The sequence below is a fragment of the Halosegnis longus genome, from assembly GCF_009663395.1.
Classification (GTDB): Archaea; Halobacteriota; Halobacteria; order Halobacteriales; family Haloarculaceae; genus Halosegnis; species Halosegnis longus.
In genome coordinates, this window is sequence record NZ_QKNW01000003.1 from 55,926 (window position 1) to 106,934 (window position 51,009).

The window sequence follows — 51,009 nt, forward strand, 5'->3', positions numbered from 1 at the left end:
CAGGAACTCGTACACGGTCTCGTCTTTCCCCTCATGCACATCGACGATGTAGTTCTCTTTCAGGTCGCCGATGAGGTTCGTGAGCTCGGATTCCTTGACAGTCGGCGCATCGGACTCCTCGAGGAACTCGAGGATCGGCTTGACTCCCTGCACCTCGTTCATGTCGCCCGATTTCGCACGGATGGACTCTGCGAGGGCGCGTTTCTTGTCGTCGATCTCGTGTGTGGTGGCAAGCAGTGCCTCACGACACCGAAGGAGGTTCGCCACGTCCTGGGGCTCGGCAACCAGATACTCCTCACCATCGACCACCATCGTCTCACGGTTCTGGTAGTTCATCAGCGTGAACCCACGGATCGTGTTCGCCACCATCTGGTAGATCCGGTTGGCCTCACTCCGGCCGTGGGCGAAGATCGGCTTCACGACTTCCCAGCAGTCCCAGTTGAACTGCGCGGAGCCATCAGGGATGGCAACACGCTTCGGTGCGTTCGCTTTGATCGACGCGAAGTGTTCCTTGAGACGCTGCTCTCCGGCCTCGAACGGGTAGCCGTACTCGTAGCTATCTTCACCGAGCTTGATGTGTGAGTGATCGAACGCCATCGCGCCCACTGCTCGGTTCTTCGACTCCGACTCATGGATCGGGATTTTCAGGAGCCGGTCCCACATCTCCATGTCGGCGTCGTGTTGGGCATACAGGAAGCCGTAGACCTTCGCGTCGCGGTTGATCTCCTTCGTCGAGAAGCCCTCTTGTGCGCTGCCCTGCGTGACCTTGTACGACATCTCACCGTCGCCACCGTGGACGGATTTGAGGAACTCGATCAGCTCTTCGGGCGGTTTCTGCAGCTCGTCGAGCATGGCGAGGTCGGCCTCGTCCCACTCCTCGTCGTAGATCATCGACTTGGCCGATCCAGAGGTCGTCGCGTAGATATCCAGGTAGTGGAGTAGCTCCTTCGCCTCCTCGTACGTGTGCGTCTTCCCGGAGCCAGCCGTCCCGATTACGACAAACGAGAGGTAGCTCTTCGGATTCTCCAGCAGCCCCGTCGCGAGGGCAGCCATGATCAGTAGGAATTGCTGCTCGTTTCGGATCGTCCCAGAGCGAACGTAGTTGACGAGATCAACTGCGATATTATCATGGAGTTGATACTCCTCATCCCACGTTTCCTGGGGTGCGGTTACACTCATGCGACGTGGCCCACGGCAGTGTGGGCCGAGTGGTGGTCAGCTAGTCAGCTGACGTTGGCGTCAATGGCTCCCCTCGCGGGCTCTCACCGGACGGGTCAGTATCTGACGCAACGGTAAGTGGATTCCAGCTGATCTCCGAGTCGCCGATAAGGAGACTCACGATCTCATTCCAGCGGGCCGGGCTGGTATTCAGGTCGCGAACGTGACACCCCATGTTGTCACAGCGGAGTGGGCCACCGAGCTCGCGACCGGACGATGGGTCGTAGAGCCGGTCGCCCTCTTCGAAGTAATCGGTGAACTCACAGGGGAACACCGTTCCGCGGAACTCGACTTCCAGCGGAAACGCGGTGTCTGCAAAGTCGAGTAGTCGCTCACGGAACTCGTCGTCGGTTTCGACATCGCTCCACTCGGTTGCATCGGCCCATGGCTCCAGGTCGATGTCCTCCTCGATGCGGAGCATGGACAGGATGACCGGTGCGCCAGCATCGAGTTTCTGGTAGATCGTATCGCGGATGGCGAGCCACGAGTTATACGGCTTCGTCTTCTTGAGATCGAAGTCCACGCCGAGTTCACACTCGTTGCCGTAATCGTCGATCAGGTGTTGGAGGTCACCGTCGTCGGTCGTCGTGTAGTCGCCGTAGATTCGGTAGTCGACGGTACTGTCGACACCGAAGTCACGCTGGAGGAGGTCGACGAAGGCCCGTTCTGCCATCTTGCCCTCGATGCGTGCATTGACGAATCTAGTGAAGCCATCATCGCCATTGCGCTGATCGAGGCGGGCCTTCGGCGTCGAGTCGTCCCACCACAACTCCATCCCGTGACGGAGTGCTTCGGGAAGGACCGTCTGGTCCAACTCGATAACTGGCCGGTAGTCTGTTGTTGGGTCATACGTCGTTCGAGGCTTGCCGTGTGTTGACATCAGATGTAGTAGTTAGGTCACGCTGCAGTCGCGGATGAACATGGATCTCGACCGTATCTGCCTCGCCCGTTTCGGCACGCGAGAGTGGAGGCTCGTCCCCATCGAAGGGGTCAGTGCCGAGGAAGGAATCATGGAGTTCCGTAACGAGGCTATCGTCGAGGTCTGTCGTATCGATGACGAGGAAATCAACGACATCATCGTCATCGTGTGGGACTGCAGTGAGGCATCTGAGCTCGGGCTGTGGGGGAAGCGACGTGAGAACGTCACGGATGCAGTGCTCGGGCTCGCCGGATGCCTGAATATGGTCGGAGTCGATGAGCGTTGTCAACCCATTGGCCGACACGGATTGTTGCACATGAATCTGTACAGGGCGCTCTCCGCTTCGAGCGCCAGTCGCGACAACGGAGATGTCAGAATCGGTATGACGCCAGCCGAAACGATTTCGTTCGCTGATACGTTCCCATGTAGAATCGTCGACAAGCGCCTGATGTGAGACCACATCCTCGCCTGCGATGTTTGGGAACGCGTTTTCGTACTCGGTGTCTGGCGTCATCTGACTATCTGTTCAGAACGGATGCCCACACATAAACCTTCGCCACCTTTTATATACTGATGGCGTCCAATTCATGCATACACGGTATTCCGGGCGTCACATCGTAGCATAGCGAACGTGATACTTGTGCGCCGTAGTGGCCGATACGACACGTATATCGTGCCAACACGGAATATCTCGCTACCCACTCACCGTCCGGGGGGTGTTACTGTCCGTACAGCGTTGCGAGCTCCGGCGTCGAGTTGATCAGTCCCTCGCGCGTGTGCCCGACATCACCCTGGAGTGAGAACGTCCGGAACATCCCGTTGTCACCACCAGCCTGCTTGCGCGACTCGAGCAGCCCTGTCGTGACGTGCTTGTTCAGTGCATCGAGTGCCCGGTTGTAGCTCTTCGGCTCCGTCTCCGTGTCTCTCGAGAGTGTCTGGTAGACGTCATGGATCTCGCTCGTCCGGAACCACTCCTTGTCCGGGTTGTTCCGTGAGAGCCGGCAGATCGCAAACAGTAGCAGCTTCCCAGCAAGCGGTGTTCCCTTCACGAGATTCATCGCGATCTCGACCTCGACGAGCTCGTCTGCATCACGAACGTGCTGGGGTGTGACCTGCTCGTCACCCTGCTCTTCGGCGAGGTCGCCGGCCTTCCGGAGGAGCTGGACTGCCCGTCGTGCGTCACCGTGCTCTTCTGCTGCGAGCTCTGCCGTCGTCTCGATTGTCTCGTCCGCGAGCGCGCCCGCGCGGAATGCGTCACGACGATTGCCCAGGATTGCGACCAGCTGGTCGGTCGTATACGGAGTAAACGTGCGGTGTTCCGGCTGGAGGGTCGACTGGACGCGAGACTCGATGTCCCCACGGAAGTCCAGGTCGTTGGAGATCCCGATCGTCGTCACCGGCACCTCGACGCCGTCTTTCGACTTCGTCCGCGAGAGCGTGTAGAGGATCTCGTTGATCTCCGGGAACTTATCGATCTCGTCGATGACAACGACGAGTCCACCGGAGAAGTGCTCCTCGACGGTGGGCCAGAGCTTCTTCTTCCGGTAGTGCTCGGCCGAGAGCCCGGAGAATGGGACGTTGATGTCCGTGTCTGCCTTCGTGTTCACCTGCGTCGCAATCTCACGCCACGCCGACGTACACGAGCTCTGCGGGTCGGGATTGAGATAGACGCTCGCGATCGGGTCGTCCGTGTCGGCGGTGACGCTTTCGAGTCGCTCACAGACGTGGCGTGCCGTCAGTGTCTTCCCGGTCCCGGTCTCGCCCCACTCGAGCACGTTGTCGACACCAGCAGCGCCCGAGCGACGCATCTCACGAAGATTCTTCGCGAGGAACGTGATGTGGTCGTCTCGGCCAACGATCCGGTCGGAGCCGGGGATGTTGTCGACTTCGAGTAGTTCCTTGTCGGCAAAGACGCCGGCAGACTCGGCCTCGTCCGAGCTCTCGTCGTCGTCCAGTGCCAGCAGTTCGTCGACGGTCGATTGGCGCGTGTCCTCGCTCATACTACAGCTGTGTACACCCACTCACTAATAGGTGTCGCGTCCTCACGGTGAGTGGACCCAAACACACACCCCCCGTGCGGTGAGTGGGACGCCCCCCGTGTGGTGAGTGGATACAGACGAGACACACCGGAATCGTTCACGAACGGATTCAGTCGATGCGTCAGACACCCCCCACGCGGTGAGTGGTACTGGTCGATGTGAACGAGTGACATGACCCTCCCCCACCCCTGGTGGTGAGTGGTAGGGCATGGTGTGGGCCTCCGTTGGCGTCGGTGGTGGCGACCGGGCCGAGTTCGAGCCGACCCGAACCCCGCACTCGCTGTGTCTCGCACGGGTACGGTGCCGAACCACCGTACCCGCGCTGTACGCCTACTTGGTTGGCTGTTCACAACGAGGTATAATAAAGATACTGATAGCGGTGCGGTGGGGAAGCGGTGGTTGTCGCTGGGACGGGGCTGCATGGGGACGGCACCAGCTGTACCGCCTGGAATCGACCGCATCAACCCGTCTACCGCCCCACCGTCTGTATCGTCTGGCCGACCGTCGCCGGGTGTGGCTGATTTCGACTGCGAACACTGCTGCACAGGGTGCCCTACCACTCACCACCTGGGGTGGGGGTGTATGTTGTTCTGTTGACACCACGACGTTCGTACGAGATACGAACATGCAGACGCGACAGATTGACGGGATAGTCTCACGACCGTTCGCGTATGGTAACAGATACAGCTGTCAGGCGAGTGCAGCTCTGTTGTATCGCCATCACAGGCATCGTCTTGCTGTCCGTCTCCATCCTCGGACTCTACGACTACACGTTCAGTCCGATCGAGGTGACGGCACTACTCACGACGACGACCGTCTCGATGGCGACCTGCTGGCTCGGTAGCATCATCATCTTCTCCGACCGCTACCCGTCAATGGATGCGACGCACTAACTTTTTGTTGCGTTCGCTTCGCATACGCGTGTGTACAGACGAGAGCTGCTCTCGACGGTCGCAGCTGGCGCGGTCGCAACGACAACAGGTTGTGCAGCACTCCTCAATCGAGAGCCGGCCTTCGAGGCAGTCCGATACTCCTTCGCGAGTGAGGCGCCATTCCGATACAGCGTCGAGCACGACGGCCAGGTCGTCGATCAGGACACGTACCCACGCACGGACGGCCATTATCCCAACTGGACAATCTCGTACGACGAGGTCCCGAACACACTCACGCTGTTCGGCAGGCACGTCGCCGGGAGCGATCTCGATTCGATCATGTTCGAGGTCCAGGGCGCCGTCACGGTTCGTGATGGGCCGGAGAACTGGCAGCGGATCATGAAGCAGTGGGGCAACGGCGACCATACTGTCCAGGCGACGCTTGACCTGACGAGCTCCGAGCTCGATAGATAGCGTCTGACGAACACTTATCCCCGTTGCGTCTGTGGTGCAAGATGGACCATGCATCCCAGTGATTCCACATGACCGCTCGCGTCGCGATGTACTCCGCGAAGGGTGGGACCGGGAAGACGACAACGGCGATCAATCTCATGGGTGCCTGTGCTGCACAGGGACTCGATGTCCTCCTGGTCGACATCGACCCGCAGGGCAACGCAACTGAAGCGCTTGGCTTCTACGACGAGTGGGACGCCACGGCGCCAACGATGTTCGATGTCCTCCTCGATGGTGCTGACCCGGAGCCACTGCTCCTCGAGCACGAGGAGTGTACCGTTTTGCCCTCGAACATGGACCTCCTCACGATCGAACGTGAGCTCGCGTACGACCACAAGGCCGACAAGCCGGTCCTCTCGTATCTGGACCAGGCCCTCGCGCAGGTAGACGACGAGTTCGACCTGACGATCATCGACTGCCCACCGAGCTTTGGCTTCCTGACCGACTCGGCACTGTATGCAGCCGGGTCGGTTGTCATTCCAGCGCTGGCTGAATCGACGAGTCAGCGTGCCGTGGAGCTACTCTTGAAACAGATCGTCCGGCTCGAGGGTGAGGTGAACGCCAAGGACTCCCCGGATGCGTACGACCCGCTGCGCGTCGCCGAGGTCGCTGCTGTGGCCAACCGTGTCGAGACGACGGGCGATGCCGAGCGAATGGTCGAGTGGATGCAGACGACGTTCAGCGGAACGCCAGTGTTCGAAGTTCGAAAGCGAGTCGCCCTCCGTCGCGCGATCGAGAACCATCGGTCGATCCACGCGCACAACGAGTCGTGTGACATGGAGTCAGTGTACGACGACCTGGCCGAGACTGTTCTCGACCACGTCGGTATCGACCACCAGACAACCGAGACACCACAAATCTCCAATGAGTGATGATGAATCAGCCGACGACGAGCGCGCACAGGATCTCCAACAACTCCGAACCCGTGACCGAGGAACGGACCAGTCAACGACCGAGTCGACCGAGTCGAGCGACGACGAGCTCGAACCGGTCACACAACGCAACCACAGTACGTTCTATCTCTCAGATGAGATCCTGAACGCACTGGACGGGTCGCGCAAGGAACTCGAATATCTCGCCTCGAACGAGTTCCCCGATCTCGATCTCGAGAAGAATCGCCATCTGCGCCCACTGGTGATCCTACTTGGGATCGAGCAGCTGGAGGAGATGGACATCGAGGATGTCATCGACCGGCTCGAATCTGACGACCGACTCGACCCGGTACAGTAGCCGACGCGGTACTCTTTTACTATCGGGCAGGCTAGTGGTAATTGCCTCCACAGGAGGCTGGAATCACTGATTGCGGACGGGGTGGTGCCCGTCTGCTATTCCGTTTCTGGCGATGCTACGTTGTGAGCAACGGCGCTCGTCTGTGTGTAACCCGGTTCAGCAATAATTATGTGCCACCGTATGTATACGACGCACGTGGATACTAGCAAACGTTCGTATGTCTTGGACTCACCATCCGAAGCTGAAATCAAGCGCGTGCTTGATGAAATCGAGCTCACAGACGCTGTGTCGTCCTTTTCTGTCGAAGTCGAGTATGATGGCTCGATGTTTCCTGAAATAGCCGAATCGGACACTGACCAACCCGCTGATTCTGATCCCAGTCGCACTACTGAAACGTCGACAGACCAATCTGAAGAGACAGAACCATCTGTCGAGGAGATCGAGACCGACGATGTCGATTCGATCTCACTCAGTCCTGGAACGCAAAAGTGGCAGCTCGCAACGGTGTTGTTCCACGCTGAAAGCAATCCGAAACCGCGTGATATCACCTCGGCACTGAACGGGAGCTCATGGGAGATCCCACAGGGCAGTGCGTATCATGCACTGAGTCAACTCGTCGAGCTCGAAGTGATCGAGCGGGGCGACAGTTCAACGTATGAAATCAGTTCGCGTGGCGAGCGCCTCCTTCGCGATCGGTGCCGTGGCGACAGTAACGCTGGACTGGGTGTTCCTGATGATGTCTGGACAGGCATGGAACAGATGGATATCGTCAACAGTGGGCCGAGTGCCCAGCAAACGCAAGTCGCGTCGGCTGACTAACTGTCGGGTACCGTTACGATCGCCACGTCGCCATTCTCGTAGACGTTCTCGTAGCACTCCACAGCAGCCTGCACGACGTCACCAGCTTTCTGGTAGGTGATGGAGTCGGTCGTCAGGATGTGTGGCGTCACGATCCCGTCAGCTGACGGTGTGCCTCCAAGCGCCCCTGTGTTGTGATGTACCATGATATGCTCGGGGACGTACAGTTCTTCCTCGATTGCTGCTTCGAATTCCTCGGGCGCTGGGGGTAGATGGATCGAGATCTCGCTGACATAACGGCTCTCTTCGTGCTTCGAGAGAGCCGATTCGTTGCCAGAGATGCTTGAGTTTGTGATCGCGTTGATGTGATCATCGTTACCGTAGTCTGGCCAGACATCGATATCTCCGATACGGAAGTCCGTCGTCTTGCGTCGTTTGCTGACGCTCTCGATGGGCCCGAACCCCCGGATGCGAGCAATGAGGAGCTGCCGTTGGACGTACTCGCGATAGATCGTGTCGTGGGCCGTACACTCGTCACAGGTGAGCGAGTGTGCTAACCGTCGCTCGGTACTCTCCTCGTCTGTCGTGTCGATACGTGCGCCACAGTCTGCGATTGATGTTGTCGGCATTAGTATAGCACCGTCTCGTTGTTCTCGTCTTCGAACTCCTCGATCGAATACGGCGATCCCGTCTCGATCGCGATATGCGCGCGGTCGTCGCGAATGTCGACGAACCAGACATGGAAGTCCGGCTCGACCGTCACTGCTCGCCCGACCTCGACACGTCGCTCGCAGTCAAGGACGGCGTTCACTCCCTCGCGATCCTGTCCACTCCCATCGAGGATGACCTTCTGGACGTGGATCGTCGTTTCAGGGGCGACTTCGTCGATCGTGACCTGCCACTGTTCGGTATTGCGTCGGAGCGACACCGACGCGCCGGCAGTGAGCCACGAGTCGCCATCGAGGAACGAAACCGTATCCGCTTGCGGATCATTCAGGTCGTCGCCTCCACACCCGGCCAGTAGCACACTCGCTGCGCCACTGATTCCGGCAAGATACTGTCGCCGATTCATGTTTGTGCGATGTGCTTGATCGCCAGTGAGATGTCGTCACCTTCGCCCTCGAACTGGGTGCCAGCGATGATCTCACCGTACCAGCACGGTTCTCCGGCATTCATCACCAGTGCGTACTTGCCCGATGCGTGATTGCACAGCTGCTTCATCGTTCGCTGTGGATTCTGTACCTCGTACGGGTCGATGGTGACCTCTGCGTTCCACCCGTCAACGTCGTAGCGGAACGGGCCCTCGTAGTGGTTCCACGCCTTGTCGGCAAGGATGATCACATCCGTGACGACGTCTGGAACGTCAGTCATTGCTGGATCGCCCCAGCTGCCCGCAGTGGTAGTCGATACGTTCGGTCCGATGTTGGTTCGATGGTGAGCTTCATCTGTGTTGGATACCGTCAGCTTCGTCTGCAATCTGCTCCAAGAGCTGTGACGCCAGACGCTCAGCATTGCGCTCCTGGACTTTCTGTGCCGTCGGGCCATCTGTGTCGAGGATTCGGTTTGACGCTGCGACCTTCAGTCGATACTGGGTGACTGGGTCTTCCAGCAGGTAGCGGTCTGCAATCCCGCTACTGTCGTTCCACCGAGTAAGCTCGACACGGCGCATGATCGACTCGACCGCATCATCGCGTGCGCGAAACGCCTCCTGACGGATGATACGGTGTGCCTCGTCGCCGGCATGTCCCTGGTACTGGTATCGGTCGCTCTCGTTCAGCTCCGATCGGAGCTGTTCGAGCGCATACCAGCGACACGTTTCAGGTGACCCAGCCAGTGCTGTCGCCGTCAGCCCCAGTTCGTCACGGTAGACGACCGTCTGATTGAACTGCTGCATGTCCCACGTCGGTGGCCCGGACTGGCGCTCCGGTTCATCACCACGGAGGACACCGATTGCACGCGTGAGTCGAGCTCGGCTGAGGTCACTCGCTTTGATGTAATCGCGAATGAGCATGCTCAACAGCACGATGTTCAGGTAGACCGTAACTGCCCAGATCGTCGGCTCCCAGTCAAACATCGCGTGGCCCTCGCGTCAGCCAGTTGGCGATAGCGGTGGCCAGAAACACTGCAGCTGTAGTGGCGAGCCCGACTATCTCAATCATCGTAGTGCTCGACCGACTCGACTTTGAACGACCCGTGGCTGAATGCGATCGCCTTGTCTGGTAGCGAGAGGATGAACAGCTCGTCCGGGTCACCCTTGTACTCGAGTTTCCCGAGTACATCCTCCGCTGCAACGATGTCCCCTTCCTCGATATCTTCAAATCTGGACATACTGCGTGTTGCATGGCGACGTACATGAATATGATGGAAGCGACCCGTACAGCTGTGGCGCACTAGCTGCCCACACAGATGGTACAGTTTGCGTATCGTCGCATATGGTTTATCTATTCGCGGAGCGACGCGCTACCGGCGTAGGACAGTGAGTTCCTCGGAAAACTCCGAGGGTTGGGGTCGACCACCCAACACCGGAGGTTCTATCCTCCGGGGACGGCCGATAGCAGACGACCGACGGCGAACACCGAGGGTCCGTACCCTGTTTTCGCCGGATGTGGGGTATTTGCCTCCACGCACCGCCGTCCAGGCCAGAGAAAAGCTGACCCGTGTGCGATGTAGAGATCTGCGCTGTACGCAGGTCGGACACCATGCCGACATCGGCGCTCTCAGCCGACATACACACGTATGGCACCACGCACATATAACTGTTGGGAACCAATACGCGAAACGGCGCATATTCTCAGATAGGAGGCTGTATCCCAGTATCTAGCACCACCAGCGCCGTGTACGGAGTGCAGTAGGTATTTCTTACTGGAACTCGTTTGCACGCTATGAGCAATGTGCTTGATGCAGAACTGCGGAAAATCGAACGGGAGACCGGCGTCCACGTGATCGCTGACGCTGAGTACGGGTCGACGGCCACTGGCCTCGACGGCCCCAACTCCGACCTCGACGTGATGTTCGTCTACCTCAACGCACACTCACGTCATGTTGCTGGCAATCAGCCGGATACCATCACGCGCACGAGCGATACCGAAGACATCGAGCTCACCGGCTGGAGTCTCGAGAAGTTCGTGGGGAGTGACTCGGGGATTCTCTCCTCGAACCCCTCGGTCATGGAGTTCATCAACAGTCCGTCGCGACGCACCTTCAGTGAGCGCGTCGACGGGTTCGAGCAGCTCTGTCGGTATGCCGAATCGGAGTTCAAGCCACTGGCGCTCATCAAGCACTACAACTCCTTCGCGACATCCAACCACCATCGCTATCTGAAAGACCGGTACAAGCTCGCCGAGGATGCAACGTGGGCCGACATTCGAGAACTGTCGCCACCCTCACTTCCCGACCCACCGAGATTCGGTGTCGACGAAGAAGAGTCGTTTATCGGGCCGAACGAAACGACAATCGCCTACCGGGCGACTGAGACCCGAGAATCCACGATTCCAACCAGAGCAGCTGTCGAGGCTGGGTATCTCGTTCGGGCAGCGAGTGACCGGACACCCAAACGGGCGCTCACGGTCATCGACGCACTCCTTCGATCGCTGTACGTCGAGTTCGAACATGAGCTCCCGCCAGCCAACTTCGATGAACTCCAAGAATCGGTCGGCGTGCTCATGGATGGCGACATTCCGGGCCCGAAGATCGACCATCTCAAAGAAGCGAAGCGTACCGGAGATGGGGACGAGATAAGCTATCATATCCCGGTCAACTGGATCGAGTCGAAACTCGACCGCACGTTCGCCTACGACGATCACGTCGACCGGACGCCCTACAGTGAGACCGTCGATGACTGGGTGGAGCGCATCGTCCAGTCCATCGCGTACGGGGTCCAGTAGTTATTTGTATCGGGAACGCATTCACCCGAGTGCATGAAAGACGCAGACGAGCTGCTTGGTCGCTACGCACAGGACACTGTCACCGGGTTCCATGGAGTTATCACCGCTGTCAGTGAGCAGTATCCGGGCTGTACGATCATCAACGTCGAGCGTGAGCTCGACCGGCCGGACATGTCGACAGAGTCGATGTTCAAGAACCGCTTCCGCTTCGACCTCGGTGAGCAGAAGATCCCGCCGGCAACGGACAATCTGCTGGAAGAGAAGAACATCACGCTCGGTACGCGTGTCCGACACACTGTCTCCGGGTTCGAGGGTGTGGTCACCATCATCCAGCACGACCTGGAGTCCGTGACGCATGTCTCGGTCATGCTGTCGCCCGAAGACGATGACGCTGCTCCTCCGGAGACGAAGAGCGTCGACCTCCATCTGCTCGAGCGTGTCGATGATGGAATGGAAGCGGAATTCGAGGACCTCGTCGACTCGGATGATGACGACGGTGGGGAACGAGGGCCGGTGAATACGTCGACACCGATGGCGAGCGACAAACTGACGCAGTAGTTTCTAGTACCCACGAATCATTGGTGAGCTCGTGTCGCAATCAGTAAGTGGTGCCACAGACACCAGTGGCCCAACGGAAACCAGTGATTCCACCGTCGCAGATGCACCCACAGAGAAGATCGAGACCGTTCTCGACCGATCGTCGAGTGACGAGCTCGAACAATATATCCAAGAGATCGAGGAGCGCCGGCACGTGATTGACGCCTGCCCAATCGACATCTACGTGTCCAGCTCCAACCGTCGCTGGTCGTACCCATACCGGCTGAACACGTACTACAACAAGCGCCCTGGCGTCGCCGACTCCTCGGAGACGATGATGATCGACTCGGGGTGGGGGAAACTCGGCGATATCGACAAGATCCTCGAAGTCGCGAGCGATCTCGAGGCGGACACCATCATCGGTGAAGACATGACACCTGCCGTCGAGGGCTACGAGCAGTTCACTCCCGAGGAGAATGCTCGGATGGCGTGGGACGGTGTGCAGAGACTCGAGAACCACAGTTGGGACGGTGACATGCTACTCCCCATCCATCCCCACGATGGCTCCTACCAGTACAGCCTCGACGAGCTGATGCACTACGATGTTGGCCGAGTACTCGGCTTCGAGGATCATCCTGCATTCGACATGCGGTCGTGTCGATTCGATCTCGTGGAGGCATACGGTGGGGTTGCCATCGGGGGACTCCGTGACCTCGACGTCGAGGAGCGAATCGAGGCACTCCGTTCGATCCGCAACCGCGTTGGCTACCAGACGACGGTCCACGCACTCGCACCGGGCACCGAGCCCGAGATGATCCGCTTCCTCAAGCACAATCCACGTGTCATCGACTCGATGGATATCTCCACGCCGGAGAACAGCGTTGCCAACAACAAGCTCCCTGACCGAACGTGGAGCCAGGACCGCTTCATGTTCCCCACAGGAACCGACTCGACGACGGTCAGAGCATCCGCCACGGTCTTCCAGACCATCATGCTCAACTATATGTTGAGCCCGCTGTGCGACGACTCAGCGATCGGTCGCGACGATCCTGAGCTCATCTGCCCCGACTGCGAGTACGGCACCCACAAGCGGAGCCATCGATACTGCCCGAAGCACGGGACCGAGATGGTTGAGTTCGACGAGTACGACGACTGACGACACAGACACCATCGAGACAACAGACGCCCTTGGCGTTACTGGTACGTCCGGTCCTTCTCTTCGTCCTCATCGACGGTTTGCTTGTAGGCTGCAACTGCCTCATCACGAACTTTCGCTGCATCTGCGTCTGGATCCTGGATCTGTACGTAGCCGTGCTCGGTCTCGATCACAGCGAGCGTTGGAGGTTCGCTGTCTTCATCACTCATGCGACGTACCTCAGAACGCCCGCTGTGCGTTCAGCCATCGGTTCTTACAGGCGATCGTGCAGAATCGAACGTCTGCCCACGCTACTGTTTCTCCATCGCCTGCGACCATGTCGCTACAGCTGGCACACGGCTCCTCGTACTCTGGATCTGCTACATCAGTCATGCGACAGACGACACAGGCCCAACAGGTACAACAGATACCCGTTAGGCGGTCGTTGCTTCGATCGGGCGGATGTTGTCTGGAACGTCTGTCTCGTAGCCCAGGAGCGTGTGCAGCTCCTGGCGTGTCACGGCAATCGGTTCGTCTCGCTCTTCGGTTTCGATGTACGCAATCCGGAGCAGTACTTTCCTGTCTCCGAACGCACCATCGTCGACGATGCGGGGCTCGTGTGTCGTCTCGACGTTGGTCGCCGTCACAGACTCGCCCTGATAGGTCATTCCCTCCTCGTTGATCACCGACGCCCAGATACCACTCACAGTGGCCTCTCGTCGAGCTCGAACTCGACTGTTTCAACCCGGTCAACGTATCTCAACTCGACCGAGACATCTGCCCGTGCAATCATCCCAGACTGAACGGTCAGTGGAGATATCGACACCTCGCCGATCGAGGCCACGTCCCAGTCGACCGCCTTGTCTGTGTGGCGTGTCACTGTAGATCTGAGTGTCGCGACTGGGAGGAGACCACTCATATCGACTGCACCTCGTCTTTCAGGACACGCACACACTGCTTGGAGGCGACCGAGCGGATCTCTCCCTTCGAGTCCGTGTCCAGATCGATGTCGTCGTTCATGATGCCCCACGCATTCTCCTCGACCGCGTCAGTGATGACGCGACGCGGGAGCTCGGTCATCATCTCCATCGTCAGCCCGTCGAAGTGGCCTTCGTCGACGAGCTTGTGCATCTCCTTCCGGATTCGAGCGTCGGTCAGATACGTCTCGACGAACTGCTCGGCCGGTGTAGAGGGAATAGACGACGATGACGACGGTGACCTGTGCTGCTCTCTGAACGAATCGTGGACCATCTTCGCCCGTGCCCCTGTGTCGATGTTCCGGAGCACGACACCCTCGGCAAGCCCGTCCGCATCGAATGCCATGTCGGCATCATTGTCTGTCTCTCGAAGCCGACTCTGGGGTACCGAAACTCCTTCCTCACGGATGCTCGATGCTGGCCTGGTACCGAAGTGTGGGACAGTCTCGAGAAGCGTATCGCCAGCGAGTTCGAGGAACTTCCCCCGATCGACGAACTGCTCGGTCTCCCGATCGTAGATGTCGAAGACGAGCACGTTGGCGGGGAACTTCTCCTGTGGGTCTGGATGTCGCCCCTCGAATGCGTCGTACGTGATCGTATGCTCGTGCATCGACTCACCGTAGAAGACCCACCGCTCAGGCTCGTCGAGAGCGTCCGGGATGAAGTATCGGGCGAGCCAGTCCCGTGCATGCTCGAAGGCACTCGGGAAATCTTCGAGCTCGGCGTGGTCCTCACCGACTCCGTAGGTATGATTACGCGATCCGATGATGAGTTCTCCGTCGTTGATCGCGAACCGGATGTTCGCCCCATCGAGTTTCTCGGTTATCTCGACGGTCGTCCCATTATCGAGGAGGCCCTTGGCTTCATCACTACTCGGGTACCGTATCGACGGATACTTCGGAATCTCCATGCGACGACCGCCCGCGACTGATGCCACAGATGCCTGTGGCTCCCTGTACGCCTGTGTCGACTGTGGCGTCAGTCGAGGGACTGCATCTTCGTGTACTCGCCGTCTGTATCGATGAACTGGATCTCTGTGGCGCCATCGTGCCCATGGATCTCCTTGGTCGCTTGGAGTCCATCGGGGGCTGGCTTCGTCGCCATCCCGTTCGAGTCGGTGTTGAGGTCCTCGTTGTCGCTGTTGTCCCACTGCATGTGGACGGCACCGTCAGGGTAGACGACGCCTTCAGCAACGACACCGGTCCCACTGGTGCCAGAGACATCCTCCGTCCGGACGAGCTCGAACCGGCGAGAGTTGTGATCGGCTGCCATCGCCTCCTGGAACTCCTCCACCGACATCTCCGTGTGCAGCTCTTGGCGCATACCGTCAACCTCGATATGCAGTTCGATCTCGGCGATCGCTGGCTCATTACCGAAGGTACCATGGTTGATGTTGTACGTGTACTCCACAACATCGTCAGGATCGACGTCGACGAACGTCCCATCGAAGATCGTCAGCACACGAGTGAGGTACTCGTACTCTTCCTGGTCCCAGGTATTGCTCCCGTCCCAGTCGGTCGTACCCATCTGCCACGGGTGATTCATACAGACTCACCCATCCAGTTGTCCTCTGCCAGTCGAGCAGCGTTCTCCGCGTAGCCAGCCATATCGACCCAGTTGTCTCCGTGGTAGTGGCCCTCGGCCGAGCGCGCCACCTTCAACAGGACCATCATGTTGGCCACATCGACAGCGTCGACATCGGTTCCGAGATAGCCAGCCCACATCTGAGCGATGCGATCGAAGGAGTCCTCCGGATCGCCGTGTGTGTCAGGCCGGTCGTAGACGATATCGTGTGCCTGCTTGAGGATATGGCTCTCCTCGAAGCCACTGTTCGCTGTGGTCTGCCTCTCGTCTGTGTCGTCCGTGTCGTCTGTGTCGTCCGTGTCGTCTGTACTCGTGGCTTCTCCAAGTCGCACGTTCGCGACCCGCTGTACATCGACGGTCGTCGCTACATCGGTCTGCTCCCACTCGACAGCACAGAGATGAACGTCGTCTACATCGAGGGCATGCTTCCCACAGACCCACTGCTTGATGCCCTCACGACCGCCGAGTGGCACCATGAGGATACAGGAGTGGTTGCGTTGTTCGAGCGGGCTCCGATGGCAGCCGTCGTACGTACACGACATGTCCGAGACGGCAAACCTGTCGGCCCACTGTGTCGAGAGCTCCCACATGATCCCATCAGTCTGGATCGTGACGCCGAACTCACTGAGGTAGTTCTCGATGTCCGATGTCATGGTTCACGCTCCCCGAGTGCCAGCCCGATTGCTTCGTCCATCGTCTGTGCGACACTGTCAGAAACGACTTCGAGGAACTCTGGAACCATCGACCGGCCTGCGTTCCATATGACGACAGCTGTCCCCGAGCGCATCGCGTGGAACGCTTCCATGGATGCACCGGACAGCTCGTAGTCTGGACGCCGATAGACAAGCACCACGTCCGACTGCTGGACGTGCTGCATGTCCCACTCGAAGATCTTCTCGAGTTCCCGCTCTGGATCCATGTTGTGCTCGAATGGATCGAAGAGCGTACACTCTATGTCACTATACGAACTCGCGACGTGCTGGCTGACATCGTCTCGCCAGTCTCCGCCACCAGCCCGCTCTCTGGGGCCCGCCAGGTAGATCTTTCGCTCCATGCGACATGGTTGATCGACACAATTCCCGCTGCTGCGTCCGCCTAATACGGCGTGCTCTGTTGGAGGTCGACGCGGAGTTCGATCTCTTCCGACGATTCCCCACGGGACTCGTAGACATCGTACGAGCGCCCTTCGATGGTGAATTCGAAGGTGTCGAGACTGGACTGCCGATTTTGCCGATCGAGTTCTTCACCGAGTGCCGACAGCCGTTCTTCGAACGTGTCTCCGTTGTCGATTGACTGGCCGATGTCGGATTCATCGACTCCAGTATTCACATCCGATTCTGCTTCAGTGTCTGTCATATCTCCGTGTACTTGTCTGAGACACTTGAACGTTTGGAGAATGCGTTTACTGAATGTCGGCGTCCCACTCCCGCTCTTCGACGACGTCTTCCCACGTCTCGATCACGATATCGTCGAACTCCCAGCCCTTGAGCTGGCAGAACGCGTCGAGTTGCCAGAGCAGGCGCGCGATCTCGAGTGAGATCTGTGTCTCGGAGGACTCTTCATCGTTCACATACCGACACAGCGACCCGTATCGCTGGTACAGTTCGGTGATGCACTCGATGGGGTCGTCAGTCAGGGTAGCACCCCCACGTGTGTAGTGTCTCACCTGGTCGCTAACTTCGATCCCAGCACGCGACGCGAAGTCAGCGAGATAGATGGCCACATCTGCAACCGAATCACGCTCGGCGTCGTCTCCAACGTCGCCATCGTACTTCTCGGCATCATCGATCCCCTGTGCGCGCTTGAGTACCGATGTCGTGAGCTCACCGAGCTCCTCGCCGGCGCCGGTCAGTGGATACATTGCTGGTTGGTCGCCGAAGTTATCCTGTGACCATTCACCGACCTGCTTCGCGAGCAGCTTGAAGTCCAAATGCGTTGTAGGTTCTCCCATCTCCTCGGCGTATGGGCGTCCCGTAGAAAAATCTCCCGGTAACCAGTTTACTGCTCGATGAAGTGGAGCGTGAACACGGTATTACACGAGTCACAGACCGTCTCCTCGGTTCCTCGCCATGTGGCCGGGAGACTGAGGTATGCGTCCTCACAATTCGGGCACTCGACATCGCTGTGGCCGGACCCACCGTCGCCATGTCGGAACTTCATGACGGGATCGCTGAACGATGTCAGCCCAGTGTTGAGTACCCATTCGAGGGCATCAGCATATCCCTCGTAGTACGCCTGTTTCTCACCACTGCTGGTGAATTCTTTGAAGCCGATCGATGCGAGTTTGTCGTGAATGGCGTCGATGAAGTTCAGACTCATATGTCGTTCACTGTTGCCCATTGACCGACGAACGGGTCGAATATCTCTAGATCGCCGAGTGGGCCAGGATCGAAGGCACGTTCCGGACATCCACACACGAGTACGAACCCACCATTGCGCTGTTGTGCAAGCCCGACGTGATCCTCACAGTCCGGACAGATCACAGAGCCAACGTCAGTCGTCCACAGTCCAGTGTCTGGATGGAACAGGCCCTCCTGTGTCAGCACAACAGGGACGCGTACGTCGTCACACTGGCATTCGAGTGCGTACGGACTGTGTGCGACAAGCTGTGGAGTTGCGTTACACTCGGTACACGGATACCGGTCGTATGTCGGTTCGTCCATAAAAAACGGAGTACTGCGTTAGTTCTCGTCGCCGTCGGTGGCGAGTGGGTCGTCATCCGACTCACGGAGTGGGGCACCGTAGGTTGCCCGTAGCTCCGCGTGGATGCGATCGTCGATCTGTGCGAGGTTAGCTGTGTTCCGAATCCGCTGCCACAGCTCGTCGTCGTCGTTGTCGTGGTCGCGGAAGACACGCAGTTCGGCGTTGCGAAGCTCTTCCTCGCGGTAGACGAGTTCGTTGACTCCAGCATGGTCGTAGCTGGAGTACTCCAGGTCGCTGACGACCTCGCGCGTCACACCGAACGAAGAGGTGAGCGTGTGCTTGTTCAGCGAGTGACGGTGGACGAAGCCAGTGTTGGGGTCGAGGAAGGCCGACACCGACACCGTCGTCGTGAGTCGTTCGAGCTCGGGGCAGCTCGAACTGATCGCCCGCTTGATCGCCGACAGTGCGCCGGCTTCGAAGTTGTTGACACCGAGATAGTCGCCCGGCGTCGTCAACAACTCGACTGTCGCGAGGAACCGCTGTTCCTTCTCGCTCACGATGACAGTATCCTCGCCGATCGAGAACAGCATCTCTTCGGCAGTGTCGATACTGAACGTGATGAACTCATGCCGGCCGTCGTAGTTGGTGAGCTCACCGCCCGTGTTGTGCGGAGGAACGGTCGTATCTTCGGTCAGATAGTTCTCACCGTTGTAGCCGACGTAGAACGTGTCCGCGATGACCCAGCCGTCATCGCGAACATCGATCATCCGACTATCGAACACGCTGCCAACGAACTGCTGGACCTTGTTGGTCGACACGCGCTGTGCGCGGGCCGTCCGGTAGGTCCGATAGACACTGTTGGCTGCATCGGTGTCCAGTTCGGACTCACCATCAGCCTCCCGATTCTCGAAGTAGCTGATGATGATGTCGGAGATCTCAGAGCTCTCACTCGCCGTGAGAAGAAGATCCTCGTCGTGGTCACCAACGGTCGTACTGATCTCGTAGCGATCGTGATCGAGCGAGCCCGCAACGGTCACCTCGATCTGGTACTCTTCGCTGATCCCATCGAGGGCGTCTTCCTGGAGCTGTGCAACCGTGTCAGGGTAGAGCTCCTCTAGCGTTTCACCGTTGGACGCGTCAGGCACATCACCCAACGCGTCGGCATCATCGTCCTCGAGGTCGTCCTCGATGTCAGCGATGATCCGCCGGAGCCCATGACTGAACTCGACACCGTATTGGGTCTCCTCGACGCCCTCGAGCATCTTCTCACGCGTTCGTGGGGTCTCCAGGAGATCCTGGAACGCCTCGACGATCTCCTCAGGGAGATACGAACCGTACTCTGCTTCGAGTGCGTGGTAGAGGTGCGTTTCGTCGTCGGTCGCGTCGTCAGGGATGAACCGGCCAAGATGGACCAGATCACCGACCAACGTCTCGCCGTCCCGAAGCATCACCGTTCCGCTGATCTCGAAGGATCCATCACCGATCATGTCGGCGTCGACGGAACTCGAGAAGACGATCTGGTTCGCCATGGTTCCCGGTTCCATCTGTTTCTCGCCGTCGCTATACTCGACGTAGTATGTCGAAGGACGTCCATCCCGCGTCTGAGACGATCGCTCCAAGACAGTTGCCTGGAGCTTGTCGCGGAGTGAACGGTCCGATCCGAATTCTTCGTGCATCGCATTTCCATTTTGTATGGTGGCACACTTGTACCTTGTGGGAACAGGTTGTATTTGAGTCCGCTGGCCATACTGCCTGAAACGACAGTCTACGACATTTTGAGAGTTCGTCAGTATTCACGGGGGTATAACCCGTTTACACAACTATTATGTGTCGCACCTACAATATCACGTGTATGTCGAACAGTGAATCGACGGGGACGGACCCCGCCGACCCAGTTGACCCGGATGATGAGATCGATTTCTCCAACACGAAGTTCCAGCAGCTCCCGGATGTCATGCCCTCGAACGTCCAGACGGACGACGAGGACCATGCTGTCTTGGATGCACTCGGCGAAGACCACGATACGACGTTCAAATACGACCCACGTCGCCAGGGTGAGCGCGTCGCATTCAGGTACGCGTCTCCGAAGGCAGCCCTTCGTGAGTACATCGCCAACTCGGAGTCGGCACTGATTCGCCGAGCTCGGAGCATCGTCCCCGAACAGACCGATATCTCGAGTGAGGAAGCCGACGAGATGTCACCGTGGGATATCCTGACGACCGCACGCGAGAAGACGGATTATAACCCACGCATCAAGATCGCTTACAGTGAGCAAGAGGCCGACATGCCCGACCTCGTCATCGACGACAACGGCTGTGGCGTCTCCATCACCGAGTGGCAGATCATCGAGCACGTCGGACTCTCGGGCAACCACGCGAATGGTGACATTGCCGGCGAGATGGGCCAGGGCCTGATGTCTGGCTTCAACTTCTGTGGCAAGCACGGGATGTTCAAGATGGTGACACACTCCATCAACGACGACTCGAACTACGCCATGAAGTGGCACATCGACGAGCCAAAACCAATCGACGGGAAGCGACAGGTCGGACCAGGTACTCGCTTCGTCTTCCCAGCGGTTACCGGTGACATCCACGATCTCGACATCAAATCGGAGCTCGAACGCATCTGCCAGCTCGTGCGTGTGCCCGTTGTCTACGAGGCATATGACAGTGATGGCTCACTGAACACCGACGAGCCCGAAGAGTTCCTCCCACAGCGCCTCGACGATCTCGTCGACAGTGATCAGCCGTCTATCATCTATGAGGATGATATGGTGATGGCAGTTGCCAACCCGTCGATTGGAACGTCATACCACATGGAACAGCCGAAGGGCTTCATGACGTGCCAGCCCATCGCCCGAGAGGGGGCCAGTTCACTCGATAAGAACGCGTCACCCTACCACTTCCACCTCTGGCTCAAGCGAGAGGACTACCCGATCTGGATCTGCAACTGTGACGGTCACAGAGATGGGCGTGGGCCCCACCGTGGGAAGCAGCCGATCGAGCACGCTGGCTACATCGCACTGGACGAGGAAGAGAAATCGAACTACGTCGACATGGCCGAGATCGACATGGGCGAGCACGTCCAACTCGCCGAGCCTGTCGACGACAAAGACCGACTGAAGGAAGGACACGGAGACATGTATCGGGAGATCGGCGACCGTCTCTTCGACGAATGGCGTTCGCTTGGCTCGGAGCTCATGGAACGTGCAGAAGCCTCCGACCCGTCGACGTTCCGTGAGGACGCTACGTCATACGAACGCTCGATTTTCTACAACACGTACCAGTTCTTCACGAAGGGCGTCTCCCAGCCGGATGTTGACGAGGTGAAAGACATCGTTGCGGACACCTTCGATGTCGACATCAGCGAGCCACTCGCGACGCACCTGATCGCGTCACAGGACGAAGTCGAGCTCGCGCCACGAGACAAGACAGCAACGCGTGTTGCCACAGCAAACGGTCGTGTCGGTGTCAACGTCTCGGAGGTGCTCGACAAGGCTGCTGATGGTGGCCAAGTCTGGATGGCGAAGACGCTCACTATGTCGTCGAAGGTGGATACGGCGTGGGAGATGCACGAGAACAACCAGGTCGTGAAGGTGGACGAGTACGAGTACTACGCCGACACCTTCGGCTGGAAGAAGCTCAAGGAGATCGATATGTACAATCTCTCTGAGCAGTTCCCCGACCATCCGGAGATCCACCACCGCGAGAAAACGCGATCGAATTCGCGTACGAATCGGTATCGTGGTGTCGGAACGACTGACCAGGACCCGACCGAGCGTTACGTCAAGGTCCGACGTGGGACGGGCGACCAGTACTCATTCCACCGGTACCGTGGCCACCGCGTCTTCGGAGCCCTCGACGGTGACGCTGGGCCGGTCATCTTCAACACCAACGGCTCACACAGCCAGGACCGTGTCGACAGACTCGTCATCTACCGCCAGAGCGAGCATCCGTCTGATGTCGGAACGGGTATCTCGAATGCTCCCCACGCCGGCTATGCGCTAGTCCCGAACTACGTCTACGACTACCTGCTCGAGGCCGATCGAGTCTACGAGTCCGTGGAGGAGATGAGTCGGGACATGCTCGGGAACACACATATCGCTCTCGACATCTCGACTAACTGTCTCGAGCCAGCCGTCACCGGCCTCGACGACAATCGAATTGGGCAGTTCACGCCTGATGGGCAGTACGACGTGATCTCCGTCACCGACCGTGAGCTCACCAGCGACGATCTCGTCGTTGCTGTCCAAGATGAACAGCAGGCAGAGCTCTACTCGATTGCGACAGGGATCCACGACACGCTCGACCCGAGCATCTTCACGCGCCATCTCGAAGACGTTGCAGCCAACATGGCTGGCTACGACATCAACGACCGGTCACCGTTCGCGTCCCACGACCGCGTGGTGTTCATGACGTACGAGGAGATGAAAGCCTCGTGGCCCGCATTCGAGACGGATGTCTCGCCCGAAGATGCGGGGGAGCATACACCGACATGTGTCGTCGACGAGACGCCGACGGTGTTGTTCTGGAAGGGTGCAGTCCCAGAGATCACCGCCAGTACCAGATTCCACACGACCGATATTCGCGATCTCGACGAACTCGTGATCGAAGCGACCTACCCGCCGGAAATGTATCCACGAGACTCCGCTGAGTGGGCAAAATTCGGCCCATCATCGATGGACGACGAGTGGAAAATCGAGATGATCGAGCAACTGGAAGCCGGCGCTCCAGACGACGCGCACCCGTTCCCGAGCCAACGGTCGTAATCCGTTCCCGGTAGATTCTTTTACTCCCCGCCATATGCTGCTGTATGGCGTTACCAACGATCGACGACTTGCCAACGAGGGCTGAGTACCAGGAGATGGTCGATGAACCGCTCCCAGACCGCGTCCCGACGTGGGTTCCACTGGCAGACTTCCTCTCACCATACAACCAGATGCAGTACTGGTACAACGAGCTCACCGAGACGGACGTGCCGGTTCCCGAAACGCGCACCGTCAGTGTCATCGAGAGTGTGACTGGCACCCCAACGTACGATACCGATGAAGTGATCGACGTTGTCGACGAGCTCGGTGGGACCGCATTCGTCCGTAGTGAGTACAAGGCGAGCTACACCGCCCGCCAGTCGAAGATTCCGGATACGAATCCCGAGAATGTCGAGTACTGGATGACCGAGTTCCTCTCGACGCTCGCCATGCAAGGGCTCCCAGTGGGCGAGCAACTCTGGCTTCGCGAGTGGCTCGACCTCGATTGGGCCGGCGACGATCTCGATCCGTGGCACCCAGAGATTCGTGCCTTCATCGATGATGGTGAGGTGCTGTGTTGGCACCTTCGCGACGCTGACGAGCTCCACAACGCCGACGAGATCGTCGAGGATGTCGGCCTCTCACCGTCGATGAATCCTGTCGGCTCCCTCCGGGCATGGCTCGCGCCCGACTGGGAAGAAACCGTCAGTGAGTACGCACAGGCGGTTGCTGACCAGTTCGAGGGGTCGTGGTCGGTCGACTTCGTGAAGACGACTGACGGCGACTGGTACTGCACTGACATGGCGCTGCGTGCGCTCACTCCGGTCAGCGGTGAGTGGAACGAGATGAGTGGCCACCCCGGCAACTGTGAGCACCAACTCGTCCGTCACCTCCCTGCAAGCTATCTGGATAGTGACGACCGGAGTCCCGAGGGAGTCGACGCAGAGGCCGAGCAACTCATCGAGGAGATGGAGATGGATACCGATGCCTAACGAACAACTGACCGATATCGACGGCAGTGGACGTGACGACCCGCAGTCGTTCGAATACGATATCACGCCTGAAGATATCGAGATCAACTGGCAACATCCACGCCATCCAGGTGAAAACGCGGTACTGCTCGTCTGGCCAACACCGTTGCGCGACAAGTGGGCTGTCGAAGTCGACGACGGCATCGCATGGGCTGTGTCCCATACCGTCCTGTATGAAGATGCTGATGGTAACATCAAGCCCCGAACGAGATCGGTGGACCCCAACGATCCTCTCCCGACTGTCGTCGCACGCGCAATCTTGGGGTACACTGGTGAGTATGGCCCCGTCGAGACGTTGGTGAACGACTGGGGTGGTGACGAATGAGGCTACCGTACCTCACCGAGTCGGCGCTCGATCTGATCGAAGAGCTCTCGCTCCTCCTTGGTGGGATGCTCATCGTCTTCGCATACCTGTTCTTCATGGTCTATGTCGGTGAGCGGATCCTCGACCTCGGTATCGCTGAATCGCTCACACTCACGATCCTCGTTCTGATCAACGGGTGTGCATTGATCGCGGTAGGCGCCATCGCCCATTACGTCCAGCACCGATAATGAGTGATCCATACAGACACAGAGATACCGACCCGCTGACGTTCACCGCTATTGCAATCGCCTTCAGCGCCCTCGGCTTTCTGCTTACCATTGCGTTCGCCGAGATCTGGCTCTTCGATACCGTACTGACGGTGGAGTACACACGCCTCGTCTCACTGACCATCCTCACCTTCGCGAACAGCTGTCTCCTCCTGTTCGCAGGCGCACTTGGGATCTATGTCAACTGAACGTCTTACTGCCGATGTCGAACGCGCGCCAGACCAGTGCCCGATGTGTGGTGAGGAGTTCGCCGACCCTGACGACGTGAATCGAGAACGTGGGATCCACGCATCATCTCTCGATGCAAACCAGCTGTATCGTCGCCACCGCCGGCGTCACTTCTCAGTCTTCGATCAGCCGAAGCTCGACCCGACTGACGACCCACATCTGGACGCCTACTACGATGAAGCGCCCGACCCGACTGACGACGAAGACGACGAAGACGGAGACGACGAGCTCGACACCTACACCGTCACGAAGCATTACTCCGCACGACTCGCGATCGAGGTCGAAGCCCGCGACGAGCGTCACGCGAAGGACGTGTTCGAGCAGGTCAAAGCGGACGAGAATCTCGAGCCGGATGTCGACGAGCATCTCCATACTGAGGTCAGTGACTGGTAACTGAACTCGTTCCCGAACGCTCAAGTGCGCGACACCTGTACGGGAGTGTATGTCACAGCGACTTCCGAATCCACGTGTTGTTTCGAGTCATGAACAACTCATTTCGATTGCTGATCAGGCGCGAGAAAAGGCATTCGCGCCATACTCCGAATTCACCGTTGGCGCAGCGATCAAGACCGAGCAAGGCACATATCACGGTGCGAATATCGAGGTATCTGGCCGACAGACTTCGATTCACGCTGAAGCGATGGCGATCTTCTCCGCAGTGATGGCTGGTGCTAGTGAGTTCTCACACATGGTCGTGTCGAGCGCACGAACTGAGGCGCCGTGTGGTCTCTGCCAGCATACACTCACCCAGTTCACCGACACGCTCGATATCACCGTTGTCGGCGAAGACGGCGAATCTGAATCCTACGAGCTGAGTGAGCTCACCGGTGACGCCTATACGGCGACGACACGCCATCCGGGTAACGGGCACGTCGTCGATGACGATGGTGAGGACACGGCGGACACAGACGACACTGATGACACAGACGACACTGGGAGCACGGACCCGTTGGTCAGTGACGCACCACCAAGCACAGCATCGATCACCGAGTGGGTTCGGATCACCATCGCTGACTCACTCGAACCTGACGCTATCCATTGGTTCGACACATACACCGGTCAACTCGATGGTGAGCTCGTTGGCCTCGACAAGGCGGTCGTGTACACGGTCAAACGACACGACGTTGGCACATACATCGAAGTCTCCGACCGCATCGATGGTGCGTCCGATGAGCATGTTCGCAAGATGCTGATGGAGCTACACGACCAGAACCTCATCACGTATGATGCAAACGGCTCTCTCACCGTGACGAACATCGCCAGAACGACCTACTTCGAGTAACCAGTCGTCGACTTTCGCTACGCGTCGGCAGTAACGGTCTCGCGCCACGGAGCCTTGCTCGAGTGTGCCCAGTGGTCGGGCGCATCGTCCGTCACAGCCTCTTCGTACCAGTCAGGGAACTCGACCTTGTGCATCAGCTGCTCCATCTTCGCGTCGAGCACGTAGAACGATGCAGCATCATCGGGGCCACGGACTGCTCGCCCAACCGCTTGCGCACAGTCGAGCATCGCCTCCTGATTGTACCAGTCCCACGCAGATCGCTCGTTGAGCAAGTAGCTCACTCGCTCGTCACCGGGCGATCGGAACGGAACCTTCAGCAGCACCTGCCACCGTGCCATGTCACCCTCCAGGTCGACACCTTCGGTCATCGAGGGTGTCGCGAGGATGTCTGCACTGCTCTCCTGGAACGCCTCCAGCGCCTCAGTGGCATCCATGTCCTGCTTGTGACGGAAGACCTTGTGGTGGCCCAGCGACTGCGCCAACCGCTTTGCGCGCCCGTAGGACGCCGTGTGGATGATACCGTTCTCACCAGTGTGGTGACTGTGGATCTCCTCGATCGTACTGATGATCTCCGGCCAGTGTTCATCACAGCCGTCACCCGACATCGACCCGACGACCGTGTTCGTATGAATGCGACGGTTCTCGACCGGGAACGGCATCGGACAACGGATGAGCTCGGTCTCGCCCGGGAGCCCGATCCGGTCTGCCCACGTCTCGACATCGTTGCGATACGGGATCGTCGCCGACGACAGGATCCGCTTGTTGCCACGACTCCAGATCATCTTCTCGAGGAACCGGTCAACGTCGACCGGCTGGAGCTCGATGTACTTGCTGTTCGAGCGCCCCGTCCGCTCGATCGTGTCGACGTTCACCACCCACGGCCGGTCCTCACTGATCTCGTCCAGACAGTAGTTGTAGCGATCGAGGAACGTCTCACACTGCTCGACCTCGTGTCGCATCGACGGGTTGTCCTCCCAGTCGTCGACGAAGATCGTACACTGGCGCGCGATGTCGGCAAGGATGTTCTCGACATCCTCGAAGCGGTCAGCGCTCCAGTCGACCCGGTGCTCGAAGTCCGAGAGGACGGCGTCAGGCAGCGTTCGCTCCGAGACGGTGAAGCCGGCGAACAGACTCGCGATCTGTCCCTCCAGCCCGTGTGCCTCGTCGACACGAACGATGTCTCGGTTGCCGAATGACATCTGCTCGCCCTCCTGTGAGACCATCGGGAGGTTGTTGTCGATGATCAACATCGCGAACGTGAGCACGGCTTGGCTTGCGCTCATCGCGTCTTCCTTCGCCTCCCAGTAGGTACACCCGCTCGTCCCCATGCACGACTGCTCGTTGCCGTTCCGAATCGGGCAGTCAGCACAGTTGGTTCCTCCGGCTGCACACGAGTAGTCGCGTCGGGATTTCAGCATCTCGATTGCATCCTGCAGCGTCTCGTCAGCTGCGAGCTGGTCTCGAAGCTGTTTCTGGGGCGTCGTGTAGAACGACGACCCGTCGAGTACGCTCAGATCGAGCTCGAAGTACGACTCGATGCCGGCTTGGTTCTCGTACAGGACCGAGTTCACCTCACCGACTGCCACTAGCAGCGGGCTTTTGCCCACACCAGTCGGCGCGTCGATGATCACGTTGTCAGCGTCGTCGATGAAGAGCTTCCACAGTGTGTGGTACAGTACCTCGTCCTGGTACTCCCGGTAGCCAGGGAATGGAAACTGCTCGTCAGCAAGGTCACGGAGGTAGCCCCGAAACCCGGACTCGTCAGCCGTATAGTCGGTGTAGTCGATGTCCGTATTGGTCATACACGGTATACTTGCGCGACCAACATGAATCCATTGGGAACTGGTTCATCCAGACAGCAATTTCTTCAGAGCTGTCAGCGATTCTGTTATTCACCAGACGCGATATCTTTACCACAGATGTTCACACAACTATGTGTTGTGAGGCGAGTTCAGTACACGATCGATATCGCAGTTCCGTCGGACACTGTCGAGAACACCATCGTTCGGTGATCCCTGCATGATTCTACAACTCACAATCACACGCACAGTCTCCACGCAAGACGGCTCAACGGAGGAGCAGTGGGAGCTGAAGATCATCGACGATCGCGTGACCGTCATCAATCACGACGCACGCGAGCCCGACTGTGAACGTGGCCCATCGCGTGCCGTTGACACAGAGGCATGTCCAGACGAGGTCCTCGAGCAGTTCAGCTCGGCACTGGAGGAGACGCATGATGCACTCTGTTGAACTCGTTTCCACAAGTCTTACATACGTCGCGACACTACGAACGTAGTGCCCCCAGAGAAGGGGCCCGCAAGCCACCTGTTGCTACAGGGGCTCTGGGTTTTCCCTTCCGGGTGGTACTGCGTCGACTGTGACGCGAACCTGGTCACGCCGAACCGAATCACCTGCTTGGACATGACCTGTGGGGGTTGATCACCCCCGCCATCGTTTCCCTCGTCGCATGAAACATTGTGTGTACGGCCTCGTCTATCGGCCCCCAGTCCCACCGTTCTGGATCGTGGCCGTCATACTGTTCATCCTCCTCGGGATGTACATCGGCGGGTTCTAGCTCGGGCTCGTGTCGTGAATGTCGCATGACTGACAGCCCCCAGTCGTCCAACCGTGTCTCGATTCCGGCCCACTACGAGAAGCGCGTCGGGTCGGGCATGTACGCCGGCTATCGGGAGACGCAGCGATGGAACTGGGTCGAGCAGCGCGAGCTCGGTGGCGACTGTCCCCTCCCGTTCTACACGCGCGTGGATCGTGATCGAAGCGCGATGTACGATCCCGATGGCGACGGGGCACACATCGAGATGGGGGTCGGGCTGGTCTATGATCTGTCGGACGACGTTGTGGTGGAACCTGATTCTCGTCCGGCCTCCGTTGACCTCTAACTCGACCGCACCTGTTCCTGTCAGCCCATAGTGTAAACGCGTACTCGGAAGAAAAACATTCATATGTGTCCCCCTAATACGTAGGGATGCAATGTCGATTACGGATATTGGGAAGGAGGAGGCCGAGAACGCTGACACCGGTGGCGTCACCGGTGACGACTACGAACGATACGATGTAACCGAGCTGGAGTACCTCAAATCTCACCCGACGACGGCAGTTGGTGGGACGGCAGTGGCACTGCGGTACTTCCCGGGCGACCCGGACGACAACAATCTGGATCGCGGGTTCGCGGGGCTCGTCGTCGACGACCCGTTCCTGTACACCGGAGGCGACGAAGCGCTGGCTGGCAGCGCAGTCTTCTCCAAGGACGAGGGAGAGAAGGGTGACGACCTCAAGGCCGTCAACCTCGAGGACGACGACACGAAGCACATCGAGGACACGGGCGTCGACTTCGACGGCAACGTGTTCTACGGTGAGCAGATCGACTCGATCGACAACGACCAGGTCGTCATCAAGCTGACTGGCAACGCTGGTCGCTCCGCGATCTGCTGTCTCGATGTTCACGGCAAGGGTGGCGCAGAAGTCGAGACGACCGACACCGGTCAGCCGAAGATCAATCCGGAGACGGGCTACCCGGATGTCGTGCCCGCGCTCCTCGAGTACTTCGACAACGACGAGGACAACTACACGCCTCCGCGCTACTACCGCGACACGGAGCTGCGTCCGGACATGGAGGGCGAGCAGGTCGTCTTCATGATCCAGCGCATGCGTGACGTGAAGGAGGACTACGACGGCGACTCCTACTGGTCGACCGTTCTCACGGCGACCGAAGATGGCGATGGGCAGGCCGACATGGAGTTCGAGACCGTCCAGCCGACCGACGAGTTCGAGCCGAGCGAGGAGCTCCTCCGTGCCACGAGCTGGCTGGAGAGCTACCCCGAGCGCGAGGAGATCGCACGCGCCTGCGTCGATCAGGGCGTCCAGATTCCGGACAAGGTGCGCGAGTATCTCTCCGAGGAGAACGAGGAGCTGCTGCGTGAGCTCCAGTCGGACGCCTCCGAGACGACCGAAGCCGAAGCATAACCATTCACCACCTTCGATTTATGTCGCACAGCATCGTTTCCGACCATCCGCCCGCCGGCTGTCCCAAGGGTCCCTCCTGGGGCAGTCAGTGCCACCGCGTCACGCGTGGGGCCGTTTCGGCCCCCGTTCGTTCCCGTCCGTGGCACGTCGCGTGGCAGGGTTCGAGCGAGTTCGCATCCCAATCCAACTCGTCATCCCATAGTACGGTCGTTGCCATAGGGCCATTTCGTGGTGTCCATCGTCCGACGGCAGGGCTCTGTCCTGCCTCTCCGGACATTCGCTCACAGCACACGCATGGGGGCCATCATGGCTCCCGCCATTCCCACCGGACCGTCCCGTCACCGCACGTTCCGGCTGTCATTCCCCAACTTCCCCTCTGAGTCTCACGCGCCGAGACTCCTTTCGTCGCATGGACGATCTGACGCTCAACGCAGAATCGCGTCTGCTCCACGAGACACTTCGTCGGATCGACAGAGAGGTACGTGGCGCCTACCGCGCCGGCTATCACTACATCTACGTCGGTCGCCCCTCACCAGCAACGCTTGGCGAGAGCGCTGGTGATGCGTCGATTGCATACAGCTGTGCGATCGTCCCTGCGCTCGACGAGCTCGAGCATGACGAGCTGCCCGGCGAGTATCAATGGACAGAGTACGATCTCCGCTCGATCAGTCCAGCGGAGTATCGGGAGTTCGTCTCAGGGACACGATGAACCCCTGGGTTGGCTTCCCACTACTCGATCTGTGCATCAGTGTCGCACTGACGTTCGTCTACCGCTACTGGCCAGAGTTCAAATCGACGGTCCGTCGACGGGTGGTAGATGGTGGCGAACACGTCGAGATCGAACTCCGGCCTGAGCTCTTCGCCGGACTGGTCATCCACACGCACGGTGAGGAACTGGCCGGCCCACTGACGAACTTCAACATCGACGAGTTCCAGTATGGCGTCCGTGGGACCACGTCGCCCGACGAGGCCGTGGATACCATCATACTGCAGGATACGTACAGTCTCTGCAAGTGGGCTCACGACGATCGTCTCGATGGCTACAATCGACGTGGCTCACTGACGACTCTCGGTGACTGTCTGGCCGAGATACGCGCAGAGCGGGGCCACGGGTGGACAGACGAATACACGTCGTAGCCGTGGCGCACAGCGGGCGGATGTCGCATGTCAGAAGATTTCACGAGCCGGACCGAGTGGCTTCTCGCGAAGGCAGCGTTCCGTGAGGAATTGGACCGTCTCGATATCGATGGTGTCGATATTCGGCTGGACGACTCGACCGATGAACACTTCTCGTTCACTGTCGAGCTCAGCCGGAAGCGCGTCGACTCCGAGCCCGAGGAGCTCCTCGATCAGCTGAACGAACAGGCTGGTCGCGATGGCACTGACCAGCTGTCGTACGAGGTCGACACACCGCTGAACAGCAGTATCGACAACATCGTCGACAACACCGTCGAGCCATCGACCGATCTGTGGGATATCGGGAGCGAGAATGCACCGATCACACAGCGGGAGATCGACGCGATGCTCGAGGAGGTCGAGTCGGATGTGTTCTCCCTGTCGGATGTGACGCTCGGACTCTGGCGGACGTTCGACGATGCGCCGTCCGTAGACGAGATCCGCTCCGAGCTCGAGTCCCGGGCAGCAGCGTACGGTGTCGACGATATGGCATCGGCAGAGACGATGCAGGAACGGCTGGAGGGGGCGACTGGCCAGAAACAGTGTCCCAAGGGGTGTGGTGAGATGGTGTATCATCTCAACCCGGCCGGGTGGGTCTGTCCCGACTGTGCTGAATTCGCCAGTGCCGTGGATGACGTAAACGGGACGGACGACACAGACGGCACTGGTGGCACTGGTAGCACGGACGACACAGACGATACAGCACCACGTGAGCGTCCGACCGACATCAGCAGTGGGCCCGACTCGCCTCCACAAGCGGACTCAACGGTTCATCGGTAGGGCTCGGCCGTTTCTGTCGCACCTGTTCTCGTTCGCTTGCACGTGGTGGGCGCGCAGGCGTGTTGCCCGAATCTTCGACTGTGCGCCGACCGTGCATCCGTGGCCCCGAGCACGTTCGTATCGCGTACGAACCCTCGCCTGTCGGCGTCACCGACGTTGGCCCTGCATCTCTCGTCCCGCACGGACGCCTGTTCCTCCCTGATCGAATGCCCGTCTCCCCCGAAAATGGGAGCGATTACCCCCGATCGATTGTCTGTTACCCCCCAAAATGGGTGGCGGTTGCCTGAGCGACGAGCGTGAGTCGTGACTACGGAGACGAAGCTATGGTTGGGCATGGGTCCACCTGAGAGCGCCGTGTGGGCCGACAGTGACTGCCTGCGCGGATCGCCGTCGAGTGGGGCAAACGTGGGCTTCGAACAGCTGTGCGCGTGGCGTGCGACGAGCGTGGGCCCACGTGATACTGCCCGATCCTGCCGAGCTCACACGACGGGATCTGGGTATCCTTCCACCCACCCAGTTCCCACCCACCCGACTGCCGAGCTCGCACGAAGACGCTCCCCCTGCCTCCCATGCTGGCTGGGATCGTCGATCACTCGCAGATTCGTATTACCCTCCCACCCTGTCCCACCCACCCCACCCACTGTCCCCGATCAAGCGACGTGGTCCCGAGATGGCTGCGTGGTCCCAACCCCACCAGTTCCCACCCACCCACCCGATTCCCACCCACCCCTCACCTGTTCCCAGACCCAGATACGGATTCCCACCCACCCACCCGGTTAGTGATGGTGGCCACTCGGCGATCGTCGATCACGACCGGCTCTGGGGCGACGCGCAATTCGGATTGGGGTCCCAGACCCGGATTCGGATTCCCACCCACCCACCCGGTTGCCTCATCACGGGCCCCACTTTCTCCCCCCACCCACCCTGTCCCCGAACCCGTGCCCCGTCTGTGGATGTCACTCCGCGTCGAGACACACGACACCGTCGAGAAAAACGAATCCCGCCCACCCACCCGTTTCCGAACGACGACGAGTCAGCAGACAGGAAACAGAGTCCCACCCACCCACCCGTTTAGGAAGATGACGACACGAGTTGGATGGGCATCCATCGTTGGAGTGGACTCCCCATCGATGATGGATGACTCCCTCCCCACGTTGGACCACAGTACAGACGTTCCCCCAAACCAGACCCAGTTGTATACTACAAGAACGTCCAGACACTAAATACTTTGGGTAACGGCTTCAGTCGTTGGGTAGTTGTCTCCCTACCGTCGTGGAAATACGCTCCCCCTGCTCCCTGGCCTAGCGAGGGGATCGTTGATACCTGCATATCAACAGACGAGAACAGCTGGTCACCGAGCGAGTCACGTCACTACCGATGGTCGCGCGCCGGCTTATCGGACAACGCCGTTCATCGCTCGGAGCGATGCGTTGGCGATACACTGCACTTCGGTCTCGAGGTTGGCCTCGAGCATCTTCGACTCCGTGATGACGACGGACTCGATGCCATCCGGGAGCATGTAGTTGATGACGACGTGGTCGGTGTCGGTCTGTTCGTAGCTCGTGCCAACGTACGCGACCGTCTCGGTGCCATCATCGTGCGTGCGACGCTGGTAGGGTGCGACAGTGTCACGGAACTGCTCGGTCTCGGGCAGTGGAAGGTCGACCCCACGGACGACAACGACGGGGACGATTGGCCCGGTGTTGTCTGGGTGGGGGTCGAGTACGTCCGTCAGGACAGCCGGGTCACTCGAACACTGCTCGAGTGGCAGCTCCTCGGGGTCGACATGTGGTTCGTCGGGGGCACTCGGCAGGGCCGTGACACTGGTCTCCTCGTCGAGGGTGGAGCTCTCGGGCTGGTCGTCGGGGTCGAGCCCGTCGTATCGAGGGTCACTGGTCGGTCGGCTTGCACTATTCGTGTCGTCGGTGTCGGTGGAGTCAGGTGTGTCAGTCATTACAGGTGGTGTTATCGCTCGGTGACGGAGAGCATGAAGCTACCGTTGATATGCATATCGCGGAACTCGAACCGTCTGAGTGTTGACTCCGGATTCAGATAGCCAGGCAACTCGGTGCCCTTCATCCGCAGAATATCGCGATCGCTGTACTCATCATCGACGGTGAAGGCACTGGAGACACCGTCGGTGTTCTTCGCTGATGCGACGAGACGCTCGAAATTGGAGTCAGTGAGTGTCGTCATTGGTGGTGGTGTACTGCTGTGGAATCACTTGATGCAACATCTGGTAGTGGGACGCACGCTACTAGAATCTGGCGACAGTGCGTCTCACCCATCAAGGCCGTACAGTGAGGAGACCTGCTTGGTCTCTGCAAGTAGCCGGCGCGCTCGGTCTGGATTCTGTTCGGCGATCCGCTCGAGTCGCGTTCGGAGGAGCTCCCGATAGACGGCATCGAGGACGTCCTTGTCGACGGCGTAGCGCCCCAGGCTTCGCATCATCACGCCATGGATGGAGCCCATCGGCTCGAGTGCATCCTCGACGTGCTCGATGATGTAGTCTTCCGGCGTGCCGAGCTTGACGTGATCGCGCTGCATCATCCCACTCCCGCGCTTCTTCGGCCGGTAGCAGCGTCGGTACCAGTACCGGGCTGCATCGGATTCGAGCTCGTCGTAGCGCGGTTGGCCATGATTCTCCCAGTTGGTCTGCTGCTTGGGCGTCCACTCCGGGTCCGGGACCGGATACGGCGTTGGCCCGTCGTCGGCGGTGTACTGCGATTCGCTGATGGTCGTCAGGTCGATACGATCGTCGTCGGTGAGAGTGTCGCCACTCTCGGCTGGTGTGTTAGACATGTGAAGTCAGGGTGTCGTCAGTTGGTTCGCACGCGTATGCGACTATTCAGCCGGCTCTGTTGGTGCTACGTCGATGACATCCGATGGGCGCGGTGCTTCCGGAATGACGAACACGTCGGTGTCAAGTGTGTCATTATCTGTTGCTCCAACAACCGTTGTCTCATCGGTGACTTTCCCGATGGCATTCTGTGTTGCATTCTTGAGCTCAGTTTGCTCCCCGCTGGCGCCTGTCAGATACACCGTCCGCTGTATCTCACCAGCAGCATCTCTGTGCCGTTCAACTCGCAGTGTCCCGGGCACTTCATAGACGAAATCAGCCCATGATTCGCCATCACGGTGTGTCACTGCTCCGTAATACGAATCCTTCGGCGTGAGCGTCAGTCCACAGACACACGCTTCGATCGCTTGGACATAATCGACCGGTGCATCATCGACTGCAACCCACAACCAGTCGTTTGGGCCCTGCTTGTGAGGGAACAGTTGTTCGATGATGTCACGCTCGACATAGCTTGGTGCTGATTCTGTTGCGTGATGGTCAATATCAAAATCGATGAGATACTCTGCGACACGCACTTCCCGTGGTGTCGGGGGCGTTGTCCATGCGATCGACATCGTTGCCGATGAATCGATCGCTGCATAGCCTGTCGTTTCGCGCACAGTGATGAAGTTCACATCCTCATCGCTTGCAAGCTCGTTCTCACCGCTGTACTGTGTGACGTCCTGGAGGATTCGGTCATGGCCAACGCCCTGGTGAATCCTGCTATGCGCGCCGGTCGTTGTAATCGGCATTCGTCTGAGCTTCGGAGCATCGACGCCACCACGACGCCGGTGCTCTGTTCCCTGCACTCCGATATCGACCAAGATCGCATCGCGATACTCTGTGAGATACGTTGTAAATTCGTCTCTCCCGATTCTGCTGGTGCTATCTGTCATTGGTTGTAACTACCTCATTGTTGCTGCGAAGAAGCTCTACGTAGGGGCCGATCCCCTACAGAGTTCGTCTGTAACAGGCTGTGTGTCAGCCCATATCCACTTCAAGTTATGGGTCACGCTGGTCACGACATGCATTTCAGGAATTCGGACATTATGGCATCCCGCCAGCGACGAGCCAGTTCACGTTCGTCCCGTTCACCTGGACGTCAACAGAGCCGTCACTGTGGACGATCGTGTCATGTGTCACGCTGTTACTGATGCCCTCGCCGGGTGCGAACCCACCGAAGTCACAGAAGTACGCACTGTCGTCGCTGTCCACGACCGTGTCACTCGCCTGTTCGAACTGGCTGAACTCGATCTCCTGTGTGCTCATTGTATATCCTCACAGTATTCGTCGAGGATCTCGTATGCATCATCGACGGCCACCCATGGGTCGGTGGTCTCTGGATCGAGTGCTTCACTGAGGAGCGAGCGGGCCTTCTGGATATCTCCATTGCTCATTGTCGGATCACGTAGTGGATGTTGTCTCGCTCATCGTGCTCGTAGAGGAACTCGACGTCGCTCATCTCGAGGATGCCACGGAGCTGCTCACCTGGCTCGATGAGCTCGTACTCTTGGGCGATGGCGTGCTCCCATGGCATCGTGCTTGTGACGGCACTGTCGACCTCCGTCTCCACGATGGCAGACGGGATGAGCCCGAGATCATCGAGGAATTCGTCGAGCTGGTCACTGTCTGGGTTGAACGTCCGGATGGTACAGGTTTCGTATGTCATGAATATGGTTTGTTCGCAACGAGTTGTCTCACCGTCTCGAGGACGGGCTGCTCACGCGGGGCACGAATGATCGCTTCCCGCAGTTCGGCTTCCGTGATATGTCCGTATCTGCTCATGTTTCGAGAGAATCCTCGCCCGTCAGGGGTCATCGGGAGCTGGATCAGGTGTGCAACGTGATGTACACGTCTTCCTGCATGTCCGGGTCGATGCAGAGCCGACACTCACCGCACTTGATGTCCGAGCCCTCCATGTCGTACGGGCACTGGATGCCGTCTTCCGGAATGTCGTCGACCGTCGGGACGGCGTCGTACTGCCGATCAGCGCCCTCGACCCACTCGTTGGAGGCGTTGATCGTCACATCGGGGGCTTCAGACCAGTCGAGCCCGCTCGATGCCGTGTACAGATACACTGGCACATCGAGCTCGTCAGCGATGTACTGGATATCGCGGACATCCTGCTGGGTCCGAATGTCACCCGACTCCGAGAGGCGAAGGGCCGTAATCTCGTGCTGCTTTCGCTCGAACGTCCGCTGGAGCGCACGCGTGAACAGATACAGGTCACTCTCTTTCCAGAGTAGCTCCTGGCGTCGGCGCTTCGGCAGCGCCATCGGTGCGTATCCACCTTCGCCCTCTGCGTTGTACGCGTAGCAGTCGTCAGCATCGACCTGACACTCCGTCTCGCCAAGATGCGGACAGTCCGTTGCCGACCCGAGGTTGAAAATCGCGACCTCTTTGGCGATCTTCGTGTTGCCGAAGTCGATGTGGTCAGGCCAGAAGTCGTCTGGCTTGGCCATCAACAGTCGTGAGTAGTCTTCGACCGTCGTCGCCTCCTGGAGGCCATCGATGACCGACGCTGCGCCCCACACACTGTATGGGTCGAAGTCGTAGTCAGCCGGGTCTGGCGCGCCCGGGAGTTGCGTATCGATACTGCTGGAGCTACTGCTGGAATCACTGATGCTCATGGAAAACTGGGGTGTCATGCGACGGTACGCGACCTGCCTGTCGCGCCCGGACCTCGCGAGTCCGGTCTGTGTATTGGTGCTCTAGAGGCCGTCTGGCGTCGTCAGATCGAACGTTGGCGAATCTGGGTAGTCGTCAGATTGCCAGCCGTATTCTGGCAGGTACTGCATCTTGCAGATGACAAGATCGACAGCATAGATATCGCCATCTGCTTGCCCACCTTTGGGTAACATTTGTACCTCGAGTGGATTGTCGTACAGCTCTGACTGAATCGCATCGTACAGCCATCTCGCCTGTTCGTGGTCGGCGACGCGGACCCAGAGCCCTGTCGACGATTGGTAGATTGCGTCGATGATTCGCTCAAGCTGTGAATCGCTGATATCGTTCATTGAAATTGGTGATGCGCCGGTGGCCATATCATCATTGTAGCCTACCAACGTATGTTATTCTTGTGGCTTCGCCTACCACGAATCCGTCTGCCAACTCACGCCGTGAACTTCGTCAGCGCGTCGTGGTTCATCCGATCTTCGGGGTCAGTCGTCGACAGGACGATCTCGAAGGCAGTATCGTCATCGTTCGTCTCCTTGAACCGGGCACCGTCGAGGCGGACATAGCGCGTGAAGACGCCGTTCTCGCCCAACGATTTCGCTTCGTCTGGTGCATCGGCTGCACGTGATGATACACGGCCCATCTCACGACTCTCCGTGTCGAAGGCAGGGTAGAGATACGTCGGTGGCGAGTGCAGGTACCTGTCTGGGTCGCCGTTGTTGAACTGTTGGGACTGGACGTATCGGATGTACTCCGTTGGTCCGTCGTACTCCCATATTGCCTCCTGAGCCTCACGCTCGGTGAATTCGAGCGAGACCATCCCATCATCCGTCATGATGAGGAAGATTGACTCCGGCAACTGGACTTCGTCGTACCCGACTGCACGGGCATCATCATACCAGCTCATTCCTCCACCCGAACCACGTCGTAACTGCCGTCGCCGTTCGACTCGACGGTGTACATGCCCTCTTCGAGCTTGCTCGTGAGCCAGTCGATGTCGCCGTACTCGGCGTCCTCGGTTAGTTCAAGCGTCGCGACCACGGTCTCGTCGACGTCTGTTGGTGTCGTGTCACTCATTGATCTCACCGCCAAAGTCGTCCATCGAGGTCACCCGGAAGTCGATCGACGGGGTTTCTGAAATGTCTTCGGAGTACCAGTTGCCGTCATCACGGTTGTACATGATGCTGCGTACCGTCACGTCCCAGCACTTCACTTCGGGCAAGTCGTGGACCGTTCGTGGGATGCACTCCAGGTGGAGCGTCCACCCGTCGAGTGAGCCGAGCCAGTGCATGAAGCCTGCAGCCTCCTCCTGGTCGCCGAAGCGGAACCGGTGTCCACCGTCGCCAAGCAGGTCTTCAATGAGCGTTACGAGCGTCTCGTCGATGTCGATGATGTCTGTCATGATGTCGTTAGTCCCAGTCACACTGGGGCGTCAGGCGCTTGTGTCTCGGTACTTCGATGCTGACGTTCGAGCCGATCTTCGTCAGTTCGCCCCCATCGTCCGAGTAGCGGGCGAGGAATCGGTAGGTGTCACTGACGCCGAATGTCTCTTCAGCGTCGACGGTCATCCCATCGATCTCGATCGTCTCCTGGAAGAAGCGTGGTGTCGCGAGGATGTATCGCTCCTCGGGCTTGTTATCCCGATGGAATAACAGATGCACGTTCTCCGGCCCAGGGTCCGTTGGGGCCGGCACCCACGAGGTGGCTCGCAGGTTGATCGTTGCACGACCGTCGCCGAACTCCTCGACGGCAGCCGTTCCGTATGGCTTGAAGTGCGCTTCACACAGTTGGCCGTCAGTGAGCTCCTGGATGCCCTGAAGGATCACTGCCGTCGAGCACGGAATCGTGTCGTACTTCATTCGCGACTGCCTCTGGCTATTCGTGGACCGGGCACGGTGAGCTCGATATCCATCGGTTCACGCGACTCGTACTCGCAGTAGTCTTCGGTCGGATACAGCTCCATGTAGCCACACTCTTCGCCGAACGAGTCGCGTGACTTGATGAGCCACGGCGTGTAGCCGAGCTCGAGGGCGAGCACGATGATCATGGGGTCGACGCGGTCCGTCGACGTGGTCTTCAGCTGGATCATCCCAGTCGACCAGTGGTCACAGAAGGCCGTTCGGACCGACGGGTGCTCGTTGAGGCGCTCAACGACGCGCTCCGTCTCCCCGTCCAACACGTAGCCCTGCTTGTCGATCGAGTGGTCCGTCTCGTATGGAATGTCTTGGGGACCGCCGATGTGTCGTCTGGCGCGCGATACTGCCTGTTCAACGTCGTTGATGTCGGTGGACATGTTAGATCAGGTCGTATTCGTCTCGCAGCTCCTTGTTCAGGTCCTGGCGGTAGACGGTGTAGCCCATCACGCGGATGACTTCCTGCCAGCTCGCACTGTCATCGACCAGGTGCTTCCACTCGTACGGTTCCGAGTCGGAGTGCTCGATCGCCGAGATCGCTTCATGATGGTACATCGCCACTCGGGAGCTGTCCGATTCTTCATGGACGAGCTCGCCGACCTCCGCGACAGCCGGGTCGTCTTCGACCGCTCTCGCGATCTCTTCTGCACTCGTCTCGATGCGGTCGTAGTAGTCACTTCGCGATTCGATGTTGGGGTTGTAGGCTTGACTCATGGTTGTGTGTATGGCCGGTGTAGTAAATTGTTACGGAAACGCGTTACGATGCTGCTTCGAAGTTCTGTGGGAACATCGCACAGCAGCCCGGGCAGACCTGTCCGCCAGGTGGCATCGACTGTAGCGTTTGTCTGGACTCTCGATTCCCGCAGTTCAGGCAAATCATGTCTGTCATGGTATCACTCCAGCAGCTTCCACTGCTGACTTCACCCGATCGCGACGCAGACCAGCGGAGTAACCTCTCGCGTCCGAGCGGAGCGAGGACCGACGGGGTTACCCGCTGGGGTGCGACGCGCGGTCCGTCGTCTGTGAGTACAGCGAACAGACGTCGGTCGAGGCGACTAGTCGCCGAAGTTTGTTCGTACAAGATACGAACGTCAGCGTGCGTTCGATGCCATCTCCGACAGCTCGTCTGCCAACTCGTCGGCCTCATCGGGCGTCAGCGATGGGGGCTTCGAGTCGGTTCGGATCTTGATCTCACCGCCTGTTTCGTAGGCTGTGACACGGTTGACCTTCGTTGGCTCATGGTCAGTGACCGATATTGCAGCGACGTACTCGTCTGGTTCGAGCTCCCACACGAACTCCGATGGGTACATTCGCAGTGGGTCCTCGATGCAGCCACCGTGTCCGTCGTGGAACCGAAGCGTTCCGTCATCGTTGTCGATCGCCAGCGGTTCGAATTTGACGACGGACAACGGCCCTCGGATATTATATTCGCTTCCACGACTGATCGTGTTGTAGTGTGGCGGGAGCTCCTCATCGTACGTCTTCGGCTCGCCACGGAAGGCGACGAAGATAACCGGGTCGTCGCCGGGCCCTCGTTCCATGTCTGCTTCGAAGGCCATGTCTCGCAACCGACGGCGTGTATTGATCATGTCGGCAGCCGGCAGCCGTGCGTCCTCAAGTCGGTCGATCTCGATTGGACCGATCATGATTCCACTCGGGCAACGAGGTCATCCTTCGCGTCGTACACGGCGTCGCCCAACGAGCCGACGTAGACGACTGACGTGTCGTCGTCGATGTCCAGTCGCTTCCGGGCAGTCGGAACGGCAGCTTCCGGCTCGTCTGCCTGGACCATGTACACGGCATCGCCATACACGTCGACGAAGTGGAACCCGTCGAAGGCCTCAGGTTGGATCGACCGGAGCTCACGCGCCTTCGACTGCATCTTGCCCATTGCATCGTCAAGCTTCTCGCCCGCTTCCTCCAGCGACTCTCCGCGAACGGTTCCGCCGATCGTGTCTTGGTCGCGCGTGCCAGTTCCGCGGGTGATCTCGAACTCGAACTCGTCTAGCTCGTCAGTGTTGTCACTCATGATTGTGGTCTCTGTGGTGTCTGTGTCGTCAGTTGTCTGCCGTTACGATGTCGTCAGCCATCTGCAACTTCTCCGAGAACTCCTCCATGAACGTCGGATGAGTCTCGCACATGGCCTGGTCCTCATAGTTGATGTACTGTGATTCTGCTTGCTCCAAGAGGAAGTCCAGGAGCTCGCGTGGCACCGGCGCCATCTCGGCCTCCATGAGCTCCTGCCAGTTCTCCATCAGATGGATCGCCTGTCCGACGGCAACGTCGTGTGCATCGTGTCTCGATTCATGGACTGGATCGCGCTCGACACGGCCGAGTGTGAGCTGCCACTCACTGCTCGGAACGCGTGTGTGGTGGTGGCCGACCGGTGCGAGCTCTACCTCGATCACGCACTTCACGTCGAGGATGTCGTGATGGAACGTCACCATCTCGTACCCTTCGGTGCTCTCGATTCCCTCAAGCGCCCAATCGTCAGGCGCCATCTCGGTGCAGTCAACTGCACTGAAAAACACGTTCTTGTACTCTGTCATGGTCGGAATCTGTACGTCTTCAGTCGGTCTTCGTGGTGGTGCGATGCGATCTGGGCCTTGTTATGCCGAGTCCGGTTGACGTAGTGATCACCAACGGCGATGTATAGGAGATCTTCGACATCTCCGTGATCGGCGAACCCGGTCACCAGGTTGAGATAACACGTTGGATCGTATGCCATCCCATCTATCGTCGGCTCGATGTGGACGAGTAGATCGCCGATCTCGAAACCATCTGTGTCACCAGTGATGTCTGTTGCCTCATCGAGTGGGAGTGAGACCGTATCGCCGGCGTATCTCACACACAACACTGGCCCATCGTCGCCTGCAAGCAGTCGCACTTCTGCCGGAACCGTTCCATCTCGGATCCTGTTCGTCAGTTGTGCGAGATCCGTTGCACGTGTATCTGTGATGCTCATCGGTCGTAGAGCTGGATGTCGCAATCCTTGCAGTACACGGCCGTCACGTCGTACATCTCTCCCTTCGCGATGAAGTCCTCTATGATCAGCTCCCCGTCGTCGACAACAGGGTCGCCGTTCTCGTCTTTCGTGAACACGAGATCCTCCGTCTGCGTTACCTCCTGTCGAAGGTTCGCGCCACCGCATTCCGGGCATGGTTCAAAGAGTTTGTACTCGCCGTCGATGTCTGTGGTTGTGTCAGTCATTGTTAGTCGTCAGTTGGGGTGGATCGCACCGTGATCGTCGATTGTTCGTACGTGATCGGGTCGTCTTGGAACTCGACCTCCTCTTCGATGGACTCAACGTCGCGCTCGATGGTGGACGCTACACCCTCAGCGTCATCCATCGTCCCGAGTGCAGCGATGATGGCCTGTTCGACCGCGAACTTCGCATCATCGTCGCCCGAGAGCCGTTCGAGCTCGGTGAGGGCAGCAGCTAGCTCCGTCTGGGCTGTTTGGATCGGATGTGGGCCAGGATCGTCGATCGTTGCGTCGTACTGTTCAACGAGTGAGTCGACAGTGACTTCCTCGACGCCGTCAAGTGGGCCGTTCGGACCGGTGAGTGTCTCCATCAGTTCACCGCCTCCCCGGTGTCTTCCCGGTAGTACGTCGTCGTCTCCAGTGCTCGGACGACGTTGCCTCTGACCCACTCCAGCCAGAGTGCTTCGTGACTGTCGAGCTTCGTCCACCTGATGGGGTTGTGCTCTGGCGAGTCAGTGTCAGCCAGTGCGTGGCGCACTTCGAGTGGCGCAGTGGACGTGACTTCGAACACGAAGTCGGCTTGTTCTGTCTCGGTCGCCTCTGGCGTGATGTAGAACGCGTCTCCCGTCCGGAAGTCGATCGCGTGTTCAACGAACCCGTCATCGATTTCGACGTACTCGTCTTCCTCGTAGGCTGGTTCTGCACCGAGGCTTGCTGCGAGCCGGATTGCCTCACGGAGCGTCCACTCCGGATTCACAGTGATTGATTCGATGTCGATCTCCTGTCGGCCGGGTTGTCCTGGGTGTTTCATCGTAGTAGTCGTTCAAGCTGCAGGTCATCGTTGGCATCACGGTCAACGAGGAGCTCGTCGCAGTCGTTACACCACACCATCACTGCATCGCCGATGTGGTCGACGTCTCCCATCCCGTGGGCCGGGTCTGTCGTCATCTTCGCGAGGACAACTTCACGGAACTGAGTCGATCCACACTCGGGACACTCATGGTCGCCGTATTCGAAGTCCTCATGTTGTTGGTCTGTCATTGGAATTGCTCAGGCAGGTCGTCACGCTTCACGTACACGTCGTCGCGATCCACCGTCGGCTCGCGGAAGTTGTACTGCTCCATCGGATACGGCCGATGAATCAGCGTGAGTTGGCCGTCATCATGCACTTTCGACACCTTCGCCTCGACGACCATCGGTTCGGACGTGTACGGTGCCAGTGCAGGCAAGATGTAGAAGACGTTGTCGCCTTCCTCGATCGGGTCGCTCATCAGATCTCTACGATTTCTCGCGTATCATTGTTCGTGATCGTCCCGGCCATGATATCAATCGAGCCGACGGCCGAACAGGCGAGCGTTGCCTCCAACAGTGCTGAAACGCGTTGGAACGCCTGTGCTGGCGACTCGGCGACACATGCTCGCGAGGCAGTCATGAGCCGACCCTCATCGACGTCGACTTCACCGAAATCGGTCAACTCCTCGACTATCTCATCTGGCTGCTTCCGGTCTGTTACTGGAAAGAATTCGATCGCCACGTGGTATATCGTTGATCCTGTCATTGTTCGGGTGTGTTGCACATCGGGCACGGCTCGTAGTCATCTTCCTGTGCGTCTTCGAGGGTCATCGCCTTCGGAGCGATATCACTACAGGCAGGTGTGCCGTGGTAGTTGTTCCCGCGACCCTTCGAAACGTAGACCGTCTCGGATTCGTTCTGGTATTCAGTCGTTGACATCAGGTTGCGCCTCGATAATTCGCTCTCCGTTCGATTTTCCGACGCCGTCGATCGTCCGCAGCTCGTCCATATCTGCCTGACAGAACGAGCGCCAGCCGTCGAAGTGCTGGACGATGTTGGACTGCGTTTCGGCACCAACACCGTGGACATCGACTGCGTCGGCGATTCGCTCATCGACCGGCTTCACCGTCTCGTCGACAGCGACGCTGGTCGTGTACGTCGGGCAGCCACAGACGGGACACTTCGTCGCGGTCGTCGTCAACTGCTCGTCGGGATCGTACTCATCCGGCCCGTAGTAGACCGGACGATCGCCGTTCGGATGTTCATCACCACAGTCGCTACACTGTGCAACGATGGTCGTTCTCGTCTCGGCACTCATACGTCGAACTTGCCATCGCTCTGTGCTGATTGTACGTCCTCCATCGTGATTGCTCTCGCTTCGTCGAAGTCGGGGAACTCTCTCGTTTCGATCGACGTTGTGTGGTCGCCAATGACTGGCTCCATCCCATCAATGAATGGGAGCTTCAGCAATTGGATCATCCCGGCGAGCTCGACCTGTTGCTGAATCCTCGTTCGCACTGAGCTGTCGTTCGACTGCTCTACCTTCGACAGGGTGAGGCGTCCAGCGTCGTCCAGCGTCCACTCTGTCTCATACCGGATGAAATCAGAGCCTTCTCTCTCGACTGTTAGGTCGATCTTGTTGATCCGTCCATCACTTCTGAACGTGGCTACCGGGAGTCGTGTTTTGTATAGGTCTAACATCTATCGTTGTATTGGTAGTGCAATAGTTGAATCTACCGACTACTCGTTATCGGTACGGTACGTGTGTGCTCGCTTACCACACGCGTTGTAGATGAGCAGCTTCGGTGCCGTTGTGACGATGTCACGAGCCGTCGGATGCAGCTGGCCACTCATGATGTCGACGGCGACCGTCAGCGCCTCGTCCCACCGCTCTGCGCGAACACAGCGGATGAGCTTCCCGAGTTGCTCTCGATCGACGTTATCGCCTGCGGTCCCACGATCTTCGTGCCACTCGTAGGCCGACTTGGCCTCATGCAGAATGCTCTGCTTGACCGACTCCATGTCGACCGTGTCTGGGTAGTAGTCAGCGCGAATCTGTTCCGTGTCGTACGTCCGTGCCGTGGACTGTCGTGCTCCAATGTTCATTGATAGTAGCTCCGTGATTGCCTGCAACCAGCAGCTTGCACTGCTGACTTCACCCCGGACGCGAAGCGCACCAGCGGGAGTAACCCCTTCGTGTCCGAACGGAGTGAGGACCGAACGGGGTTACCCTGCTGGGGCGCTCGCGCGGTGCGGTCGTCTGTAAGCGCAGCGAACAGACGTCGGTCGAGGCGACGTAGTCGTCGAAGTGCGGTTCGTTGACGATCAGCGGACTGGGCCCGCTGGAAAGACGACCTCGAATTCGAACTCGAAGTCGGTGTTGTATCCCGTCCCGATCGACGCTGCACTGACGCTGTTGAAGTACAGTTCGAGCTCGAACTCATCTTCGAACGGCTTCAACACTGCCGAGATCGACTTCGAGATGTCGCGTGGGTCAGAGAACTGCGAACTGACGCTCGGTAGTACAGCTGGATCCGTCGGGTCATGCGGGTCCAACATGAACGGCTCGTCGACCACTGACTGGTGGAACTTGAGGTCCATCCGTCGTGTCCCGCCACCTGGCTCGATCGTCAGTCGACAGATCTGGTCGCCAACATCGTCTCTGATGTTCCGCTCGTCGAGCTCTCGAGGCGTGAGTCCGTCAACGACGATCTGGTTCGGCTTCGTGACGTTCACCGTCACGTCGAGATCGTCGAGGTCCTTCGACTGCTGACGCTCGAACATGTCCATCACGACATCGTACACGTGCCGGAGATCTGTGTACATCGGACACATCGTCAGATGAGCCCCATGCCCTGGATCGGGTTCGAGCAGCTACAGTCGTTGAACTGTCCGTCGTGCTCGCGTCGGTGACCATGCGGACAGGTGATCGTGACATCGTCAGCTGTCCATCCGTCGGGGAGAATGTGGTCTGGTGGCTTCATTGGTCACGGGTCAGTTTGCCGACGTCGGTCACATCACCGAGCTTGTGGATCTTTCCGATCTCACTCTCTCTGGCAACACTCGTTGCTGGCTCGCCCGCTGCATCCTCACCGTGTGCAACGGTGAGTTGTGGTCCGCCAGCTTCGTTAATGGTGAGCATCCGCTCTGTCTGTTTCGGCTGTGGGTTGGTGTCAACGACGCGAACGACGCCAGTAACTGTCTTCTCGGTTCCGTCGTCTGTGTAGTCGATATAGACGTGATCGCCATCGTCGATGTCTGTTGGTATCATCGTTAGTTCTCCTCTCGAAGGCTGGAGTAGCGCGTCTCGCACAACCAGCGTGCCTTCTCCCACTGGTTGATCTCGGTTTCCTCTCGATTCCCAGACGTTCGTGGAACTGATGTCCCAGCTTGGGTCCACATCAGCTCCTGATTCGGCTTCGACCCGCTGAGCGCCTTGATCATCGAGCCGGTGTGGTCGGCCCGGATGTAGGTGACGAGCAGGTCGGGCCGATACTGACTCCCGACCGTCTCCAGGAAGTGACTCTGTGAGGCAGCCATCCCGGCACTCGCAAGGTTCGCCATCTCGGCCACCACACAGATGCGGTTGACCTCGATCAGGCGATCTCCCTTGATGACATGCTTCTCGGTCCCCGCGCGATCGGCGCGAGCATCGTCACGGTGGAGCCCACCCGGTGGCTCCGTGTAGACCTTGAACCGCGACATCAGTGGATAGCGATACGTGACTGCCATCACCAACCGGTCGTCGAAGTAGACGCCGTGGTGGGCGAGATTCGCACTGTGGACCTCACCCATGTACGAGTGGTGTGACCGGTAGATCTCGTTGGCCGTTTCCTGGTCGATCTCTTCGACGGTAATCCGGTCGGCAAATCGAATGCCGAGTGGAACGGTCGGTGGCTCCCCGTTTGCACACACAGGGCAGCCACAGTCGGTACTATCGCCGTGGAAGGTTGCGAGTGATTGCGCCATGATTACTCGACGTGGACGGAGTAACGGAATCTGGACTTGCTCCCACCGTACTCAATGGTCCGGACAGTGTCCTCGACGACGAAGCCGTCTGCCTCGATGATGTAGTGGACAACGTTGTCACCGAATGGCGTCAGCTCGATGCATGGCCACCATGCGCCACCATCTGCATCACGGAGCTCTCGCCCTCGCTCGTCGAGGTCAGCAAGGATGTCTTTCCCCGCTTCGTGGACGACATGACAGAGTCGGTCGGTGTCGATTCCCCCAGGCGCGTTTCGAACGTGGTATTGGTCTGGTGTGTACATCGTTACTTGAGCGTCACTTCTCTCGATGGGTCGGCAATGTTGAGCTCACGAAGCGTCTCGCTGTCCACGTATGGCTCGAGGAATTCGTCCCAGGTGAACCACGTTTCGTCGGCCACCTGGTGGTCGGCGGACTCCATGTGTGGCACCGAGCGATACAGTGAACAGTTGACGCCCTCTCTCGTCCGTTTGAGAGACACCTGTGGTGGGTCTTCGGCCATCGCGCGGAACCGGTGAACCATGATCTCCTCCACATTTCCTTGCGTGTCGATCGATCCCTCACCTGTCTTCAGCTCGTCGTGTAGTGCAACCAGTTCTTGATTCGACAGACTCGTGATGTCCGCAATTGCTGGGTTACTGTTCTTCTCGAGGTCGATTGGGTGATTGTTGTCACTCATGTTCCAAGTTCTACAACGATTGCGTCGGGTTCAATTTCGAACGTCGTACCGGGTTCGACGTTGAGTATCTCACTCCACGGTTCGCGACGACGACCGAGTCGGCGGTCATCGCCCGGCCGTTCCATCCACAGTTCGAGCGTTATGCAGTCTCTGTCGAACTCACAGACGGCCCACGGAGTGTTACTCACTCTGCATCACCGTTCCAGAGTCGCCCGTTCAGCTCTGCTTCGAGAATCTTCCATGCGAATGCCTGTGGCGACATCCCCGTCTCGTACATCTCGTGGGTCAGGAGCTTCGTGTGGGCAATGACCGAGAACGGGTCAACGCGAACGTCCTCTGTCACACCGTCGAGCTCGAACGTGTACGGTTCAAGTGCGTACAACGGGACGCCCTCCTGGTCGTCAACCGTCGCGACGATGTGCTTCACGGCGGTCGACGGGCCTTCTACGCTGATGCGCTCACGGTTCGAGCGCAGTAGTTCGTCTATCCATGCTTCCAAGTCGTCACTACTGTCGAATGTTCGGTATGGTGTCTGTCCCATTAGTCAATCAGCTCCCCGTCTTCGTCCGTTTTCGAGCCAACGTACAGTGGGAAATTGGCTCGGATCTCTTCGTGCCACTCCGTCGGTTTGGCCCCATCCATCAGTCGGGTGAGTGTATCCATCCCAACCTCGCAATACGAGATCGCATTCCGGTCGTGGGGAGCGACGCCTAATTTCTCGAAGTGGTTCTCGGGTCTCGTTATGACGCCGTCCGCAAGATAGAACAGCACGTTCCCACGGTCTGTCTCATACTTCATCACCTGCATGCGGATGAGCTCGTATAACTCGCTACGAGTGAACTCAATCACCATCCTCGTTGGGTTCTCGATCCGCTCCTCGATGTTCGCTTCAAGGACAGCGACTGCGGTTTCACGCGGGTCGTCGACGATCGACGAGATCTCCTGTGCATGCTCGAGCACCACGTGCGTCGGAAACCGGTCCGTGATGCTCCCGGTCACATCGACACCGGTGTCTCGTTTGCCAACCTGCAGGTTCTCTGGGAGCACCCGGTCGAGTGTCGCAGTCTCCGGGTCCCAACCGATGAGAATCTTGTCCGCGGTCGATTCTACGCCTAGTTCCTCGATCGTGTCACGGTTTGCTGCAACGAACACGTCGAGCCACGCTTGCAACTCGTCTGTACTGTTAATGTCAGAGATTGTCATTATGAGTGTCTGTCTGCTTACGAACCAATCTTGTAGCTGTCTGCTTCCGACCCGACATGCAGCGGGAGGTTGACCGCTGTCGTCGAGTGCCACTGTTGTGCTTCTCCACCGTTCAGTAGTCGCCGAAGCGAGTCCATTGCAACATTGCACGTCGCAATCGTCTCGAATTCATGTGTGTCGACGCCCCACGACCGTTCTCGATTCTCCCGCTCCGTCCGGAACGAGCCGTTCAGGTAGAACAGGACCGACCCGTACATCGTCTCGTACACGAGATACTGATGCCGAATCAGCTCACGGAGGTCACTCCCCGACAGCATCACGGTGATTGCCTCGGTTTCCTCCAGTCGCTCCCGGACGTTCGCAGCCATGATGGCGACTGCAACCTCACGCTCATCCGGACTCTCCAGTGGAATCTCCTGTGCATATTCGAGCACATCCGTCGCTGGAAGTCGGGAGGCGATCATGGCTCCATCTGTCCCAACGAGGCTGTCGCTTCCCAGTTGGAGGAAATCCGGGAGGAGTCGGGACAACGTTCCCGACTGTGGGTCCCACTCCATGACCAGTTTCTCCGCAATCAATTCGGGACCGAGCTCCGAGACCTTCTCTCGGTTCGCTGCAACGACATAGTCGATCCACTCCTGTAGTGCTCCCGCGCTGTTGATGTTTGCAATAGACATGATGGTTCAGGTACGTTGTTAGGCGCTGTTCTGGCCAGTGCCGAACTGCTCTGTCACAGAGAGATCCTCGTCCTCGACGAGCTCGCCGAACTGGCCAGGCATGTAGCGTGCCATCTCTGCGTACACGTCGTCGGTGATGTCCGTCCACTCGGTCTCCTCATAGCGGACGAACGTCGCCGTCTCGGGCACCTGGTCGCCCTGGATGTAGTCAGGAACAGCGCTCTTGCGGACGCGAATCGAGTCACCGGGCGACGCTTCCTCACGGTAGTCGCGGAACGTCGTGCCGAACTGCGATGTGTCGTCATCGTCGACGACCTCGATTCGCGTTGGATGGCCAGCCCGCCACTCGATGCGCTCGGTCGTGTTCCCGTATGTGATGTCGGCGACAACCGTTCCCTCCATGGCCGTGTACAGGTCGGTTTCCTCACCGTCGAGCTCGACCGGGCCAGCGTAGTCACCGATGAGACGGATGCTGTCACCGGCCCATCGGCCACACATCGCATCGTCGCCGGTCTGGAAGCCGGCACAGACGATGCGCTTCAACTTCTCCATGTTCCACTCACCGACCGTGAGCGACGGGTCACGCTCGGCATCTCGTTCATGCACTCGGTAGGTCGACATGGCTCGCTCGTACAGGTTCTCGGCAAACCCTTGGCGAATCTTCATCGGGTACGTCTCGACGGCGTCGATGTCGACCTCGAACTCGTCTTCGTCCCAGCCGTCAGCGTCGCGAATGGCACGCTTGAGCGCACGCTCGATCGTCCGGTTCCCACCGTCGTCATCGGGCATGAACACCTGTCGCTCACGCAGTTGTTCGTCTTCGATGCGCGCTGCAGTCGCTTCGACGACCCGTTCGTCGTCTTGGTCGTAC

Annotated in this window: 80 protein-coding genes (2 of these 80 running past the window's edge); 22 read left to right on the top strand and 58 right to left on the bottom strand. The window is 58.8% G+C overall.

Features of this window, described 5'->3' with window-relative positions:
- Both DM818_RS14295 and DM818_RS14300 read right to left on the bottom strand, forming a co-directional pair.
- Window positions 1-1,179 carry the 5' portion of a hypothetical protein gene (locus DM818_RS14295; protein ID WP_153952909.1) on the bottom strand. The gene continues 609 nt to the left of window position 1, outside the view, so the window shows 1,179 of its 1,788 coding nt (coding positions 1-1,179); its start codon is at window positions 1,177-1,179; its stop codon lies beyond the left edge, outside the window.
- A 40-nt stretch (window positions 1,180-1,219) separates the two neighbouring features.
- Complete coding sequence (locus tag DM818_RS14300) at window positions 1,220-2,098, bottom strand: hypothetical protein (protein ID WP_153952911.1); 879 nt, start codon at window positions 2,096-2,098, stop codon at window positions 1,220-1,222.
- Window positions 2,099-2,138: 40 nt separating this feature from the next.
- Here DM818_RS14300 and DM818_RS14305 point away from each other — a divergent pair, with 40 nt between their 5' ends.
- The gene (locus DM818_RS14305; RefSeq protein WP_153952913.1) at window positions 2,139-2,591 is read left to right on the top strand and encodes a hypothetical protein; all 453 of its coding nucleotides are present in this window, start codon (window positions 2,139-2,141) and stop codon (window positions 2,589-2,591) included.
- Window positions 2,592-2,856: 265 nt separating this feature from the next.
- Here DM818_RS14305 and DM818_RS14310 read toward each other — a convergent pair whose 3' ends face one another.
- Entirely contained in the window at window positions 2,857-4,137 is a 1,281-nt protein-coding gene (locus tag DM818_RS14310; protein WP_153952915.1) for an orc1/cdc6 family replication initiation protein, read from the bottom strand.
- Window positions 4,138-4,847: 710 nt separating this feature from the next.
- On the opposite strand from DM818_RS14310, the gene DM818_RS14315 reads away from it, so the two are divergent.
- From DM818_RS14315 to DM818_RS14335, 5 genes are all read left to right on the top strand, one after another.
- Window positions 4,848-5,069 (top strand): hypothetical protein, encoded by a 222-nt coding sequence (locus tag DM818_RS14315; RefSeq protein ID WP_153952917.1) that lies wholly within the window; start codon window positions 4,848-4,850, stop codon window positions 5,067-5,069.
- A 30-nt stretch (window positions 5,070-5,099) separates the two neighbouring features.
- The gene (locus DM818_RS14320; protein ID WP_153952919.1) at window positions 5,100-5,522 is read left to right on the top strand and encodes a hypothetical protein; all 423 of its coding nucleotides are present in this window, start codon (window positions 5,100-5,102) and stop codon (window positions 5,520-5,522) included.
- Window positions 5,523-5,590: 68 nt separating this feature from the next.
- Window positions 5,591-6,433, top strand: coding sequence for a ParA family protein (locus DM818_RS14325; protein WP_235907970.1), 843 nt, complete (start codon window positions 5,591-5,593; stop codon window positions 6,431-6,433).
- A complete protein-coding gene (locus DM818_RS14330) occupies window positions 6,426-6,791 on the top strand; it encodes a hypothetical protein (protein WP_153952921.1) in 366 nt (121 codons plus the stop codon). The genes DM818_RS14325 and DM818_RS14330 overlap by 8 nt, the downstream gene beginning before the upstream one ends.
- A 195-nt stretch (window positions 6,792-6,986) precedes the next feature.
- Window positions 6,987-7,610, top strand: coding sequence for a hypothetical protein (locus DM818_RS14335; protein WP_153952923.1), 624 nt, complete (start codon window positions 6,987-6,989; stop codon window positions 7,608-7,610).
- Here DM818_RS14335 and DM818_RS14340 read toward each other — a convergent pair.
- The 5 genes from DM818_RS14340 to DM818_RS14360 form a co-directional block, all read right to left on the bottom strand.
- A complete protein-coding gene (locus tag DM818_RS14340) occupies window positions 7,607-8,218 on the bottom strand; it encodes a hypothetical protein (RefSeq protein ID WP_153952925.1) in 612 nt (203 codons plus the stop codon). The genes DM818_RS14335 and DM818_RS14340 overlap by 4 nt on opposite strands.
- Window positions 8,218-8,616 carry a hypothetical protein gene (locus DM818_RS14345; protein WP_153952927.1) on the bottom strand — a complete coding sequence of 133 codons (399 nt, stop codon included), beginning with the start codon at window positions 8,614-8,616 and terminating at the stop codon, window positions 8,218-8,220. The genes DM818_RS14340 and DM818_RS14345 overlap by 1 nt, the downstream gene beginning before the upstream one ends.
- A gap of 41 nt (window positions 8,617-8,657) precedes the next feature.
- Entirely contained in the window at window positions 8,658-8,960 is a 303-nt protein-coding gene (locus DM818_RS14350; protein WP_153952929.1) for a hypothetical protein, read from the bottom strand.
- A gap of 70 nt (window positions 8,961-9,030) precedes the next feature.
- On the bottom strand, window positions 9,031-9,663 hold the full coding sequence (locus DM818_RS14355; RefSeq protein WP_153952931.1) for a hypothetical protein: 633 nt from the start codon (window positions 9,661-9,663) through the stop codon (window positions 9,031-9,033).
- A gap of 77 nt (window positions 9,664-9,740) precedes the next feature.
- A complete protein-coding gene (locus DM818_RS14360) occupies window positions 9,741-9,917 on the bottom strand; it encodes a hypothetical protein (protein ID WP_153952932.1) in 177 nt (58 codons plus the stop codon).
- A gap of 554 nt (window positions 9,918-10,471) precedes the next feature.
- Between DM818_RS14360 and DM818_RS14365 the strand changes: the two genes are divergently transcribed.
- From DM818_RS14365 to DM818_RS14375, 3 genes are all read left to right on the top strand, one after another.
- A complete protein-coding gene (locus DM818_RS14365; protein ID WP_153952934.1) occupies window positions 10,472-11,473 on the top strand; it encodes a DNA polymerase beta superfamily protein in 1,002 nt (333 codons plus the stop codon).
- Between the two features lie 33 nt (window positions 11,474-11,506).
- Window positions 11,507-12,031, top strand: a complete 525-nt coding sequence (locus tag DM818_RS14370; protein WP_153952936.1) for a hypothetical protein — start codon at window positions 11,507-11,509, stop codon at window positions 12,029-12,031.
- Between the two features lie 193 nt (window positions 12,032-12,224).
- Window positions 12,225-13,166: a hypothetical protein gene (locus DM818_RS14375; RefSeq protein WP_153952938.1), complete on the top strand. Its 942-nt coding sequence runs from the start codon at window positions 12,225-12,227 to the stop codon at window positions 13,164-13,166.
- 38 nt (window positions 13,167-13,204) lie between these two features.
- Here DM818_RS14375 and DM818_RS14380 read toward each other — a convergent pair whose 3' ends face one another.
- The 11 genes from DM818_RS14380 to DM818_RS14430 all read right to left on the bottom strand — a co-directional run bounded on the left by DM818_RS14380 (window position 13,205) and on the right by DM818_RS14430 (window position 19,893).
- Window positions 13,205-13,375, bottom strand: a complete 171-nt coding sequence (locus DM818_RS14380; RefSeq protein ID WP_153952940.1) for a hypothetical protein — start codon at window positions 13,373-13,375, stop codon at window positions 13,205-13,207.
- Window positions 13,376-13,579: 204 nt separating this feature from the next.
- On the bottom strand, window positions 13,580-13,852 hold the full coding sequence (locus DM818_RS14385; protein WP_153952941.1) for a hypothetical protein: 273 nt from the start codon (window positions 13,850-13,852) through the stop codon (window positions 13,580-13,582).
- On the bottom strand, window positions 13,849-14,064 hold the full coding sequence (locus tag DM818_RS14390; protein ID WP_153952943.1) for a hypothetical protein: 216 nt from the start codon (window positions 14,062-14,064) through the stop codon (window positions 13,849-13,851). Before DM818_RS14390 ends, DM818_RS14385 begins: the two co-directional genes overlap by 4 nt.
- Complete coding sequence (locus tag DM818_RS14395) at window positions 14,061-15,032, bottom strand: RNA ligase family protein (RefSeq protein ID WP_153952945.1); 972 nt, start codon at window positions 15,030-15,032, stop codon at window positions 14,061-14,063. The genes DM818_RS14390 and DM818_RS14395 overlap by 4 nt, the downstream gene beginning before the upstream one ends.
- Window positions 15,033-15,100: 68 nt before the next feature.
- Window positions 15,101-15,649 carry a hypothetical protein gene (locus DM818_RS15260; RefSeq protein ID WP_235907971.1) on the bottom strand — a complete coding sequence of 183 codons (549 nt, stop codon included), beginning with the start codon at window positions 15,647-15,649 and terminating at the stop codon, window positions 15,101-15,103.
- 14 nt (window positions 15,650-15,663) lie between these two features.
- Window positions 15,664-16,359 carry a DUF6378 domain-containing protein gene (locus DM818_RS14405; protein WP_153952947.1) on the bottom strand — a complete coding sequence of 232 codons (696 nt, stop codon included), beginning with the start codon at window positions 16,357-16,359 and terminating at the stop codon, window positions 15,664-15,666.
- Entirely contained in the window at window positions 16,356-16,760 is a 405-nt protein-coding gene (locus DM818_RS14410) for a nucleoside 2-deoxyribosyltransferase domain-containing protein (RefSeq protein WP_153952948.1), read from the bottom strand. Before DM818_RS14410 ends, DM818_RS14405 begins: the two co-directional genes overlap by 4 nt.
- Window positions 16,761-16,801: 41 nt before the next feature.
- Entirely contained in the window at window positions 16,802-17,062 is a 261-nt protein-coding gene (locus DM818_RS14415) for a hypothetical protein (protein ID WP_153952950.1), read from the bottom strand.
- A 46-nt stretch (window positions 17,063-17,108) separates the two neighbouring features.
- Entirely contained in the window at window positions 17,109-17,636 is a 528-nt protein-coding gene (locus tag DM818_RS14420; RefSeq protein ID WP_153952952.1) for a hypothetical protein, read from the bottom strand.
- Between the two features lie 68 nt (window positions 17,637-17,704).
- On the bottom strand, window positions 17,705-18,025 hold the full coding sequence (locus tag DM818_RS14425) for a hypothetical protein (RefSeq protein ID WP_153952954.1): 321 nt from the start codon (window positions 18,023-18,025) through the stop codon (window positions 17,705-17,707).
- A gap of 362 nt (window positions 18,026-18,387) precedes the next feature.
- Window positions 18,388-19,893 (bottom strand): hypothetical protein, encoded by a 1,506-nt coding sequence (locus tag DM818_RS14430; RefSeq protein WP_153952956.1) that lies wholly within the window; start codon window positions 19,891-19,893, stop codon window positions 18,388-18,390.
- A gap of 308 nt (window positions 19,894-20,201) precedes the next feature.
- Between DM818_RS14430 and DM818_RS14435 the strand changes: the two genes are divergently transcribed.
- The 7 genes from DM818_RS14435 to DM818_RS14465 are packed head-to-tail and all read left to right on the top strand — an operon-like array spanning window position 20,202 to window position 26,228.
- Window positions 20,202-23,117 carry a hypothetical protein gene (locus tag DM818_RS14435; protein WP_153952958.1) on the top strand — a complete coding sequence of 972 codons (2,916 nt, stop codon included), beginning with the start codon at window positions 20,202-20,204 and terminating at the stop codon, window positions 23,115-23,117.
- Window positions 23,118-23,161: 44 nt separating this feature from the next.
- Window positions 23,162-24,088 (top strand): hypothetical protein, encoded by a 927-nt coding sequence (locus tag DM818_RS14440; protein ID WP_153952960.1) that lies wholly within the window; start codon window positions 23,162-23,164, stop codon window positions 24,086-24,088.
- Window positions 24,081-24,452, top strand: a complete 372-nt coding sequence (locus DM818_RS14445; protein ID WP_153952962.1) for a hypothetical protein — start codon at window positions 24,081-24,083, stop codon at window positions 24,450-24,452. Before DM818_RS14440 ends, DM818_RS14445 begins: the two co-directional genes overlap by 8 nt.
- A complete protein-coding gene (locus tag DM818_RS14450) occupies window positions 24,449-24,679 on the top strand; it encodes a hypothetical protein (protein ID WP_153952964.1) in 231 nt (76 codons plus the stop codon). The genes DM818_RS14445 and DM818_RS14450 overlap by 4 nt, the downstream gene beginning before the upstream one ends.
- Window positions 24,679-24,906, top strand: a complete 228-nt coding sequence (locus tag DM818_RS14455; protein ID WP_153952966.1) for a hypothetical protein — start codon at window positions 24,679-24,681, stop codon at window positions 24,904-24,906. The genes DM818_RS14450 and DM818_RS14455 overlap by 1 nt, the downstream gene beginning before the upstream one ends.
- Window positions 24,896-25,339 (top strand): hypothetical protein, encoded by a 444-nt coding sequence (locus DM818_RS14460; protein WP_153952968.1) that lies wholly within the window; start codon window positions 24,896-24,898, stop codon window positions 25,337-25,339. Before DM818_RS14455 ends, DM818_RS14460 begins: the two co-directional genes overlap by 11 nt.
- Window positions 25,340-25,388: 49 nt before the next feature.
- Entirely contained in the window at window positions 25,389-26,228 is an 840-nt protein-coding gene (locus DM818_RS14465) for a cytidine deaminase family protein (protein ID WP_153952970.1), read from the top strand.
- 17 nt (window positions 26,229-26,245) lie between these two features.
- Here the strand turns inward: DM818_RS14465 and DM818_RS14470 are convergent, their stop codons facing one another.
- Window positions 26,246-28,030 (bottom strand): helicase C-terminal domain-containing protein, encoded by a 1,785-nt coding sequence (locus DM818_RS14470; protein WP_153952972.1) that lies wholly within the window; start codon window positions 28,028-28,030, stop codon window positions 26,246-26,248.
- Between the two features lie 217 nt (window positions 28,031-28,247).
- Between DM818_RS14470 and DM818_RS14475 the strand changes: the two genes are divergently transcribed.
- From DM818_RS14475 to DM818_RS14500, 6 genes are all read left to right on the top strand, one after another.
- A complete protein-coding gene (locus DM818_RS14475; RefSeq protein ID WP_153952974.1) occupies window positions 28,248-28,478 on the top strand; it encodes a hypothetical protein in 231 nt (76 codons plus the stop codon).
- Between the two features lie 350 nt (window positions 28,479-28,828).
- Window positions 28,829-29,128: a hypothetical protein gene (locus DM818_RS14480; RefSeq protein WP_153952975.1), complete on the top strand. Its 300-nt coding sequence runs from the start codon at window positions 28,829-28,831 to the stop codon at window positions 29,126-29,128.
- Window positions 29,129-29,219: 91 nt separating this feature from the next.
- On the top strand, window positions 29,220-30,212 hold the full coding sequence (locus DM818_RS14485) for a hypothetical protein (protein WP_153952977.1): 993 nt from the start codon (window positions 29,220-29,222) through the stop codon (window positions 30,210-30,212).
- Window positions 30,213-30,621: 409 nt separating this feature from the next.
- Window positions 30,622-30,921 (top strand): hypothetical protein, encoded by a 300-nt coding sequence (locus tag DM818_RS14490; RefSeq protein ID WP_153952979.1) that lies wholly within the window; start codon window positions 30,622-30,624, stop codon window positions 30,919-30,921.
- On the top strand, window positions 30,918-31,349 hold the full coding sequence (locus DM818_RS14495; protein WP_153952981.1) for a hypothetical protein: 432 nt from the start codon (window positions 30,918-30,920) through the stop codon (window positions 31,347-31,349). Before DM818_RS14490 ends, DM818_RS14495 begins: the two co-directional genes overlap by 4 nt.
- A gap of 27 nt (window positions 31,350-31,376) precedes the next feature.
- Window positions 31,377-32,168: a hypothetical protein gene (locus DM818_RS14500; protein WP_153952982.1), complete on the top strand. Its 792-nt coding sequence runs from the start codon at window positions 31,377-31,379 to the stop codon at window positions 32,166-32,168.
- Between the two features lie 1,393 nt (window positions 32,169-33,561).
- On the opposite strand, the gene DM818_RS14505 is transcribed toward DM818_RS14500, so the two are convergent.
- The 38 genes from DM818_RS14505 to DM818_RS14685 form a co-directional block, all read right to left on the bottom strand.
- Window positions 33,562-34,122 (bottom strand): hypothetical protein, encoded by a 561-nt coding sequence (locus tag DM818_RS14505; RefSeq protein WP_153952983.1) that lies wholly within the window; start codon window positions 34,120-34,122, stop codon window positions 33,562-33,564.
- 11 nt (window positions 34,123-34,133) lie between these two features.
- Window positions 34,134-34,364, bottom strand: a complete 231-nt coding sequence (locus DM818_RS14510; RefSeq protein WP_153952984.1) for a hypothetical protein — start codon at window positions 34,362-34,364, stop codon at window positions 34,134-34,136.
- 84 nt (window positions 34,365-34,448) lie between these two features.
- Entirely contained in the window at window positions 34,449-34,970 is a 522-nt protein-coding gene (locus DM818_RS14515) for a hypothetical protein (protein WP_153952985.1), read from the bottom strand.
- Window positions 34,971-35,012: 42 nt separating this feature from the next.
- Complete coding sequence (locus tag DM818_RS14520) at window positions 35,013-35,903, bottom strand: hypothetical protein (protein WP_153952986.1); 891 nt, start codon at window positions 35,901-35,903, stop codon at window positions 35,013-35,015.
- A gap of 151 nt (window positions 35,904-36,054) precedes the next feature.
- Window positions 36,055-36,276 carry a hypothetical protein gene (locus DM818_RS14525; RefSeq protein ID WP_153952987.1) on the bottom strand — a complete coding sequence of 74 codons (222 nt, stop codon included), beginning with the start codon at window positions 36,274-36,276 and terminating at the stop codon, window positions 36,055-36,057.
- Entirely contained in the window at window positions 36,273-36,404 is a 132-nt protein-coding gene (locus tag DM818_RS15320; protein WP_268891838.1) for a hypothetical protein, read from the bottom strand. Before DM818_RS15320 ends, DM818_RS14525 begins: the two co-directional genes overlap by 4 nt.
- The gene (locus DM818_RS14530) at window positions 36,401-36,676 is read right to left on the bottom strand and encodes a hypothetical protein (RefSeq protein WP_153952988.1); all 276 of its coding nucleotides are present in this window, start codon (window positions 36,674-36,676) and stop codon (window positions 36,401-36,403) included. Before DM818_RS14530 ends, DM818_RS15320 begins: the two co-directional genes overlap by 4 nt.
- 160 nt (window positions 36,677-36,836) lie before the next feature.
- Window positions 36,837-37,637 carry a hypothetical protein gene (locus tag DM818_RS14535; RefSeq protein WP_153952989.1) on the bottom strand — a complete coding sequence of 267 codons (801 nt, stop codon included), beginning with the start codon at window positions 37,635-37,637 and terminating at the stop codon, window positions 36,837-36,839.
- Window positions 37,638-37,718: 81 nt separating this feature from the next.
- Entirely contained in the window at window positions 37,719-38,051 is a 333-nt protein-coding gene (locus DM818_RS14540) for a hypothetical protein (RefSeq protein WP_153952990.1), read from the bottom strand.
- A 68-nt stretch (window positions 38,052-38,119) separates the two neighbouring features.
- On the bottom strand, window positions 38,120-38,590 hold the full coding sequence (locus DM818_RS14545; protein ID WP_153952991.1) for a hypothetical protein: 471 nt from the start codon (window positions 38,588-38,590) through the stop codon (window positions 38,120-38,122).
- Window positions 38,587-38,760, bottom strand: a complete 174-nt coding sequence (locus DM818_RS14550; protein ID WP_153952992.1) for a hypothetical protein — start codon at window positions 38,758-38,760, stop codon at window positions 38,587-38,589. Before DM818_RS14550 ends, DM818_RS14545 begins: the two co-directional genes overlap by 4 nt.
- On the bottom strand, window positions 38,753-39,085 hold the full coding sequence (locus DM818_RS14555) for a hypothetical protein (protein WP_153952993.1): 333 nt from the start codon (window positions 39,083-39,085) through the stop codon (window positions 38,753-38,755). The genes DM818_RS14550 and DM818_RS14555 overlap by 8 nt, the downstream gene beginning before the upstream one ends.
- 7 nt (window positions 39,086-39,092) lie before the next feature.
- On the bottom strand, window positions 39,093-39,542 hold the full coding sequence (locus tag DM818_RS14560) for a hypothetical protein (RefSeq protein ID WP_153952994.1): 450 nt from the start codon (window positions 39,540-39,542) through the stop codon (window positions 39,093-39,095).
- The gene (locus tag DM818_RS14565) at window positions 39,539-39,976 is read right to left on the bottom strand and encodes a hypothetical protein (protein WP_153952995.1); all 438 of its coding nucleotides are present in this window, start codon (window positions 39,974-39,976) and stop codon (window positions 39,539-39,541) included. The genes DM818_RS14560 and DM818_RS14565 overlap by 4 nt, the downstream gene beginning before the upstream one ends.
- 1 nt (window position 39,977) lies before the next feature.
- The gene (locus DM818_RS14570; RefSeq protein ID WP_153952996.1) at window positions 39,978-40,310 is read right to left on the bottom strand and encodes a hypothetical protein; all 333 of its coding nucleotides are present in this window, start codon (window positions 40,308-40,310) and stop codon (window positions 39,978-39,980) included.
- A gap of 377 nt (window positions 40,311-40,687) precedes the next feature.
- On the bottom strand, window positions 40,688-41,242 hold the full coding sequence (locus DM818_RS14575) for a hypothetical protein (RefSeq protein ID WP_153952997.1): 555 nt from the start codon (window positions 41,240-41,242) through the stop codon (window positions 40,688-40,690).
- On the bottom strand, window positions 41,239-41,625 hold the full coding sequence (locus DM818_RS14580; protein ID WP_153952998.1) for a DUF7389 domain-containing protein: 387 nt from the start codon (window positions 41,623-41,625) through the stop codon (window positions 41,239-41,241). Before DM818_RS14580 ends, DM818_RS14575 begins: the two co-directional genes overlap by 4 nt.
- Before the next feature lie 28 nt (window positions 41,626-41,653).
- Window positions 41,654-42,145 carry a hypothetical protein gene (locus tag DM818_RS14585; RefSeq protein ID WP_153952999.1) on the bottom strand — a complete coding sequence of 164 codons (492 nt, stop codon included), beginning with the start codon at window positions 42,143-42,145 and terminating at the stop codon, window positions 41,654-41,656.
- Window positions 42,142-42,561 carry a hypothetical protein gene (locus tag DM818_RS14590; protein ID WP_153953000.1) on the bottom strand — a complete coding sequence of 140 codons (420 nt, stop codon included), beginning with the start codon at window positions 42,559-42,561 and terminating at the stop codon, window positions 42,142-42,144. The genes DM818_RS14585 and DM818_RS14590 overlap by 4 nt, the downstream gene beginning before the upstream one ends.
- Window positions 42,558-42,806, bottom strand: a complete 249-nt coding sequence (locus DM818_RS14595) for a hypothetical protein (RefSeq protein WP_153953001.1) — start codon at window positions 42,804-42,806, stop codon at window positions 42,558-42,560. Before DM818_RS14595 ends, DM818_RS14590 begins: the two co-directional genes overlap by 4 nt.
- Window positions 42,807-42,808: 2 nt before the next feature.
- A complete protein-coding gene (locus tag DM818_RS14600; protein ID WP_153953002.1) occupies window positions 42,809-43,171 on the bottom strand; it encodes a hypothetical protein in 363 nt (120 codons plus the stop codon).
- On the bottom strand, window positions 43,171-43,611 hold the full coding sequence (locus DM818_RS14605; RefSeq protein ID WP_153953003.1) for a hypothetical protein: 441 nt from the start codon (window positions 43,609-43,611) through the stop codon (window positions 43,171-43,173). The genes DM818_RS14600 and DM818_RS14605 overlap by 1 nt, the downstream gene beginning before the upstream one ends.
- Window positions 43,608-43,841, bottom strand: a complete 234-nt coding sequence (locus tag DM818_RS14610; protein ID WP_153953004.1) for a hypothetical protein — start codon at window positions 43,839-43,841, stop codon at window positions 43,608-43,610. The genes DM818_RS14605 and DM818_RS14610 overlap by 4 nt, the downstream gene beginning before the upstream one ends.
- Window positions 43,838-44,071, bottom strand: coding sequence for a hypothetical protein (locus DM818_RS14615; protein WP_153953005.1), 234 nt, complete (start codon window positions 44,069-44,071; stop codon window positions 43,838-43,840). Before DM818_RS14615 ends, DM818_RS14610 begins: the two co-directional genes overlap by 4 nt.
- On the bottom strand, window positions 44,071-44,358 hold the full coding sequence (locus DM818_RS14620; RefSeq protein WP_172977356.1) for a hypothetical protein: 288 nt from the start codon (window positions 44,356-44,358) through the stop codon (window positions 44,071-44,073). Before DM818_RS14620 ends, DM818_RS14615 begins: the two co-directional genes overlap by 1 nt.
- Window positions 44,355-44,531 carry a hypothetical protein gene (locus tag DM818_RS14625; RefSeq protein WP_153953007.1) on the bottom strand — a complete coding sequence of 59 codons (177 nt, stop codon included), beginning with the start codon at window positions 44,529-44,531 and terminating at the stop codon, window positions 44,355-44,357. Before DM818_RS14625 ends, DM818_RS14620 begins: the two co-directional genes overlap by 4 nt.
- Complete coding sequence (locus tag DM818_RS14630; RefSeq protein WP_153953008.1) at window positions 44,518-44,910, bottom strand: hypothetical protein; 393 nt, start codon at window positions 44,908-44,910, stop codon at window positions 44,518-44,520. The genes DM818_RS14625 and DM818_RS14630 overlap by 14 nt, the downstream gene beginning before the upstream one ends.
- Window positions 44,907-45,293, bottom strand: coding sequence for a hypothetical protein (locus tag DM818_RS14635; protein WP_153953009.1), 387 nt, complete (start codon window positions 45,291-45,293; stop codon window positions 44,907-44,909). Before DM818_RS14635 ends, DM818_RS14630 begins: the two co-directional genes overlap by 4 nt.
- A gap of 39 nt (window positions 45,294-45,332) precedes the next feature.
- Complete coding sequence (locus DM818_RS14640) at window positions 45,333-45,698, bottom strand: hypothetical protein (RefSeq protein WP_153953010.1); 366 nt, start codon at window positions 45,696-45,698, stop codon at window positions 45,333-45,335.
- A gap of 219 nt (window positions 45,699-45,917) precedes the next feature.
- A complete protein-coding gene (locus DM818_RS14645; protein WP_172977357.1) occupies window positions 45,918-46,418 on the bottom strand; it encodes a hypothetical protein in 501 nt (166 codons plus the stop codon).
- 154 nt (window positions 46,419-46,572) lie between these two features.
- A complete protein-coding gene (locus DM818_RS14650; RefSeq protein ID WP_153953012.1) occupies window positions 46,573-46,863 on the bottom strand; it encodes a hypothetical protein in 291 nt (96 codons plus the stop codon).
- A 2-nt stretch (window positions 46,864-46,865) separates the two neighbouring features.
- Complete coding sequence (locus DM818_RS14655) at window positions 46,866-47,561, bottom strand: hypothetical protein (RefSeq protein WP_153953013.1); 696 nt, start codon at window positions 47,559-47,561, stop codon at window positions 46,866-46,868.
- 2 nt (window positions 47,562-47,563) lie between these two features.
- A complete protein-coding gene (locus DM818_RS14660) occupies window positions 47,564-47,863 on the bottom strand; it encodes a hypothetical protein (RefSeq protein WP_153953014.1) in 300 nt (99 codons plus the stop codon).
- Window positions 47,864-47,865: 2 nt separating this feature from the next.
- The gene (locus tag DM818_RS14665) at window positions 47,866-48,258 is read right to left on the bottom strand and encodes a hypothetical protein (RefSeq protein ID WP_153953015.1); all 393 of its coding nucleotides are present in this window, start codon (window positions 48,256-48,258) and stop codon (window positions 47,866-47,868) included.
- Window positions 48,259-48,442: 184 nt separating this feature from the next.
- Entirely contained in the window at window positions 48,443-48,799 is a 357-nt protein-coding gene (locus DM818_RS14670) for a hypothetical protein (RefSeq protein WP_153953016.1), read from the bottom strand.
- Window positions 48,799-49,461, bottom strand: coding sequence for a hypothetical protein (locus DM818_RS14675; RefSeq protein WP_153953017.1), 663 nt, complete (start codon window positions 49,459-49,461; stop codon window positions 48,799-48,801). Before DM818_RS14675 ends, DM818_RS14670 begins: the two co-directional genes overlap by 1 nt.
- A 17-nt stretch (window positions 49,462-49,478) precedes the next feature.
- A complete protein-coding gene (locus tag DM818_RS14680; protein ID WP_153953018.1) occupies window positions 49,479-50,138 on the bottom strand; it encodes a hypothetical protein in 660 nt (219 codons plus the stop codon).
- Between the two features lie 18 nt (window positions 50,139-50,156).
- Window positions 50,157-51,009 carry the 3' portion of a hypothetical protein gene (locus DM818_RS14685; RefSeq protein WP_153953019.1) on the bottom strand. 164 nt of this gene lie beyond the right edge of the window, so the window shows 853 of its 1,017 coding nt (coding positions 165-1,017); the start codon falls outside the window, past its right edge — the gene reads right to left on this strand; it ends in the stop codon at window positions 50,157-50,159.

What these genes read in the sequence shown, in the direction of transcription:
- DM818_RS14330 (WP_153952921.1), top strand. Translation starts at nt 6,426, where the DNA reads ATGAGTGATGATGAATCAGCCGACGACGAGCGCGCACAGGATCTCCAA.
- DM818_RS14355 (WP_153952931.1), bottom strand. Translation starts at nt 9,663, where the DNA reads ATGTTTGACTGGGAGCCGACGATCTGGGCAGTTACGGTCTACCTGAAC.
- DM818_RS14605 (WP_153953003.1), bottom strand. Translation starts at nt 43,611, where the DNA reads ATGAAACACCCAGGACAACCCGGCCGACAGGAGATCGACATCGAATCA.
- DM818_RS14455 (WP_153952966.1), top strand. Translation starts at nt 24,679, where the DNA reads ATGAGTGATCCATACAGACACAGAGATACCGACCCGCTGACGTTCACC.
- DM818_RS14515 (WP_153952985.1), bottom strand. Translation starts at nt 34,970, where the DNA reads ATGTCTAACACACCAGCCGAGAGTGGCGACACTCTCACCGACGACGAT.
- DM818_RS14655 (WP_153953013.1), bottom strand. Translation starts at nt 47,561, where the DNA reads ATGGCGCAATCACTCGCAACCTTCCACGGCGATAGTACCGACTGTGGC.
- DM818_RS14585 (WP_153952999.1), bottom strand. Translation starts at nt 42,145, where the DNA reads ATGACAGAGTACAAGAACGTGTTTTTCAGTGCAGTTGACTGCACCGAG.
- DM818_RS14555 (WP_153952993.1), bottom strand. Translation starts at nt 39,085, where the DNA reads ATGACAGACATCATCGACATCGACGAGACGCTCGTAACGCTCATTGAA.
- DM818_RS14300 (WP_153952911.1), bottom strand. Translation starts at nt 2,098, where the DNA reads ATGTCAACACACGGCAAGCCTCGAACGACGTATGACCCAACAACAGAC.
- DM818_RS14615 (WP_153953005.1), bottom strand. Translation starts at nt 44,071, where the DNA reads ATGAGCGACCCGATCGAGGAAGGCGACAACGTCTTCTACATCTTGCCT.
- DM818_RS14395 (WP_153952945.1), bottom strand. Translation starts at nt 15,032, where the DNA reads ATGGAGATTCCGAAGTATCCGTCGATACGGTACCCGAGTAGTGATGAA.
- DM818_RS14350 (WP_153952929.1), bottom strand. Translation starts at nt 8,960, where the DNA reads ATGACTGACGTTCCAGACGTCGTCACGGATGTGATCATCCTTGCCGAC.
- DM818_RS14660 (WP_153953014.1), bottom strand. Translation starts at nt 47,863, where the DNA reads ATGTACACACCAGACCAATACCACGTTCGAAACGCGCCTGGGGGAATC.
- DM818_RS14305 (WP_153952913.1), top strand. Translation starts at nt 2,139, where the DNA reads ATGGATCTCGACCGTATCTGCCTCGCCCGTTTCGGCACGCGAGAGTGG.
- DM818_RS14570 (WP_153952996.1), bottom strand. Translation starts at nt 40,310, where the DNA reads ATGAGTCAAGCCTACAACCCCAACATCGAATCGCGAAGTGACTACTAC.
- DM818_RS14575 (WP_153952997.1), bottom strand. Translation starts at nt 41,242, where the DNA reads ATGATCGGTCCAATCGAGATCGACCGACTTGAGGACGCACGGCTGCCG.
- DM818_RS14550 (WP_153952992.1), bottom strand. Translation starts at nt 38,760, where the DNA reads ATGAGTGACACGACACCAACAGACGTCGACGAGACCGTGGTCGCGACG.
- DM818_RS14365 (WP_153952934.1), top strand. Translation starts at nt 10,472, where the DNA reads ATGAGCAATGTGCTTGATGCAGAACTGCGGAAAATCGAACGGGAGACC.
- DM818_RS14525 (WP_153952987.1), bottom strand. Translation starts at nt 36,276, where the DNA reads ATGAGCACACAGGAGATCGAGTTCAGCCAGTTCGAACAGGCGAGTGAC.
- DM818_RS14380 (WP_153952940.1), bottom strand. Translation starts at nt 13,375, where the DNA reads ATGAGTGATGAAGACAGCGAACCTCCAACGCTCGCTGTGATCGAGACC.
- DM818_RS14665 (WP_153953015.1), bottom strand. Translation starts at nt 48,258, where the DNA reads ATGAGTGACAACAATCACCCAATCGACCTCGAGAAGAACAGTAACCCA.
- DM818_RS14370 (WP_153952936.1), top strand. Translation starts at nt 11,507, where the DNA reads ATGAAAGACGCAGACGAGCTGCTTGGTCGCTACGCACAGGACACTGTC.
- DM818_RS14520 (WP_153952986.1), bottom strand. Translation starts at nt 35,903, where the DNA reads ATGACAGATAGCACCAGCAGAATCGGGAGAGACGAATTTACAACGTAT.
- DM818_RS14600 (WP_153953002.1), bottom strand. Translation starts at nt 43,171, where the DNA reads ATGGAGACACTCACCGGTCCGAACGGCCCACTTGACGGCGTCGAGGAA.
- DM818_RS15260 (WP_235907971.1), bottom strand. Translation starts at nt 15,649, where the DNA reads ATGGGTACGACCGACTGGGACGGGAGCAATACCTGGGACCAGGAAGAG.
- DM818_RS14675 (WP_153953017.1), bottom strand. Translation starts at nt 49,461, where the DNA reads ATGACAATCTCTGACATTAACAGTACAGACGAGTTGCAAGCGTGGCTC.
- DM818_RS15320 (WP_268891838.1), bottom strand. Translation starts at nt 36,404, where the DNA reads ATGAGCAATGGAGATATCCAGAAGGCCCGCTCGCTCCTCAGTGAAGCA.
- DM818_RS14540 (WP_153952990.1), bottom strand. Translation starts at nt 38,051, where the DNA reads ATGGCCACCGGCGCATCACCAATTTCAATGAACGATATCAGCGATTCA.
- DM818_RS14475 (WP_153952974.1), top strand. Translation starts at nt 28,248, where the DNA reads ATGATTCTACAACTCACAATCACACGCACAGTCTCCACGCAAGACGGC.
- DM818_RS14360 (WP_153952932.1), bottom strand. Translation starts at nt 9,917, where the DNA reads ATGTCCAGATTTGAAGATATCGAGGAAGGGGACATCGTTGCAGCGGAG.
- DM818_RS14630 (WP_153953008.1), bottom strand. Translation starts at nt 44,910, where the DNA reads ATGAGTGCCGAGACGAGAACGACCATCGTTGCACAGTGTAGCGACTGT.
- DM818_RS14510 (WP_153952984.1), bottom strand. Translation starts at nt 34,364, where the DNA reads ATGACGACACTCACTGACTCCAATTTCGAGCGTCTCGTCGCATCAGCG.
- DM818_RS14650 (WP_153953012.1), bottom strand. Translation starts at nt 46,863, where the DNA reads ATGATACCAACAGACATCGACGATGGCGATCACGTCTATATCGACTAC.
- DM818_RS14460 (WP_153952968.1), top strand. Translation starts at nt 24,896, where the DNA reads ATGTCAACTGAACGTCTTACTGCCGATGTCGAACGCGCGCCAGACCAG.
- DM818_RS14580 (WP_153952998.1), bottom strand. Translation starts at nt 41,625, where the DNA reads ATGAGTGACAACACTGACGAGCTAGACGAGTTCGAGTTCGAGATCACC.
- DM818_RS14680 (WP_153953018.1), bottom strand. Translation starts at nt 50,138, where the DNA reads ATGTCTATTGCAAACATCAACAGCGCGGGAGCACTACAGGAGTGGATC.
- DM818_RS14610 (WP_153953004.1), bottom strand. Translation starts at nt 43,841, where the DNA reads ATGACAGACCAACAACATGAGGACTTCGAATACGGCGACCATGAGTGT.
- DM818_RS14640 (WP_153953010.1), bottom strand. Translation starts at nt 45,698, where the DNA reads ATGAACATTGGAGCACGACAGTCCACGGCACGGACGTACGACACGGAA.
- DM818_RS14645 (WP_172977357.1), bottom strand. Translation starts at nt 46,418, where the DNA reads ATGTACACAGATCTCCGGCACGTGTACGATGTCGTGATGGACATGTTC.
- DM818_RS14620 (WP_172977356.1), bottom strand. Translation starts at nt 44,358, where the DNA reads ATGACAGGATCAACGATATACCACGTGGCGATCGAATTCTTTCCAGTA.
- DM818_RS14445 (WP_153952962.1), top strand. Translation starts at nt 24,081, where the DNA reads ATGCCTAACGAACAACTGACCGATATCGACGGCAGTGGACGTGACGAC.
- DM818_RS14560 (WP_153952994.1), bottom strand. Translation starts at nt 39,542, where the DNA reads ATGAAGTACGACACGATTCCGTGCTCGACGGCAGTGATCCTTCAGGGC.
- DM818_RS14635 (WP_153953009.1), bottom strand. Translation starts at nt 45,293, where the DNA reads ATGTTAGACCTATACAAAACACGACTCCCGGTAGCCACGTTCAGAAGT.
- DM818_RS14465 (WP_153952970.1), top strand. Translation starts at nt 25,389, where the DNA reads ATGTCACAGCGACTTCCGAATCCACGTGTTGTTTCGAGTCATGAACAA.
- DM818_RS14435 (WP_153952958.1), top strand. Translation starts at nt 20,202, where the DNA reads ATGTCGAACAGTGAATCGACGGGGACGGACCCCGCCGACCCAGTTGAC.
- DM818_RS14670 (WP_153953016.1), bottom strand. Translation starts at nt 48,799, where the DNA reads ATGGGACAGACACCATACCGAACATTCGACAGTAGTGACGACTTGGAA.
- DM818_RS14535 (WP_153952989.1), bottom strand. Translation starts at nt 37,637, where the DNA reads ATGAGCATCAGTGATTCCAGCAGTAGCTCCAGCAGTATCGATACGCAA.
- DM818_RS14485 (WP_153952977.1), top strand. Translation starts at nt 29,220, where the DNA reads ATGTCGATTACGGATATTGGGAAGGAGGAGGCCGAGAACGCTGACACC.
- DM818_RS14450 (WP_153952964.1), top strand. Translation starts at nt 24,449, where the DNA reads ATGAGGCTACCGTACCTCACCGAGTCGGCGCTCGATCTGATCGAAGAG.
- DM818_RS14490 (WP_153952979.1), top strand. Translation starts at nt 30,622, where the DNA reads ATGGACGATCTGACGCTCAACGCAGAATCGCGTCTGCTCCACGAGACA.
- DM818_RS14470 (WP_153952972.1), bottom strand. Translation starts at nt 28,030, where the DNA reads ATGACCAATACGGACATCGACTACACCGACTATACGGCTGACGAGTCC.
- DM818_RS14590 (WP_153953000.1), bottom strand. Translation starts at nt 42,561, where the DNA reads ATGAGCATCACAGATACACGTGCAACGGATCTCGCACAACTGACGAAC.
- DM818_RS14405 (WP_153952947.1), bottom strand. Translation starts at nt 16,359, where the DNA reads ATGACATCGGACATCGAGAACTACCTCAGTGAGTTCGGCGTCACGATC.
- DM818_RS14425 (WP_153952954.1), bottom strand. Translation starts at nt 18,025, where the DNA reads ATGAGTCTGAACTTCATCGACGCCATTCACGACAAACTCGCATCGATC.
- DM818_RS14625 (WP_153953007.1), bottom strand. Translation starts at nt 44,531, where the DNA reads ATGTCAACGACTGAATACCAGAACGAATCCGAGACGGTCTACGTTTCG.
- DM818_RS14595 (WP_153953001.1), bottom strand. Translation starts at nt 42,806, where the DNA reads ATGACTGACACAACCACAGACATCGACGGCGAGTACAAACTCTTTGAA.
- DM818_RS14495 (WP_153952981.1), top strand. Translation starts at nt 30,918, where the DNA reads ATGAACCCCTGGGTTGGCTTCCCACTACTCGATCTGTGCATCAGTGTC.
- DM818_RS14480 (WP_153952975.1), top strand. Translation starts at nt 28,829, where the DNA reads ATGACTGACAGCCCCCAGTCGTCCAACCGTGTCTCGATTCCGGCCCAC.
- DM818_RS14315 (WP_153952917.1), top strand. Translation starts at nt 4,848, where the DNA reads ATGGTAACAGATACAGCTGTCAGGCGAGTGCAGCTCTGTTGTATCGCC.
- DM818_RS14390 (WP_153952943.1), bottom strand. Translation starts at nt 14,064, where the DNA reads ATGAGTGGTCTCCTCCCAGTCGCGACACTCAGATCTACAGTGACACGC.
- DM818_RS14530 (WP_153952988.1), bottom strand. Translation starts at nt 36,676, where the DNA reads ATGACATACGAAACCTGTACCATCCGGACGTTCAACCCAGACAGTGAC.
- DM818_RS14340 (WP_153952925.1), bottom strand. Translation starts at nt 8,218, where the DNA reads ATGCCGACAACATCAATCGCAGACTGTGGCGCACGTATCGACACGACA.
- DM818_RS14415 (WP_153952950.1), bottom strand. Translation starts at nt 17,062, where the DNA reads ATGACAGACACTGAAGCAGAATCGGATGTGAATACTGGAGTCGATGAA.
- DM818_RS14500 (WP_153952982.1), top strand. Translation starts at nt 31,377, where the DNA reads ATGTCAGAAGATTTCACGAGCCGGACCGAGTGGCTTCTCGCGAAGGCA.
- DM818_RS14325 (WP_235907970.1), top strand. Translation starts at nt 5,591, where the DNA reads ATGACCGCTCGCGTCGCGATGTACTCCGCGAAGGGTGGGACCGGGAAG.
- DM818_RS14430 (WP_153952956.1), bottom strand. Translation starts at nt 19,893, where the DNA reads ATGGAACCGGGAACCATGGCGAACCAGATCGTCTTCTCGAGTTCCGTC.
- DM818_RS14410 (WP_153952948.1), bottom strand. Translation starts at nt 16,760, where the DNA reads ATGGAGCGAAAGATCTACCTGGCGGGCCCCAGAGAGCGGGCTGGTGGC.
- DM818_RS14310 (WP_153952915.1), bottom strand. Translation starts at nt 4,137, where the DNA reads ATGAGCGAGGACACGCGCCAATCGACCGTCGACGAACTGCTGGCACTG.
- DM818_RS14545 (WP_153952991.1), bottom strand. Translation starts at nt 38,590, where the DNA reads ATGAGCTGGTATGATGATGCCCGTGCAGTCGGGTACGACGAAGTCCAG.
- DM818_RS14505 (WP_153952983.1), bottom strand. Translation starts at nt 34,122, where the DNA reads ATGACTGACACACCTGACTCCACCGACACCGACGACACGAATAGTGCA.
- DM818_RS14440 (WP_153952960.1), top strand. Translation starts at nt 23,162, where the DNA reads ATGGCGTTACCAACGATCGACGACTTGCCAACGAGGGCTGAGTACCAG.
- DM818_RS14565 (WP_153952995.1), bottom strand. Translation starts at nt 39,976, where the DNA reads ATGTCCACCGACATCAACGACGTTGAACAGGCAGTATCGCGCGCCAGA.